Source organism: Myceligenerans crystallogenes (assembly GCF_039529775.1).
Taxonomy (GTDB): Bacteria; Actinomycetota; Actinomycetes; order Actinomycetales; family Cellulomonadaceae; genus Myceligenerans; species Myceligenerans crystallogenes.
The window spans coordinates 132,236-189,906 of sequence record NZ_BAAANL010000003.1 but is presented as its reverse complement, the minus strand read 5'-3'; the positions used below and the strand labels follow the sequence as shown (position 1 = coordinate 189,906).

Genomic DNA, 57,671 nt, shown 5'->3' with positions numbered 1-57,671 from the left:
GGTCCTGCGCAACCGTGATAAGCCCTGATATCCCCACGAGATCCGAGCCAAGGAATAGGTCCGCGGAATATGCCGTACAACGTACTCACCGTCTGCACCGGAAACATCTGCCGTTCGCCCGCCGCCGAAGCCTTGCTCAGGGCCCGTCTCGATGATTCCGTCCGGATCTCCAGCGCCGGTACCGGAGCCCTCGTGGGACATCCCGTCGCCGGCCAGATGGCACGGCTGCTCATCGCGGCGGGAGCCGACGTCACGGGATTCGCCGCGCGCCAGGCGACCGCCGGGCTGATCCGCGAGGCGGACCTCGTCCTGGCCCTCACCACGCGGCACCGGGCCTGGGTGGTCGAGGAGGTGCCCGCCGCCGTGCGGCGCACCCTCACCCTGCGCGAGTTCGGCCGGCTGGTCGGCACGATCCCGCCGGGCGCCGTCGACCCCGCCACGCTGCCCGACGACGCCGCCCGCCTCGCCGCGCTCCTCCCCCTGGCCCTGGCGCAGCGCCCCCGGCACGCGGGGCGCCGCCACGCCGACGACGTCGTCGACCCCTACGGGCGCTCCGACGAGACCTTTCGCACGTCCTTCGACGAGATCACCGGAGCCCTCGCGCCGGTGTTCCGGGCGATCTCCCTACACTGAACTCGTGCCCACCATCATCGAACTGCTGGCGCACCCCGAACGCCGCCGCCCCAGCCCGCCGGCACCGCGTGCCGACCTGGTGCGCGTCATGCTGTACGGCATGGCGTCCTGGGCGCTGGGACTGATCCTCGCCGTCGTCCTGAGCTGGACGGGCCTCTGGCCGTGGACCTCGGCGGCGATCTGCGCCGTGGGCCTGGCCCTGGGCCTCCCGGGCCTGCTCTGGGCCCGCCGCCGCTGAACCCGGCGACCGCCGGCGGCCGCGGTCAGGAATCCAGCTGGTCCACCGCGTCGTCGTCCAGCAGCGGGGACGCCTCCGGCCAGTCGCTCGGGCGAGCCTCGACGTCCGTCTCCGAGTGGGCGCCGCAGCCGTGGTCGAGGGAGACCACCTTGCCGTCGTCGGGCGACCACTCGTTGGCGCAGACGCCGAACAGCTGGCCCATCGGGCCCGCGAGCGGGATGAGGAAGCCGCAGCTCAGGCACTCCGAGGCCGAGGCCACCGCGCCCGCCGACGTCGGCCCCCGTGACCCGCGGTACCAGCGTTCCGCCGCCTCGTCGCGGCCCTGCGGGGACAGCACGCGCGCGCGGGCGAGCGCCAGCTCGTCGATCGCGACCTCGTCGACCTCGGGGTCGCCGGTGGGCACGTACCCCGGCTCCAGGCGCGGGTCGTCCGCGCGGAACGGGAGCGTGTCGCCCGGGCCGATGTCGCCGGGGCGCAGCCGCTCCTCCCAGGGAACCCAGGCCGGGGCGAGGATCGCCTCGTCGCCCGGCAGCAGCTCGACCTCGGAGACCGTCACGGTGCGGCCCCGCGGCACGCGCGCGACCGTCACCGTCCAGTGCCAGCCCCGGTAGCCCCGCATCGTCGCCGCGAAGCGGTGCGAGACGACGCGGTCCGCGTCCAGGCCCGCGCCGAGGTGCTCGCCCACGTCGCCCGGCTGGTCCGCGACGTCCTCCGCGGCAGCGCGCGCCAGGTCGACGGCGCCGTTCAGCACGGCGTCCCGGCTGGTCCGCGTGGTGAAGCGGCGCAGGCCGCGGACGGGTGCGGCCGCGGCCGGTGCGGTGGTCGTCGATGTCATCGCTGCAGTCACTGTGGGCCTCACGTGTGGTCGGTCACGCGGCGAAGTCGTCCGCGACCTTGCGCAGCATCTTCGCGATATTTTCCGAGTTGGCGGGGTACCGCCCCTTGCGCAGGCTGGCAGCCGCGGCGTCGAGCACGTTGAGCAGGTCGCCCACGATCACGGCCATGTCATCGGGGGACGTCCGCTTGTTCTTGGCGACCGACGGCACCGGCGCGTCCAGCACCTTGACGGCCAGCGCCTGCGGGCCCTTGCGGCCGTCGGCGACGCCGAACTCGACCTTCGCGCCCTGTTTGGGCACGACGCCGGCAGGCAGCGCCGAGGCGTGGAGGAACACCTCGCTGCCGTCGTCGTCCGCGATGAAACCGAAGCCGCGATCGGCGTCGAACCACTTGACCTTGCCGGTGGGCACCTGAACCTTCTCCTGCTGGGGTGGCGAGCGCAGGCTCGCCGTGACGGATGAGCGGCCGTGGCCCCGCGGTCCTGCGCTGCGGGTACGACGGGCCAGTGCACAAGGTTACCGGGCAGGTGCCGCAAGCGTCGCCTCCATTGCCCGGGCGCGTTCGCCGCATGCGTTTTGCGACGCCGTAGCATTGTCGCCGATGGCCTCATCGCTCCCCGAGGCTCCCGCGACGGCAACCTGGGAATTCGCCAGGCACCTCCGGCAGCGCCCGGACACCGCGCTGGTCGCGCTGCTGCGCACGCGCGGCGACCTGGCCGTGCCCTCTCCGGCCACGCTCCGCTCGCTGGCGGCCCGCGCGTCGAGCCACACCTCGCTGGAACGCGCGCTGACCCTGGTGAACGCGCTGGAGCTGCAGGTGGTCGAGGCGGTCACGGCACTACCGGGTAAGCCGATAGCGGACATCCCGGTCCTCCTGGGGGCCGCGACCCGAGGTTCGGTGGGCGACCACGAACTTCCCGTGCATCGGCCGAGTGCCCTCGACGGAAACCTCGTGGTCGTCGAGCAAAGCTCGTCCGGGGCGCCGGGGCCGGCCGCCGGGTCCGAGGCGATCGGCAGGGCCGTCGGGAACGTTCTGGCCATGGCCCTGATCTGGGACGACGACGGCGCGCTGCGGCCGTCTCCCGGTCTCGGCGAGATCCTGGGCCCGCACGTCGCGGGCCTCGGTCCCGCCCGCCGCGACCCGGCGGCCGACGCGGAGTCCCTGCCGGCGCGGATCGCCCACGCCAGGAAGGATCAGCGCGCCGTGCTCGACGCCCTCGCCTGGGGTCCCCCGATCGGCCGGCTCCCCGCGGCCGGTACCCGGCACCGCGAGGCCGTCGACGCCCTGATCACCAGCAGCCTGCTGAGCCGCGCCGACGCCCAGCACGTGCTGCTGCCCCGCGACGTCGCCCTCGCGCTGCGGGACGGCCGCACCCACCGCGCACCCGAGCTCCGCCCGCAACCGCCCGGGCATGCCGTGCCGGCGGCAACGGTCGCCGCCGAGTCCGCGGCCGCCGCCCTGGAACTGGTGCGCCGCCTGACGGTGCTGCGCACCCTGTGGTCCGACGACCCGCCGCGCGTGCTGCGCAACGGCGGCCTGGGCGTGCGCGACCTGAAGCGCCTCGCGGCGGCCATGGAGTGCGGGGACGACGGCGCCGCGTTCGTCGTCGAGCTCGCGGCCGGTGCGGGCCTGGTGCGGGACGACGGCGAACCGGAGCCGAGCTTCGTCCCGGTGGACTCGTCCTGGGACGAGCTGGCGGACGCCGACCGCTGGGCCGAACCCGCGCGCACCTGGCTGACCTCGCGCCGCACGCCGTGGCGCGTCGGTTCGCGGGACGACGGCGGCGCGCTGCGCTCGGCGCTGTCCGAGGACCTGGAACGCGGCTGGGTCCCGCGGCTGCGCGCCTCGGTGCTGCGGATCCTGGCCGCGTCGGAGCACGCCCTGACCGCGGACGAAGTCACCGCGATCCTCACCTGGGAGTCCCCGCGCAACGCCCCGCCGCGCGAGGCGATCGACGGCCTCCTGGCGGAGGCGGCCACGCTGGGCGTCACGGGTGCGGGCGCCCTGGCCCCGCCGGGCCGCGCCCTGGTGGAGCAGGAGGACCTCGCCGGTGCGCTGCGCCAGATCCTGCCGGCCGAGGTCGACGAGATCCTGCTGCAGGGCGACCTGACCGGCGTCGTCCCGGGACGGCCCTCCCGGACGCTGGCCCGGCTCGTCGAGCTGACCGCCGACACCGAGTCGCGCGGCGCCGCGACCACGGTCCGGTTCTCGCCCGCGTCGGTGACCCGCGCGCTGGACCGCGGGCGCACGGCCGACGACCTGCTCGCCGAGCTCGCCCGGTACTCGCCGCTCCCGGTGCCGCAGCCGCTCGACTACCTCGTCCGGGACACCGCGCGGCGGCACGGGGCGGTGCGGGTGGGGACGGCGTCGTCGTACCTGCGGGCCGCCGACGAGGTCACGCTCGCGGGCCTGGAACGGGATCCGGCCCTGGCCCATCTCGGGCTCGTGCGGCTGGCGCCGACGGTGCTCATCGCGGCGGTGCCGCCCGCGCTGCTGCACGAGACGCTGCGGGAACGCGGCGTCGTCTCGGCCCTGGAAGGGCCGGGCGGCCGGGTGCTCGACGTGCGGCGCGCGGGGGCGCGCGGCCGTCCCGCGCCGACGAGCCGTCCGGCGCGCGCGTATCCCGGGCACCCCGGTTCGGAGGCCTCCCGGCGTTCCGCCGAGGCCGCCCTGGCGGGCCGCTCGGAGGCGGACCTGTCCGCGCTGGTCGCCGCCCTGCGATCGGCCGACGACGACGCCCGCCGGGCCTCGGGTGCGGAACTCGAGGCGGCCTCCGACGCGTCCGGCCCGCACCCGCCGCCGGGTACGGGCCGGACCCGGCCACGGCCGTCGTCGGACAGCAACGGCGGCACGGGAACACAACCGCCCGCGGACGGGTTGGCTCTCCTGCGCGAGGCGGTGCGCGACGGGTCGCTGGTGCGGGTCGACGTCGTCGGGGCGGCCGGGAAGCTGGAACGACGGACGCTGCGGCCCTTGCGGCTCGACGGCGGGCGGCTGCGGGCGGTCGATCCGGCACGCGACGCCGAGCTCACGGTCGCGGTGCACCGCATAGCTCGGGTGGCTCCGGCGGATACTCCCTGAGAGGTCGGAGACACACGCCCGACCATGTCATCTCGGCCGATGGTTGCGCTTCCATCGATCGAATTGACATGGTCGTAGGCTGCTGGGAGACGCAAACCCGGGAGAACCACGAGAGGAATCACATGGCCGACGGCCCGCTCATCGTCCAGAGCGACAAGTCGCTCCTGCTGGAGGTGGACCACCCGCGGGCCGGTGAGGCCCGCCGGGCGATCGCGCCGTTCGCCGAGCTGGAGCGCGCGCCCGAGCACATCCACACCTACCGGCTGACGCCGCTGGGGCTGTGGAACGCGCGTGCGGCGGGGCACGACGCCGAGCAGGTCGTGGACACCCTCATCGAGTTCTCGCGGTATCCGGTGCCGCACGCGCTGCTGGTGGACGTCGCCGAGACAATGGCGCGGTACGGGCGCCTGCAGCTGCACAAGCATCCGACGCACGGGCTGGTGCTGACCGCGACGGACAAGGCGGTGCTGGTCGAGGTGCTGCGCAGCAAGAAGACGGCGGGGCTGGTGGGCGAGGCCCTCGACGAGCTGAGCGTCGTCGTGCATCCCTCGCAGCGCGGGCACCTGAAGCAGGTGCTGGTGAAGCTGGGGTGGCCCGCCGAGGATCTGGCGGGGTACGTGGACGGGGAGGCGCACCCGATCGCGCTGTCGCCGGTGACGACGCCGCGGTCGCCCGGTGAGGAGCCGGCCGAGTGGGAACCGCGGCCCTACCAGGCCCAGGCGGTGGAGGGGTTCTGGCACGGCGGGTCCGGTGTGGTGGTGCTGCCGTGCGGGGCCGGGAAGACGATCGTGGGCGCGGGGGCGATGGCGAAGTCGGGGACGACGACGCTGATCCTGGTGACCAACACCGTCAGCGCCCGGCAGTGGCGCGACGAGCTCGTGCGGCGGACGACGCTGACCGAGGACGAGATCGGCGAGTACTCGGGCGCGAAGAAGGAGATCAAGCCGGTCACCATCGCGACCTACCAGGTGCTCACCACCAAGCGGAAGGGCGTGTACACGCATCTTGAGCTGCTGGACGCGCGGGACTGGGGGCTCGTGTTGTACGACGAGGTGCACCTGCTGCCCGCGCCGATCTTCCGCATGACGGCGGAGCTGCAGGCGCGCCGGCGGCTGGGGCTGACCGCGACGCTCGTGCGCGAGGACGGCAAGGAGGACGAGGTGTTCTCGCTGATCGGGCCCAAGCGGTTCGACGCGCCGTGGAAGGACATCGAGGCGCAGGGGTACATCGCGCCGGCCGACTGCGTGGAGGTGCGGCTGACGCTGCCCGAGTCCGAGCGGATGGCGTACGCGACCGCGGAGCCGGAGGACAAGTACCGGATGGCGGCGTCGGTGCCCGGGAAGAACCGGGTCGTGGAGCGGCTGGTGGCGCGGCATCCCGACGACCAGGTGCTGGTGATCGGGCAGTACGTGGATCAGCTGGAGGAGCTGGCCGCGCATCTGGACGCGCCCCTTATCACGGGGTCGACGACAGTGCGGGAGCGGCAGAAGCTGTTCGGGGCGTTCCGGTCCGGTGAGATCTCACGGCTCGTGGTGTCGAAGGTCGCGAACTTCTCGGTGGACCTGCCGGAGGCGTCGGTGGCGATCCAGGTGTCGGGGGCGTTCGGGTCCCGGCAGGAGGAAGCCCAGCGCCTGGGCCGCATCATGCGGCCCAAGGCGGACGGACGCACCGCGCATTTCTACGCGGTGGTAGCCCGGGACACCGTGGACCAGGACTTCGCGGCCCACCGGCAACGCTTCCTGGCGGAACAGGGGTACGCGTACCGGATCGTTGACGCTGAGGACCTGGACGCCGCGGTGTGATCGCGCCGTCCAGATGCACGTCGGATGTTCTGGCTCGCCCCCACTTCAAGGGCCGAGCAGTACGGCGGGTAGGACCGCGATTCCGTCCGCTCACCTGCATGCGACCGGCCCGCGGAAACGACGACAGCATCGACGATGATGCTGGTGGCGTGGCTCTACGCTGCAGATTCCAGGAACAGACACCGCCCCGTCCTGCGGGTGTTGCCGCCCATCACCATACCGTCAGGCTTGACTGTCAGCGGCGTATCCGCACCTGCGTGGAACGAACGGGCGATGTCGATGTTTGATCCTTGCCGAAGCATCCAAATATTCAAACCAAGGTAAGTATTCGACCTGCATAATCAAACAACTTGCCCAGGCGCTCTACAACTTCAGCACGAGGCCGCTCTTCGGTGTCAGGGATTGATCGTATGAGTACTACCACCTCTTGCCATGGGTCGAACATTTGCTCAGCATCGATCCGAAACTCACCCCGGTCATCTCGATAGTCGATACCCGTGCGACTTCCGATGCGGATCGCGTAGCCATCGGATGAACGGATCCATCCCCGCCAATTTTTCTTGAAGGTCTCGTTCATATTCACCCCACCATATGGGGAACGATTCTATTCCCTTGTTCCACGAGGATCGGGCGCTCGACTCTGGCATAAACCGATCCAGGACGTGGGGGCGCGTTCCTGTTAAAGAATACATGAACATCCCCCTTCGCCCCCCGGGCGAAGCGTGCGGATGCGCGACCCCACAGCCAATTCGTCACGCGCCCGCTGGGAAGTTTTTCCAACACCCGACCCGTGGCGGTCATCTCCAGAGTCTTCGCTCCATTAGCCTCAGCATACGCCCGAGCAGCATCCTTTGATACATCACCGCCCGTCCACAAAACATGGCTCTTGGTCTTCTTGGTCGCTTTAGCTGCGGCAACAACACCTCGAGCCTTGTCGAGAGTCTTGTAGAAGGCTTGGACGCCCTCAACGATTTTCCAGGCGGCCTTGATGGCTTTGACGCCCTTGCCCCAGGGCGTGATGCCGGCGATGAGCCAGGCACAGCCAGCGATGTCGCCACCGAGGCAGCCCATGAAGTCGTTGTAGCCGATGAACTCCTTGAGGAGTTCGAAGCCAAGTTCCATGGCGACGTCGGCCACGGACTTGTCCATGACTTCCCTGGCGTGGGCGATCTCTTCCTCGGTCGGGCCGGTCGCAGCGGGGCCCGTGGTCCCTGCGCCGTCAGCCGCAGTGCCGCCGGTCGTGCCACCTCCGGTTGTGGTGGTGGTCGTTCCCCCCCCAACTCCAGGGCCGACAGGGGTGGAGCCCGGGAAGTCGTCGCAAGCCTGAGCGGTGTAGCACTCGCGTTCGTCGGAGCCCTCGGGGATGCAAGACGTGGCACCGGCACACGGGTCGGAAGTGCAGTCGTGCCCCGCACCGAGGTCACACAGCCCAGTGGCGTCGGAGACGGTGGTGGGGTTGTTACTGGCGTACGCGTACCCGTGCATCTGGGTGGGGTCGGTCAGGTCCATGACCGGGTCCAGCGAGATGAATCTGCCCAACCCGGGATCGTACTCACGTGCCCCGAGGGAGATCAGGCCAGTGGTTTCCCGGTCGTCCAACCCACCGACGAACCCGCGGGTGCCGGGCCATTGTTCGGGCGTTAGGCTGCCCGTGCCCCGTTCCGTGCCGAAGGGCGTGGTACGGCGTTGCGCGACCTGGGACAGGTCTGCGGCGTTGACTGTGAGCTGCCCGGTCCCGTGATGGTCGGCGAGCGTGAAGGTCGTCTTGCCGCCGTTCTCGACCACGGCCATGTGCCCGTCGCCGAGATCGATGTACTGCGTCCTGGTCGTCGTCCCAGGTGAGGTTGACGTAGCGGTGTACTCGACATTCCCCAGGTACAGGGTCGCGGTCGTCTTTCCGCTGGTATCGGTGCTGCGTCCGACGAGCCGGTTCCCCTCGGCGTCGTACACGTACTGTGTCGTCGAGCCGTCGGCGTTCTCGACCTTGCTGAGGCGTCCGTCGTCGCCCCAGGTCAGGTGCTGGGTGTCTCCGCTGATCTGCCGGGATGTGGTCCGGCCGACGGCGTCGTAGGTGTAGTTCTCGACCGAGTCCACCGCCGGGCTGCCGCCCGCGGCCTCTGCAGACTGGTTCACGCTGGTCGCGGTGTGCGGTTGGGCGGCGTCGTATCCGTAGGTGCGGTTCACATCAGCCGGAGTTGCGGTACCCGCGATCCCTTCCTGGATCTCGGTCAGGCGCGAGCCTGCCTCGTCATACGTCCATCGGTGCCAGTACGGCGCCGGCCCACCCAGGAGGCCCGCCGACTCCGCTGCCGCCCCCGAATTGGCGCAGCCCGCGGTGTCCTGCGCCCATGCCGCGGTGAGCTGGGCCAGGTGGTCGTAGCGGAAGCACTGCACGTCGGTACCGGTGCGGGAGACGTCGGTGAGGGAGAGGATGTTCCCGAGATCGTCGTACTCGTAGGTTTCGTGCCGGTCCACACCCGGTTGGTCGAGGCGGTCGATCCGGTACGTCGAGAGCCGGTTGGTGCCATCCTCATAGGTGTTCGTCGCCCACAGCGACTTACCCGTCGCGCCATACATCTCGGTCTGCATCAGCTTGCCCACGTAGTCGTACGTGTGCTCCGCCTCAACACCATTGATTGCGCTGGTACCGGTGACCCAGCCTGTGTAGGAATCGCGCGTGTACACGATTCCGAGACTGTCCTGCGACCCGGACAGGGACGCCATCGGCTGCCCCAGTAGATTCCCCGAAACCGTGTAAGCGGCCGCAGTGATGTAGTTACCCGCCAGGTCACCCTCAGACTCGGGAATCTGGGTGACTGTCCGTAGCGGCCGGTACAGCCGGTCGTAGTCACCGATCAAGGTCTTGTACGCGTTGCTGCCCGAGTAACTGGTCGATGACGCGAGCTGACCCTTCGCACCCGGAACCGTGTCGTACGTCCACGACTTCAGCAGCGTGCCGGTCGCGTTGTTGGTCCGCAACTCGGTGGGTCGGCCCAGCCCGTCGTACTTGTTCCAGGTGACCTTGTCGGCCCCGTCCTTGACCGTGACGACCTGACCACGGTCGTCGTAGGTTGTCGATGTGGTGCCTGCGTCCGGATCTGTGGTCGAGACCTCACGACCCCGCTGGTCGTACCTGTACGTCCACGTGTTCTGTTCCGGATCGGTGACCGAAGCCAGCTCCCCGCGCCGGGTATACGTGTACGACGTCGTATCGAAACCCGACGTATCATCCGGACCGGCCCCGGCACGATCCGTGTGACGACGGATCTGTGTGGTCCGCCCCAGCGCGTCAACCAGCGTTGTGGTCGCCGTGCCGCCCTGCGGCGGGATCGTCGTAGTGCGGTCACCACGGTACTTCCAGCGAGTGGTGTCCAGGATGTTCGCAGGGGAGTCTGAGTCGGTGTAACTGGTCCGGGTCTCGATCGAGCGGCCCAATCCGTCGAAGTCGGTCCGGATCATCGTGTCGACCGACGACGACTCGTACGGGTCGAAGATCGCCGCAGCCGGGGCCTGGTCGTTGTAGTAGTCCAGGTACGACTTGTAGTTCAGGCCGCGCGCGTCATAGAACCTGTCAGCGATGATCCGCCCACCCGAAGGGCCGGGAACCTGAGTCTGGCGTTCCCGCAACATCCCGTCATAGATCGTCCACGACGTGCGCTGCTCACCCTGGTCGTTCAGGACGGTGGCACCGACCGCAGCAGGCTCACCGTCAATAATCCGGTAGGTGTACTTCATGGACGGCAGCTGAGTCGTGGCTCTGTCGGCGAGCCATACCTTCCCTGTGCGCCCCAGAGCGTCGGAGAACACCACCGTGGTGTACCCGTTCGCATCCGTGACGACCGTCGGCGTGCCGCGGCGCGGGTCCACCTTCGTGGTCGTGGTCAGCGCGCTGGTCGCCACCGCGGGGTCGGCGGGCGGCGTCGTCTCCGTCATCGACGTCATGAACCCGGTCGCGGGGGTGTACGACGTCGTCGTGGCACGCCCATCCGTGCGTGCGGCGCGGACGAGCGTGCCGTCACCGTAGCTCGGTGCCGTCACGTCCGCGGAGAGATCGGTCACCTTGGTGACGCGCCCGTAGGCGTCGTAGGTGGAGGACGCCTCGACGTACTTCGCGGTCGTGCCGTCGTACCCGATCAGGTCCGCTGTCCGGGTCATGCGCCCCTCCCTCGGCCAGCCGGTGTAACCCGACCCGTCGTACGCGTACCGGGCGTCATTGATGACCTCGCCGGCTTCGCGGTCTGGCGTCTGGTCGCATCGCACCGCCCAGGTCTGGTTGCGCCGGTGCAAGGTCAGGATGTTTAGATCAGGGTTCGTCGCGTACTTGATCTTCGTGCATTTCTCGTCGCCCGACTCGTTGATGTCACCTCGCTCGGTGATCTCCACGACCCGGCCCGCGACGATATCGCCTTCTGCCGCCACGTCGGCGTCGTAGGTCGTCTCGGTCAGGGTCTCGCGCCATGGCGCGCCACCGGTTCCGAGAGAAGTGAACGTGCGTGTCTGGCTCGTGCCGGAGAACCCGGACCGGATCGTGCCCCAGGTCCGCTCCTTGATCCCTGTGCGATGCCACCACGGGCGGTTGACCGCCTTGGACACGATCGCCCCGCCGACACCGGAGTACTGGGCCGTCTTGTACGCATACCCGGCCAGCCAGTCGCTGTCCGTGATCGGGTCGCCCTCGCCGGTTTCCAATTCCACTGTGACGGACCGGGTGCCGCCGGAGCGGTTGGACCGGTCGCCGTGCATGCCGCGCAGGAACCACGAATCGCTCTGGCTGTACTGCTGCGTCGGCGACCCACTGGTCGTTCGCACGTGCCCGTAGCCGCGCCAGTCGGACCAGGTCTTCTCCTCGTCCGGCGTGATCCCGTTCGAGTCGTCCCAGTGCCACGCACCACCACCCAGGTACTGATATCTCGTCTCTGAATCGGGTGCACCGCCGGTCAGATCCGTGGTCACCGTCGATGTCACCACGTACTTGTTGAACCAGTCAGTTACGGGCGAGAGCTCCGCACCGGGCAGCCGGCGTTGCGGGAAGCAGCGGGTGTCGTTGTTGTTCTCCACCGGCAGGTTGCCTACCTGGCAGGCCGGCTGGGAGTAGCCGACATCGACCTGCCCCCCCGATTCGTCGACGATCGTGGCCAACCGCTCCTTGACGAACGGCGCCTGCCCGTCCCCGGTGTCGTCGAGCCGGTTCGCGAGTTGCTCGTACGAGAACGTCACCGGCGGCAGCGTGACATCACCGGCCAGGCTCGTGTCCGTGGCGTGACCGGTCTTGCCAGTGCGGGTGATCGACTTCAGCAGGAGCTGGTAGTCGACATCGGCGGTCCCCCACCTGTGCTTCAGCTCCCAGTTGTCGACCGGCGTGAACGCACCGTTCAGGTGCACGTTCGTGGTGATCGACGTCATACGCTTACGGCCCCAGAACGACGGCGACGTCCGCCCGTTGTCACAGGTGCCCGTTGAGCTGCAGTTCAGGTCCCACGGTGTGTCGAACCAGCCGTTGGGCTGCGTGCTGATCGAGTCGCACGGGAAGCCCGCAACCTCACCAGGGATGCAGCGCTCCTCGTACCCGAAGGACACCCGCGCAAGCGGCGTCGCGCCCGACACATCACCCGAGGCCAAGCCGTAGTCGATCCGGCTCAGCGTCCCGCCACGGATGTAGTCCGCGTTGTTCGCCGGGTCGCCCAGCTTGCCGTAGTAGTTCGTGCCCTTGGTGTAGTAGTACGAGATCGCGTTGCCCGACGGGTCCACCGCGTAGTCCAGGTTCCACCGCCACGCCTGGTCGCAGATGGACGCCGCGCGGGTGGACGCATGACAGGGGTCACCCGCATCGTCACCCAGCACCGGTACCGTCCAGGTCGAGTGCGTGACCGAGTCACCCGAGGCGTAACCCGGCAGGCGGTGGTAGCCGAAGTAGTACTGGACACCCTCCGGCGTCGTGACCCGCCAGTACTCGTTGTTGTTGTCACCGTTCGAGCGGGCGGAGTCGGTCAGCAACTCGACCTTCGTCCCGTCGTCCTTGGACAGCTTCCACGTGTTGGTCCCCGCCGGGATCAGCTCACCCGCGGCTCCGTTGAATGAGATGTGCGCGTTGTCATAGTCCCAGCACTGGTCACCGATCGCGCGGCCCGCGTCGTTCTTCACGTCGTCCATAGAACATGCCTTGTACTTACGCTCGATGAAACCCGGCCACAGGTCGAACCCGTCGCCCACCAGCGAACTCTGGTTGTTCGTGTTCGACGTGCGCCCGTCGATCCCGCCCGAGTTGTACGACAGACCCAGCTGCGGGGTGAAGGATCCGGGCACGTCCGGGACCGCGATCGGGTAGTTCCAGGAAAACGATCCGGAGCGCAGATCCGTGCTCCACGACGCGGACTTCGCCAGCGGCGTGGCCCCGAAGTCTCCTTCACCACCGGAGGTCGTGGCAGCGACGACGAGGGTCGTCGCACTGGCGGCCGACAGCTTCACCTTGTGTGCGGTCAGCGTCTGGTTCTCGGTGTCGTTGACGAATTGGACCAGCTTGCCGTTCTTACCGGTCAACGCCAGGCGGTCGCCGTAGCTCCCGCCGTATGCACCCGCGAACTTCGAGTAGTCGAGCTCAACGTCAACGGCAGCCGGGCTCGTCGTCCCGGTCGCAGTCTTCGTACCGGACGACGACGCCGCCTCGGGAAGACGCAGTTCGACCACGGGAGCGCCCAAAGAGCCCTGGCGAACGCGGACGGACACCTTCTCGGCCTTCGTACCGCCAGACTGCCGCACCGCGACGGGCAGACCGCCCACCACGGTCGGAGCCGCCGTCGACGTCGCAGCAGTACGAGTGCTCTCGGTGGCCGAAGCGGAAGCAACCGGAACGGTGGCGGATCCCCCCGCAGGCAGTTTCTGGCCCGCGGCAGACACCACCGGCACCTCGGGAAGTTCCGGCGCCCGCGTGCGCGCGTCCGCGCCGGCCACCACGGTCCCCAGATCCGGCGTCGGCGGCTCCTTGGTGACCGCAGACGCGGGCGCAGCAGCGGCCGGCACCAGCAGGGTGGCCAGCAGAGCCGTCGTCGCCGACATGCCGGCCCAGAGCGCCAGCGGACGCCATCGCCCGTCGCTGCTCTGCCAGCGCTGAAGCGCCCGCGGCCCCTCAGCGGTCGCTCGCGTTCTGCTGCTCATCGAGTTCATCTCCACGCCCTGGTTCCTCATGCCGCCCGATCCGACCTGCATTCCCCGTCTGCCCCCGCGATTCATGGCGCCGGAACCTCCGTCGCAAGGTTGTCGCCCAAAGCCAGTCGCTCGACCTGCGCGCTGGACAAGGCCCCGCGGTAGATCCACGCGTCGTCGATCAAGCCCGGCCACTTGACGCTCCATTCGCCCCCGGTAAGCCGCGCGCCAAACGCGGCCCGCCCTTCGGCGGCAAACAGCTCGGTCTCTTCGATCTGGCCCGCAGTTGTCGGGCTGGCGCCGTTGATCCACAAGCGGGCCGTCCGGGCGACCGGGTCGAACGTGACCGCCACATGCGTCCAGTCCGTCGTGTACGGCCCCGCCCAATCGCCGGTCAGCTGGGACACCGTTGCACTGCTTCCATCAGAACTGCGAACAACGAGCTCCCAGTCCACGACAGTCGCCTCAGTCTCTACGTCGACTTGCGGTGCCGCACGCACCTGCAGCGCGGACTCGTTGCTCCCGGTCAAGGACATCACTGTGGCCCGAGAATTCAGGTCAGCGGCCGACTGCGCCCAGGCCGCGATCGTGAAGCTCTCCGTCGTATCCACCGGAATCTGCCCGAATGGCGTGTAGGCATGTTGGGTGCCGTTCAACGCCATAGCGCTGTCGCCGACCTTGGGCCCACCGATGTCCGTCACCGGTCCGTTGATCCCGAGCAGAGCCGGCCCTCGTACCTCGGAACTGTTCACGTAGTCGTTCGGAAAGCTCCCGTCAGCGTTCTGCGTCTCGAACGTCCAGCGGGAGGCCACATACGGGCGCCGGCCGGCAAGAAGCTTGGCCTCCTCGGTCGGTACGAAGCGGTTGTACAGCCGCACCCCGTCGATCCTCCCGGGTACATGCGACGTCGCCCCCGCTGTCGAGGCGTAACGTCCCGCACCGATCGTGACAGGTCCGTCTCCCGGCGTCGGGTCAGTGAACTCCCGCGGTGTGCTCGGCACGCCGTCGACATAGATCCGCAGCTGGTTAGTCACCGAGTTGTGGACACCGACCAGGTGTGTCCATCGGTTCTTCCGTACCAGCACGTCCGACGACGCCGCTACGATCGTCTTTTCCGACGTGTACCGGCCGAACGCCCATTTCTCGCTACGTCCGTCCGCCGAGCCTGTGTAGTAGAGCTTGTAGTCCATATAGTCCGGACCCGTCTGCGACACCACGACCGCCTGATCCGCGGAGAACTCGTCCAGCCACACCCACGCCTCGACCGCGAACGAGTACAACGTCGCCACCCGCTCCGACGGACCCGCCATCCCCGAATCCCCGGCCCCGTCCAGCATCAGGGCCTTGCCCGAGACCGCAGTAGCCGGCTGCGCCACATGAGCATTTCCCGACAACGTCAACGGACTGTCGCCTGTCTCGCCGTCGAAGCCCCAGCTCGACACGGGCGGCCTGCCCGCTCCGATCCGGACCTGATAGGTCCCGGTACTGGACTTGTTCCCCGCCCCGTCGAACGCCACGGCATTGATCGTGTATACGCCCGGTTCGGACGGCATCATCCAGAAGCCGTGCCGGGACGCGGAAACCTCCGGGCTCGAATCTTTCACCGGCGTGCCGATCTCGTACCGGTACTTCACCACGTCCGAGGCCGGATGCGAGAAGCTGAACTCACCGGACTGACCGACGCCGTCGTGCCACGGGTCGTCCGGATCCGCGGGGTCCGACTTGGGCCACTGTGCCGATGTGATGGTCGGAGCACCCTTCACCAAGGTGTCGTACACGAAATGGCAGTGCCAGCCCGACTCCTCGTAGGACCACATCCCCGTGTCATCCCCGTCGAACACGCGCACAGCCCAACGCAGCATCTTGTTCTCCGGAATCTGCTCCGCGGGTACCCCCTGCGTGAACGGCGACGGGCTCGCCTTGTCACCCGTCGGCACCAGGCCGGAGGTCCAGACCGTGTTGTTGTTCAGGTCCGTGATGGTGAACCGCACCTGGATCCGGTCCCCCGGATCCGGGTCCGAGGCCTGGGACACGACCAGATTGCCGATCGTCCGGATCCGCGATGCGTCTTCCTGCTTCGCACACGACCCGCCCGGGTCCATCGACAGCTGCGTCGACTTCACCCGGTTCGGCGGAAGGTTGTACTCCACCCGCACGTATGCGTCCTTGGAGAACTTCTTCCAGTAGGAGGGGTCCGGCTCGTCGAACGCCTTCAGCCCCAACGTGAGGCGGCTCCATCCTTCGTCCGCGAAGTGCTGCACCGTGTCCTTGATACCGAACCGCGCATAGTCCGGGCTCTGGCAAGTCGACTGGCTGCCACCGTAATGGAAGGAGTTGTTGGCGATGGGCTCCTTCCAGAACCCGGTGTTCGTGGTCAGGTTCCACGACGTGTTCGACGAGTTGATCGCCGCGGTACGCCACAGATCCACCCGGTGGTTCGAGCACACGGCCGAGTGGACGTTCTTCACACCGAACTCGGCAGAAATGATCCTGGTTCCCTTGAACCGCGACACGTCGAACTGATAGAAGAGCCGGTACGTCGACCCGCTCCCGCAGTCGTACCAGCCGGCACAGTTGCCGAGTCCTTGGGTGGACTCTCCGTTGAACATCCACCCCATGTTGTCGGGGTACGACTTGTTGGGTGAGGCCCATGCCCCCGGCTTCGGGGTGTGAAGCTGAGGATCGATGACGATCGGGAAGGTCGTGTCCGGGTCGGTCAGCAGCTCCTGGTCCGGGACGAGCGTCAGCGCACCGCCGTCCGCCGAGAGCCTGGTTTCCACCCGGGCTAGGTCATCCGGCACCCCAGGCGCGCCACCCGAGTCGTCGTTCCCGGCATCGCCGCCAGGGGTGTCCGACGGCATCGCCATGACTGCGGAGTCACCGGAGTCTGTGGCCCCCTCGGCGCTCCCAGCCTTCGGGTCCGCTGTTGCAGCGGCATCCTCGACCGAGGCGCCGGCATCAACCGTCGACGCCGGCTCCCCCGCAACCGTGTCCCACATCGACGCCGGCGGAGCCTCGAACACCGCACCGGCCGCACCGCTGGCGTCGGTCGCCTCGAAGCCGCCCGCCGTCGTCGTACCCACCTCCAGGCCCTCGGTCTGCAGACCGAAGCGGATCGCCGCCAGTTCCGGCGAAGCCGCGGCCTCGGGTGTCTTGACGATCACGTACGACGTATAGCCCGCCTCGGTCGCGGTCATCCGTAGGTCGACGCCCTCCAGCACCTCGACGTACCGGGCGGTGTCTCCCTCCAGCACCGGAGCAGGCAAGGTGCCCGGCCACGAAAGTTCCAGCACCCGGCCGGCCCGCTCCAGCCGCACCAGCGGCCCGTCACCGCCGCCGGAGAACTCGGTCGCCACGGTCGACGCGACAGGCGCGACCATACCGTCGACCGTCGGCTCCAGCGTCGTGTCGACGCGGACCCAACCGCTCTCCTTGCGCGTCCACCGCGGGACCACGAACTCGCGGCCCTCGAGCTTGCCCGACGGCAGCGCCCAGACCTCGCCCAGCTCGTGACGCTGCTCGACGACCTCGACGGGCTCACCGCTCTCGGTCGCCTCGGCCAGGGCCGTCTGCTCCGCCTCGGAGGCGACCTCAAACTCCTCCGGCGGCACCGAGCCGTCACCCGTCGCCACCTCGACCGGCCGGCCGTCGTCGGCGAGACCGTCGCCGACCGGGCCCTGCTCGACCTCGGGGCCCTCGAACGGCGGCTCCACGACCGGGGCCTCCGCCGCGGACGCCAGAGGCATGACGGCGGGGACCAGGAGGCCGCCCAGCAACGCGGCAGCAGCCAAGATCCCGGCAGCGGCTGTTCGACGTCGAACACCTGGCACGGACCCACGGCCCAGCGAACGGACCTGCATGACATGGCCTCCCGGACCGATGGCGACATGACCGGCAGCCGCGCGGGCAGCATCCATCCGGGATGCGACGACACATTTGCCGGAGCGGATCATGCCACGGGGAGAAATACCTCAGGTATCCGACACTGACGGAAAGGTGCTTCATTCAGTCAAAAATGGATGAAAAATAGGTCTCACCCTGGCCGCTTGAACGGCGAAATTCCGCGGATCGATCTGCCAAGGTTGGGTAATGCACTCTGCACAAAATCTCCACGACCACCCCGTCCGTAGGGTTGGCCGCACCCGTCCACCCCGTTCCCAGGAAAGTGTCAGACAGCGGTCGCAGACTGGACACATGGCGACACCAGAGGCGCGGCTCGTCGTCGTCGACGACGAGCCCAACATCCGTGAGCTCCTTGCCACGTCCCTGCGATTCGCGGGATTCGAGGTGCACGCCGCTGCCGACGGCAACAGCGCGCTCCAGCTGGTCCGCGACCTGGACCCGGACCTGGTCGTGCTAGACGTGATGCTCCCCGACATGGACGGCTTCACCGTGACGCGCCGCATGCGCGCCACCGGGAAGCACGCCCCCGTGCTGTTCCTGACCGCGCGCGACGACACGCAGGACAAGATCCAGGGCCTGACCGTCGGCGGCGACGACTACGTCACCAAGCCGTTCAGCCTTGAGGAGGTCGTGGCACGGATCCGCGCCGTGCTGCGCCGCACCGGGACGCCGGTGCCGGAGGACGAGGCGGTCCTCAAGGTCGGCGACCTGGAGATGGACGAGGACTCCCACGAGGTGCGGCGCGCGGGCATCGAGATCGACCTGTCCCCCACCGAGTTCAAGCTGCTGCGCTACCTCATGCTCAACGCGGGCCGCGTGCTGTCCAAGGCCCAGATCCTCGACCACGTCTGGCAGTACGACTGGGGCGGCGACGCCAACATCGTCGAGTCGTACATCTCCTACCTGCGCCGCAAGATCGACCACCTGACCCTCGACAGCCCGCACGGTCCGGTCAAGCTGCCCGCGCTGATCCACACCAAGCGCGGCGTCGGCTATCTGCTGCGCGCGGCATCCTGAACATGAGCGGCGTCGTGACGGCGGACGTCACCCCGGTGGACACCGGGGCGCCGGCCGATGCCCGAACGCCCGCCGACTCCGGGACCCCGGTCAAGAGCAGGCTGCATGCCTGGATCGCCGCCATCCCGCTCCGGACGCGGCTGGTCGCGATCACCGCCTTCCTGCTCGCGGTGGGCCTGATCGTCGCCGGGCTCCTGACGCGGGCGGTGACGGAGCGCTACCTGATCGACCAGGTCGACGCCGAGCTGAGGGCCAACGCGCCAGGGCTCGCCAAGGTCGTCCTGTCGTGGGGTGCCGCCGGAGCCCTCCCGAGCGACTACTACATCGAGTACCGGTGGGAGGACAGCAGCACCGCGGGCGACGAGTCCGAGAACGGCCACACGACGGTGCGGCGCGGGCTCGAGACGGTGCAGGCGTTCGGCCTGCCCGACATCCCCGGCCTGACCTACGAGGAGGCCGCCGCACGCGCCCACGATCCGTTCACCGTCCGGGCGGTCACGGTCGGTGAGTCCGCCAGCGCGACACGGTGGCGCGTCTACCCCATGGTCAACGCGAGCCCGACGAGCGGAGCCCCCCAGATCGCGGTCGTGGCACTGCCGCTCGGCCGCGTCGACGCCACCCTCGACGTCCTCACGAAGACCCTCGTCCTGTCCGGTCTCGGCATCGTCCTGCTCGGCCTCGTCCTGGCCGGCCTGATGATCGAGCGCTCCCTGCGCCAGCTCCGCGAGATCGAGGGTTCGGCGGCGGACATCGCCGCCGGTGACCTCTCCCAGCGCGTCCCCGCACCGCCGCCGAGCACCGAGGTGGGCTCGCTCGCCGCCTCCCTGAACTCGATGCTCGCCCAGATCGAGACGGCTTTCTCGGCCCGCGAGGCGTCCGAGGCCCGCATGCGCCGCTTCGTCGCCGACGCCTCGCACGAGCTCCGCACGCCCCTCGCCACCATCCGCGGCTACGGCGAGCTCTACCGCATGGGCGCCCTGAACGACGCCGCCGGCAACCCCGACACCGAGCGGGTCACGGACACCATGACCCGCGTCGAGGACGCGGCACGCCGCATGGGCTCCCTCGTCAACGACCTCCTGGCCCTGGCCCGCCTCGACGAGGGCCGCCCGATCGCGCAGGCGCCGGTCGACGTCGTCGCGCTCGCGCGCGACAGCGCCCAGGACCTGCGGGCGCTGGACCCGTCGCGGCAGGTCCGCGTCGTCGGGCTCGGCACGATGCCCGACGACGACGCCGCGGCCGGCCTCGACCCCGTCACGGCCCACGGTGACGTCGAGCGGCTGCGGCAGGTGCTGACCAACCTCATCGGGAACGTCGCACGGCACACGCCGGCCGGGACGCCGGCCGAGATCGCCGTCGGGCACGGGGCCGGCGGCGAGGTGGTCGTCGAGGTGCGCGACCACGGCCCGGGCGTCGACGACGAGCTGGCCGTGCGGATGTTCGAGCGGTTCTACCGGGCGGACTCGTCGCGCAACCGGGAGTCCGGCGGGTCCGGCCTCGGGCTGGCGATCGTCTCGGCGATCGTGGACGCGCACCGCGGGGAGATCGAGGTCGTGCAGACCCCGGGCGGCGGGCTGACCGTACGGGTCACGCTGCCGCCGGGCGCCGCGGCCTAAACGTTCCAGGGCTGGATTCAGGGGTGTCCCCGGTTCGCCTGGCAGGCGTGCGGTAATAGGCTTGAAGGAAGAGGTCAGCCCCACACTGGCCGCTGCAAATCGTTACCCGAGCCGAAGGTCAATCTGATGGGCGTCATGGCGCCGGAGTGGTACATCACCTCGTTCGTCCGGAGCGCGGTCGGCGTCGGCGCCACCGCCTCGGCAGAGGAGATCGAACGTGTCGGGGAGGACCTCGTCGAGCGCTGGTCCGGCCAGGACCGGCACTTCCACAACCTGCGCCATCTCGGGGCGGTGCTGCACCGCGTGGACGAGCTGTCCGAGGAGACCCACTCGGCCGACGTCGTCCGCCTGGCCGCCTGGTACCACGGGGCCGTCTTCGACGCCGCGTCCAAGACGGCGTATGCGTCCAAGGGCGGTGAACAGACATCGGCGAGCGCCGAGCTGGCCCGCGCGGAGCTGACCCGCCTGGGCGTGCCCGCCGAGACGGCGCAGCGCGTGTCGCACCTGGTCAACGGCCTCCTGCGGCACGCCCCCGACGCGACGGACCTGGACGCGTGCGTGCTGAACGACGCCGACCTCGCGATGCTCGCCGCCGAGCCGCAGCGGTACAAGGAGTACTCGGCGGCGGTGCGCGCGGAGTACGAGCACATCCCGCTGAACGACTACCTGCGGGCACGCATCAAGGTGCTGTCCAAGCTGCTGGCGCGCGAGTCGCTGTTCCTGTCGCCGATGGGCGCGGGCTGGGAGGACTCCGCCCGCCAGAACCTCGACGCGGAACTGCACCGCCTGCGCAAGAAGCAGGCGGCGCTCGACGCGGAAGCCGGAACGGCCTGACTACAGGTACTTGACCGGGTCGAACTCTTCGATCGGGATGATCCGTACGCGCGGCAGCAGGGTGTTGAAGGCGTCCGCGTCGCCCTCCAGGTCGAAGAGGTCCAGGCCCTCTTCCTCCAGCTCGGCGAAGCGCGCGTTGACGAACTCGCGGAAGCCGAGCAGGCCGACCCGGCGGTCGCCGCCGAGCAGCGCCTCGATCTGGGGCAGGAAGTCGCCGTCGTGGCTGGCCAGGAGGACGTCACCGGGGCGGTCGTGCAGCGCTTCCAGCGTGCGCTGGATACCGACGTCGACCACCTTCTCGTTGCCCTGCGCCGCCAGCGGGACGGGCCGGTAGCCCATCGCGAGCAGCGCCTGCACGAACGGCATCGGCATCTGGCCGCTGGTCGCGTTGAGGAAGAAGAGCGGCACGACCTCCTGCGACCACACCTTGCTCGCGAAGTCGGCGATGCGGTCCCAGCGCGGGCGTTCCTCCGGCGCGGGACGCCGGTTCAGCACGTTCATCCCGAGGGTCGCGTCGATGTTCTCGCCGTCGACGAGGAGGTAGGTACGACGCGGTATGGCCTGCGATGACGGTCCTGACATGGTGTCAGCGTAGCCGCCGGATCACGCGAGGGAGCCAAAACCTCGGCGTGGGTTCGGACTCGAGTGCTATGCCGCCCAGCGGCATGCCGTCGGGAACGTCCTGCGCGGAGGCGTCCTGGACCGCGCGGTCCAGGGCCTGCTGGACCTCGAGGTCCGCCCGGCAGGCGAGGTCGAGCGCGGCAGGCAGGTCGGTGCGCGCCCCGGACCGTTCCCGGGCCTCGGCCGCGAGGCGCGTCGCCTCGTCGAGGTGGGTCCGTGCCTTAGGGCCGACGACGGCGCGGCGGGTGGCGATCAGGGTGGCCGCCTGGGGCAGCCGCACGTCCAGGCGGCTCAGGGTGTCGCGCAGCAGGGCTGTCGCACGGGCGTCGACCTCCGCGGGTTCGCGGACGCCCGCCAGCGAACGATCCAGCGCGGCCTCGCTCGCGGCGATGCGGCCGAGCAGGGTGAACGGGTCGGCGTCGTCGCGGGTGATCTCGACCTGCTTGAGCGCGGCCCCGGCGGCGGCCCGCGCCATGGTGACCTGCGGGTCGTCGCCGGCGAGACGTTCCGCGTCGGCCACGTCCTGCGTGAGGGAGGCGATCGCCTTGTCGAGCCGGGGCGCGACGTCGGCCAGGTCGGCAGACGTCCGCACGAGCGAATCCAGCAGCAGTTCCGCCTGTTCCAGAGCGGTCTGCGCGCCGCGCGCGGCGGCGGTGGCGAACCTCCGGTCCCGCGCGGAGGCGGCCTCCCTGCCCGCGTCGATGGTCCTGCGGGCATCGTCGACCAGGCGATCGGCTTGGTCACCATTGCTCGTGACCACGCGGAGGGCCTCGGCCGGGAACTCGTCGTGCAGCGCCCGGATGTCCTTGCGGGCCCGCTCGATCCGCCGGTCCAGCCCTCCGGCCCGCTGCCACAGCGCGTCGAACGCCTCGGTGGCACGGCTCTTGTTCAGCACCCGGACGTCGTCGAGCAGCAGGGTCCCGGAGCCGGACGGCGCGGACGCCTCGCCGGCCCGGGAGGGCACCGGTTCCGGGCGGACGGCGGGCGGAGCAGGCCGGGCGACCTCCGCCGCCCCGTCGTCCTTCTCCGCGACGAGGCCGGCATCGGCCGCGAGGACCGCGGCCGGCAGCGTCTCGCGGGCAGGCACGGAGGCGTCCCGCCCCTCGGCGTCCGACGACGTCGTCGTCCCCCGTGCCCTCGTGCTCCGCACGATCCACCAGGCCACGAGCCCGACCGCCACCGCGCCGAGCGCGGCCCACAGGATCCACCGGCTGGATCCGCTCGACTGCTGCGTGACGAGCGCCGCGCGGGCGGCGTCGGTCGCGGCCTCGGCCCACTCGCCGTCGGCGACTGCGGCGCTCGACGCGGCGAGGATCCGCGCCTGCTGGTCGGTCGTGACCGGGCCGTTCACGTCGACGGACAGGCCCTGCACGCGGTCCTCGGTCGCGACGGCCAGCAGCAGGTCCTCGGGCGCGAGGCCGGACTTCGTCGCAGTCGCGTCCGCCCAGTCCTCCGGGTCAAGGCCGTCGAACGTCTCCAGGTAGACCACGAAGAGCCGCAGCGAGGTCTCGTCCTCGAGCCGGGTCACGGCGGCGGACACCTCGGCGAGCTCGTCGTCGGACAGCACCTCGGCGTCGTCCACGACCGGGCCGTGCACGGAGATGGGCATGGCCGACGGCAGGATGTCCTGCATGGTGGCGGCCTGGACCTTGGCCGACAGCAGGGCCGTGCCCGTGGGCGACGGCGTGGGTCCGGAGGTGGCGGTCTCCTCCTCGGCGAGGACGACGCCGGACGCCGCCGCGGCGGGCCCCGGACCGTCGAGCGCGATCGCCGGGGCGGGCAGCCCGAGCGTCATGCCACCGGCGACGACGCCCGCGAGGACGAGCCGGCGCCACCGCGGCGCACTCTCGTGAACAGCTGCGAGGGTATCCGGAATATGCGGATGATCTGCAGGAGCGGAGGAGTCGGTCACGAACCGATGGTGACCCCGCAGGACGACGGCCGCAAATCGGAACGCCCGAAAGGTGCGCTCCGCGACGGTGGGTCTGGTCACCCCCCTGGCTCACACCGCACCCTGCGGGCATGGCAGAGGCCGCCCTCCCACGGGGAGAGCGGCCTCTGCAGCGGTAGATCAGGCCCTGCTGATCCTCCTCGGACTCCGCTCCGGGCGCAGGCCTCGTACCTCGGCCCGCACCCTTCGCTGCGCCCTTCGTCAGATCAGAAGCCCATGCCGCCCATGTCGCCCATGCCGCCGCCGTCGCCGCCCGCGGGGGCGGACTTCTCCGGCTTGTCGGCCACGACGGCCTCGGTGGTGAGGAACAGCGCGGCGATCGACGCGGCGTTCTGCAGCGCGGAGCGCGTCACCTTGACCGGGTCGTTGACACCGGCGGCGAGCAGGTCCTCGTACACGCCGGTGGCGGCGTTGAGGCCCTGGCCCGCGGGGAGGCTGCGCACCTTCTCCGCCACGACGCCGCCCTCGAGGCCGGCGTTCACGGCGATCTGCTTCAGCGGGGCGTCGATGGCGGCGCGGACGATGCCCGCACCGGTCGCCTCGTCACCCTCGAGGTCCAGCTTGTCGAACGCGGCGGCGCCGGCCTGGATGAGGGCCACGCCACCACCGGCGACGATGCCCTCCTCGACGGCGGCCTTCGCGTTGCGCACGGCGTCCTCGATGCGGTGCTTGCGCTCCTTGAGCTCCACCTCGGTGGCCGCACCGGCCTTGATGACGGCCACGCCGCCGGCCAGCTTGGCGAGGCGCTCCTGCAGCTTCTCGCGGTCGTAGTCGGAGTCCGACTTCTCGATCTCGCTGCGGATCTGGTTGACGCGGCCCGCGATGAGGTCGGCGTCGCCCGCACCCTCGACGATCGTGGTCTCGTCCTTCGTGACGACCACCTTGCGGGCGGTGCCCAGCAGGTCGAGCGTGGCGTTCTCCAGCTTGAGACCGACGGTCTCCGAGATGACCTGGCCACCCGTGAGGATGGCGATGTCCTGGAGCATGGCCTTGCGGCGGTCGCCGAAGCCCGGGGCCTTGACGGCGACGGACTTGAACGTGCCGCGGATCTTGTTCAGCACCAGGGTCGCCAGGGCCTCGCCCTCGACGTCCTCGGCGATGATCAGCAGGGCGCGGCCCTGCTTCATGACCTGGTCCAGGATCGGGAGCATGTCCTTGACGTTCGAGATCTTCGACTCGACGATCAGGACGTAGGCGTCCTCGAGCACGGCCTCCTGGCGCTCGGGGTCCGTCTCGAAGTAGCGGGCGAGGAAGCCCTTGTCGAAGCGCATGCCCTCGGTGAGCTCGAGCTCCAGGCCGAAGGTGTTCGACTCCTCGACGGTGATGACGCCTTCCTTGCCCACCTTGTCGAGGGCCTCGGCGATGAGCTCGCCGATCGCGGGGTCACCGGCGGAGATGGCGGCGGTGGCGGCGATCTCCTCCTTCGTCTCGATCTCCTTGGCGGAGTTGAGCAGCTGCTCGGTGACGGCCTCGGTGGCCTTCTCGATGCCGCGCTTGATCGCGATCGGGTTGGCGCCGGCGGCGACGACGCGCAGGCCCTCCTTGACGAGCGCCTGGGCGAGCACGGTGGCGGTGGTGGTGCCGTCACCCGCGACGTCGTCCGTCTTCTTGGCGACCTCCTTGACGAGCTCGGCGCCGATGCGCTCGAACGGGTCCTCGAGCTCGATCTCCTTCGCGATGGAGACGCCGTCGTTCGTGATCGTGGGGGCGCCCCACTTCTTGTCGAGCACGACGTTGCGGCCCTTGGGACCGAGCGTCACCTTGACGGTGTCGGCGAGCTGGTTGAGCCCGCGCTCCATGCTCCGACGAGCTTCCTCGTCGAACGCAATCATCTTGGCCATGGGGATGGATCCTCCGCTGGTGGCGTACGTGAGCCGGCTCGGCGCCCGCGACGGACGGCCCGCCCCGGAGCGATCACGTCTCGCCCCCGAACGAACCTCACCTGTCGGCCCTTCTGTCACTCTCAGCCCGAGAGTGCTAACCCATTATTGGCACTCTCCCCCCGAGAGTGCAAGCAGACGATTCCCCTGCGCGGCGCGTGACCGTGGTCGGCTCGTCGTCGCATGATCGGCGGACCGGGGAGCCGATCGTGCGACAACCAGCCGATCACGAACCCTCTGGGGCGAGACTCGGCGGGCGGCGGATCTCGAACTCGCGCAGGAGGACGCGGCGGGCCGCGTGCCAGCCCGGCATGCCGTGCACGCCGGGGCCCGGAGGAGTCGCCGCGGAGCAGAGGTAGACGCCCTCTACGCCTGTGGCGTACGGATCCCAGCGCCATCCCACCGCGCCGGGCGCGGCGAGCATCCGCGGCATCGTCGCCACGCCCGCGCCGATGTCCCCGCCCACGTAGTTGGCGTTGTGCGCGGCCATCCGCGCGGCGGGCACGCATCGGGCGGCGACGACGACGTCTCGGAACCCCGGCGCGAACCGTTCGATCTGCCCGACGACGGCGTCCGCGACGTCCTGCTCCGACCCGGCCGGCACGTGCGCGTACGCCCACAGCGGCCGCAGCCCAGCGACCTCCCGGGCCGGATCGGTCACGGCCGGGTCGCTCAGCAGGCACACGGGCCGCCCGGGCAGCCGCCCGGCGGCGACGTCGGCCTCGGCTGCGGCCAGCTGCTCGCGGGTCCCGCCGAGATGCACGGTCGCCGCGCGTCCGACGTCGTCCACGGCCCACGGCACCGGGCCGGACAGCACGAGATCGACCTTCGCGGCGCCGCCGCCGAAGCGGTGGCGCCGCAGCGCGGCACGCGGCCGCGCCGGCAGGCGATCACCGAAGACCTGTCCGACGACGCCGGGCGCCGTGTCGAACAGGTACGCGCGGGCGCGCGGGAGATCGGAGCGGCTGCGGACCGGACGGGAGGTCTCGATCTCGCCGCCGTGCGCGTGCAGGTCCGCGACGAGTGCGTCCACGATCGCCTGCGAACCACCGACCGGGAGCGCCCAGCCGCGCGGCGCATGCGCCAGCGCCCCGAGCAGCAGGGCGGTCCCGGCCCCCGCGAGGGACGGCAGGGGCGTCATGACGTGCGCGGCGACGCCGGTCAGCAGCGCGGGCGCGACGTCGCCGGCGAACCGGCGGCCCCAGGCGGAGGTGCCCTGCTCGATCAGGCCCGGGCCGAAGTCCAGGGCGGCGCGCGCGATCGTGGCGAGGCGCCCTGGGGTGAGGCCGACCGGACCCGCCAGGCCTCGCTTGTCGCTCATCGCGAGCGCGGTGACGGCCTGCCAGTTCTCGGCGAGCGGCGCCAGGAGCGCACGCCACGCGGCGCCGTCGGAGGCGCTACCCGCGGTCCCTTCGGCCGCGAGCCGGGCGACCGTGCGGTCGAGGTCGCGGTAGGCGATCCCGGCACGCGCCGCACGCGATCCGGGGCGGGGATCCAGCGGCTGCGCGTACGAGACCTCCGGCGTCCGCAGCTCGATCCGGTCGGCCAGCCCGAAGGCCCGGAAGAACGGCGATGCCCACGCCATGGGGTGCACCGCGGAACACAGGTCGAACCGGAGCTGCGCCCCGGTCGCCGCGTCGGCGCCGAGCACCGGCCACGACGACTCCCCCGGCCCGGCGGGCGCCGACCCGGCGAGCTCCGCCCCGCCGAATGTCCGGGCCCCTCCGCCGGCCGTGGCCTGCTCCTCCAGCACCCGCACCCCGAGCCCCGCCCGCGCCAGCGTGACCGCCGCCGCGAGCCCGTTGGGCCCGGATCCGACGACGACGACATCGAGCGTGCGCATGCCCTCATCGAACCACGAGGAAACAGAAAGGGGCCGCGGCCGCTTGGTGCGGCCGGGCCCGCAGCGTCGGTCCAGCCGGGTGCTGGGGACGTCGCACGTCGTCGTGCATCGGCAGACGACCAGGTGACGGGACGGGCGGCGTGCGGGTCTTGGGCCGCGCGCCGTCCCGTCGATCGGGGAAGACCAGCCAGGGGGAAACCGGTCCGGGCTAGGTCAGAGAGGACGGACCATCTCTGCCTGCGGGCCCTTCTGGCCCTGCCCCACTTCGTACTCAACCGCCTGTCCCTCGTCGAGGGTGCGGTAACCGTCGACCTGAATCGCGCTGTAGTGAACGAACAGGTCCTGCCCGCCGGCGGTCGGGGTGATGAAGCCGTACCCCTTCTCGGCGTTGAACCACTTGACGGTGCCCTGGGCCATGCACTTCTCCTTGCATCTCGCAAACGGGTCGGTTCGACCCGCGGTGATTCGAGGTTAGTGCGCCAAGTCACACTATGGAAGGGGTAAATCGCTATTTGACGGATTCCGCGCAGGGCGAACGCCCAGGTCAGGGGTTCGCCGCTGTCCGACGCCGCCCGGCGGAGCGCCGTCTGACGCCAGAAGGTTGCCTCAGGAGGGGTGAATTGGGCAAGGAGTTCGGCGAGATCTGGCGGCTTGCCTGGATTCGACGAGCAAAGACAAGATGGTTGACCCTGGCATCCGACTGACCTCAGGAATGCAAATGTGCCCGCACCGGAACCGGAGCGGGCACATCGTGAGAACAGTCGATCGATGTCAGCCGGCGACGCGTTCCAGACCGGCCGTAGAGAGGCTTAGCCGCCTTGGGACCTACTGGGGTGCCGTGAACATGAAGACCCAGGCGGCTTGATCCGAACTTGTCACGGCATCATTCATGACGACGTTCGAAGCCGGAATCCCGAGCACCGCCGCGAGGGCCTTGCCCTCCGCCTCTCGATCCTTGCCGTACCAGACGGTATTGGCCGAAAGCCCGGCGACGTCCACGCCCTCGGGCCCTGTTTCCAGGCTCACCTCGATGTTCGAGACGCCGCCCGCCTCAAGGTTCGTCGCCGTCGTCGCCGCCAGCTGGTCCACCGTTCTACCGGTGTTGAACACCATGTACGACGCCGCCGGGTCCATCTTCGCGACGAGTTCCTCGGTGCTCGGGGCCTTGGGCTTCGGGCTGGACGAGGGCTTGTCCTTCGGCTTCTCGCTCACGGGGGCCGAGGCGCCGGCACTCGGCTGCGCCGCCGAGTCGTCGTCGCCGCCCCCGGACAGGAGGGTGATGCCGCCCCACGCCACGCCCGCGCAGACCAGCGCGACGAGCAGGAACGGCCATGCCGAACTCCACCCGCTGCGCGGCGCACGGTGCACGCCCACGGGTGCGCCGCCGGGCACGGCGACGTCGAACTCATCGGCCGGGTAGCGGTAGGTGCTGTTCGTCACGGCGGAAAGGGTAGCCCAGAGTGCTGGGCTTTCAGGCCTTCTCGTCCGCGAGCCGTTGTGCCGATCTTGTGCCCTGGCGCGTCGCGCGCATCCGGCGGAGGCGCTTGACCAGCGCCGGGTCCTGCGCCATCGCGGCGGGCCGGTCGATGAGCGCGTTGAGAACCTGGTAGTACCGGGTCGAGGTCAGGTCGAAGGCCGCCCGCATGGCTTCCTCCTTGGCTCCCGCGAACCTCCACCATTTCCGCTCGAAGGCGAGGATCTCGCGCTCCAGGTCGGTCAGGCCGCCGTCCGCGTCGCCGGCGATCGCGTCCGGCGCCGGCGTCGTGGCGACGGCGCCCTCGGGCACGACGTCGACGAACTCCGGGGACACGATCACGGCTTCACTCATGCGGGTCACCCTACGACCAGTTGAACGTCCGTGTCATTCGTCCGGCATGCCGTAGCACCCTAGACACCTTTCACACCGCCCGTTCACCTGCGACGACGCCGTCGGCCCGAACCGGGCGACCGCATGGTCGATGTCAGTGACCACGAGTAATGTCCCCGCTCGTGGAGACCATGACGCCCGAGACCGACAACCCCGTTGACGGGGACACCGCGCGCAAGCCCCTCACCGAGATCATCGCGCCGGACTGGGCCGCAGCCCTGTCCGACGTCGAGCCCCGCATCCACGCGATGGGAGACTTCCTGCGCGCCGAGAACACGGCGGGTCGCGGTTACTTCCCGCCCGGTCCGAACGTGCTCGCAGCCTTCCAGCGCCCGCTGGCCGACGTCAAGGTGCTGATCGTCGGGCAGGACCCGTACCACGGCCCCGGCCAGGCCATGGGTCTGTCCTTCTCGGTGCAGCCCGATGTCCGCCCGCTGCCGCCGTCGCTGCTGAACATGTACAAGGAACTGCAGAGCGACCTCGACCTGCCGATGCCGTCCAACGGCGACCTGCGCCCCTGGGCCGACCAGGGCGTGATGCTCCTCAACAGGGTGCTCACGGTCACGCCACGCAAGGCGAACTCGCACAAGGGCAAGGGCTGGGAGGAGATCACCGAGGCCGCCGTGAAGGCACTGGCCGCGCGTGGCGGCCCGCTCGTCGCCGTCCTGTGGGGATCGAACGCGAGGTCGCTGAAGAAGTTCCTCGGCGACACCCCGGCGGTCGAGTCCGTGCACCCGTCGCCGCTGTCGGCCCGCAACGGGTTCTTCGGGTCGAAGCCGTACTCCCAGGTCAACGCTCTGCTGAAGGAGCAGGGCGCGACGCCGATCGACTGGCAGCTGCCGTAACGCGCGGGGTGTCGCGGCTCACGCCGGTCGTACCTGCTACCGGACTACACAGGACCCCGCGTCCCACGCAAGAATGAGTGGCGTGAGCGCGACATCCCAGAACCCAGAAGCTCTCCTTGACCCGGGCACCGCGCCCGCAGCGCCGCGCTGGACGCGGTACGTCGCGATCGGCGACTCCTTCAGCGAGGGCCTGTGGGACCCGTACCCGAACCTCGACGACGTCCAGCGCGGCTGGGCCGACCGCCTCGCGTCGACGCTGAGCGAGCGCCGCACCGCCGCGGGCGAGCCGGCGCTCGAGTACGCCAACCTCGCGATCCGGGGCCGCCTGCTGCCCCAGATCATCGCCGAGCAGCTCGACGTCGCGCTGGTCATGAAGCCGGACCTCGTCTCGATCGTGGGCGGCGGGAACGACATCCTCCGCCCGGGCGTCGACCTCGAGACGATCACCGGCGCGCTGGAGGACGCCGTCGCGAAGATCCGCGCCACCGGCGCCGACGTCCTCATGGGCACCGGCTTCAAGGCCGGCGGCACGCTCGCCTGGACCAACAGCCGGGTCGGCGTGTTCAACGCGAACGTCTGGTCGATCGCCCGCCGCCACGACGCCCACGTGCTCGACCTGTGGGGCATGCGCTCCCTCTTCGACCTGCGCGTCTGGTCCGCCGACCGCATCCACCTGCTCCCCGAGGGCCACGAGCGCGTCAAGAACGCGGCCCTGACGGGCCTCGGCCTGCCGCCCGACGACGCCGCCTGGGACGAGCCGCTCCCCGCCGGCCCGGCCCTGACCCGCATCGCCGTGCTGCGCGAGAACGCCGCCTGGGCCCGGGAACACGTGGGCCCCTGGGTCAAGCGCCGCGTGACGGGCCGCTCCTCGGGCGACGGCCGCACCCCCAAGTGGCCGTCGACCAGCCACTGGCCGCCCACCGCGTAGGCGAGGGCCACCGGCTCACCCGCACCGTCGTCGGGCACACACCACGACAAGGCCCGGAATCCCGCGACGGGATTCCGGGCCTTTCCGAGCCGCCTGTCGGGTTCGAACCGACGACCTTTCGCTTACAAGGCGAATGCTCTACCAGCTGAGCTAAGGCGGCGTCGCGGCCCTCCGGCTGCGAGCGGCTACAGCCTAGTCCAAGCCCGAGGGGCCACAAGCGCGGCGGCCGCCGTTTCACCCGCAGGTGAGACGGCGGCCGCCGGCCGGACGTTCAGCGAGGTCTACTTCTCGGCGGGCTCGTCGGCCGGCTCGTCCTCGGAGCCCTCGTCCGCCGGCTTGTCGCCGGACGCCCCGGCGGCGTCCTCGATCGCCGTCTTCAGCTCACCGGCGGTGCCCCAGTCGGCGAAGCGCTCGTCGTCGAGCATGACGGTCGGGGTGCCGAACTGACCGGTCTCCGGGTTGGCCAGGGCCTCGTCGGACGTGGCCTGGTCGGTGGCCGCCAGCACCCAGTCACCGAAGGTGTCGGTGGCCGATCCGTCCTTGATCCCGTCGGCGACGTCGGCGGGGACGCCGGCCTGCTCGGCGAAGCTCGCGAGCTGCTCGTCCGAGAGACCCGGCGAGTTCTCCGCCGGCTGGTTCGCGAACAGCAGGTCGTGGTAGGCGATGAACGCCTCGGGAGCCTGGTCGGCCACCCAGGCGACCGACGACGCCGCGCGGGTCGAGTACTCGGTGCCCTGCGAGGCACGGTCGAGGATCGCCACCGGGTGCACCACGAGAGCGACGTCGCCCTCCTCGCGCAGGGCGTTGATGTCCGCGCCGTTCAGGGCCTCGAACTGGCCGCAGACCGGGCACATGAAGTCGACGTACACGTCCAGCCGCGGGGCGTCCTCGACGAGGGCGCCCGCGGCGCCCTTGTCGTCGACCGGGATGCCGGTGTCGTCCACCACGCCCGCCGGGATGGCGTCGGCCTTCTCCATGCCCGTCTTCTGCGACTCCGCGATGATCAGCCAGATCGCCACGCCCAGGCCCACGATGAGCAGCCCGAGCAGTCCGAGGGTCACCATGCGGTACGTACGCTCGCGGCCCTGCTGCTTCTTCTGCAGTGCGAGAGCCTCGGCGCGTGCGGCCTCGCGCCGCTCTGCCTTGGTCGAGTTCGACATCGGGGTCCTTCTCCTCGGTGCTCGGCCGACGGCCGACGACGATCCTCCGGCGCCGGTGGTCAAGCCCGACACGCCGCCCGGCGCTCCTGCACCGGCGTGCCACAGCCTATCTACTGTGCCCTGGGAATGACCTGGGCATCGCATCACTATTCCATGACGACGCTCCAGGCACCGCCCCGGACGTAGCCCGGCCGGGGCCTCGCCGCGCACCGCGGGAGCCTCGGCCGGGCGTCACCGGATCTCCGGCCGCGCCTCGAGCGGCCACCAGTCGATCACCAGGGGTTCCGCCACGATCGCCGCCGCGCTCAGCCCGACCACGGCCATCGCCAGCACGACGACGACGCCCGCGCCCACCCGGCCGGGCGCCACCGTCGCCAGCAGCGCCCCGGCCCCGCGCCGGGTCGGCCCCGACACGGGCCCCCACCAGGCCAGCAGCATCGTCACCACCATGGCGAGCGCGAGCACCCACGTGTCCACGATCGGCGCGTTCACCCCGCCCACCGACCGGGAGGCGAGGTCGTCGAGCGGCAGCACCACGAGACGACCCGGGGCGAACAGCCACAGCCCGCCGAGCGCCACGATCGCCCCCGCGGCGGCCGCGATCAGCACCGCGGGCAGCACCCCGAACACCGACCGCACCAGGAACCACGGCAGCCTCGCCGCCGCCCGGCTCCGCCCGCCCATCGCCGTCCCGTGCCGCATCCGCCAGTTCTCCACCGAGTCCGCGAGCGCGCCCGACGTCCGGCAGATCACGCAGAGCACCACGAACGCCGCGAGCGCCCATCCCGGCCGGGTCGCCGCGGTCGCCGCGAGCGCTCCGGCGACGGCGGCGAGCGTCCCGGTCCGCAGGGGCCAGGAGGTACGCCCCGGGCCGGCTCCGGCGCCCGCCCGGGCGTCCGGCGTCGTGCCCTCGGGGCGGGCGGCGCCCTGCGCCGCTCCGGGCGAGGACACCGCGCCGACCGGATGGCTGCGCACCGAGCGCCCGTGCCCGCCCCCGCCGGCCGCCGCCGCACCCGCACCCGCACCGACCGCACCAGCCGCGCCCTCGTCGATCCGGTCCGGCCGCGGCGTCACCAGGGTCCTGTCGCCCGCCGCGGGCAGCGAGTCCGTGACGTCCGCGGGGCGCCCGCCGGCCGGCCGTACCACGTCGACCACCGCCGTCGGCCCGGCCGGCGCCGCGCCGAACCCGCCGTCGTCACCGGCCCCCGCCCCCGGCGCCCCGCGCCCTGCCGCCAGGAACGCCTCCGACGCCACCTTCAGGGACCGCCCCACCTCCGTGGGCCCCCACCGCTCGGCCGGCACCGGCCGCAGCGCGGCCTCCAGCGCCCGCGCGACGCGCGGCTCGAGGTCGCTCAGATCGGCCCGCCCTTCCCGGGACCGCTGCAGCACCAGCTCCAGCGGCCGCACCCCGAACGGGGACCGGCCGGTCGCCGCGAACGCGAGCACGGCGGACCAGCTCCACCAGTCGGTGTAGGGGGCGGGCTCGCCGCCGTCCAGCAGCTCGGGCGCGAGATATCCCGGCGTCCCCATCACGAAGCCGGTCCGCGTCGCCCGCGCGTCGCCGGGGCCCTGCGCCAGCCCGAAGTCGATGAGCACCGGCCCCTTCGGGGAGACCAGCACGTTCGACGGCGTCAGGTCCCGGTGCACCACGCCCGCCTCGTGCACGGCCTCCAGGGCGTCGCCGAGCTGGTCGGCGAGCTCGTACAGGTCGCGCGGGTCGAGCGGGCCGCGCGTGTCCACCTCCTCCTCGAGGGTCGGGCCCTCGACGAGCTCGGTGACGATGAAGGCCTCGAACGCGTCGAGCTCGACGTCGAGCACGCGCGCCACGCCCGGGTGCCGCAGCCGCTGCAGCGCGCTCGCCTCCCGGCGCAGCCGCTCGCGGGCGGCGTCGTCGTCGGTGCCGGCGAGCAGTTTGAGCGCCACGGCGCTCCCGCCGTCGTCCAGCGCGCGGTAGACCGTACCCATGGCGCCGCTACCGATCTTGCTGGTGAGCCTGTATCCGCCGATCACATCGGCCGATCCGGCGCCCCCCTCTGCTCCCATGGCGTTCACGCTAGCGGGCGAACCCGCCCAACGCGCGGCAACTCACCCGTGTTCACGTTCCTGACCTGCAACGAAGCACCATTTTCGCCCCACATGGGGTGATGGACATCACCGCCCGACCATAGGCCGCCTCGATACCCTGATCAAGGCAAGGAGACGTCAATTCAGTCCAAGGTCCATGCAGTCAACACAGAGTTGAGGTGTAGATCGTTGCCGGGCAAAGACGGAAACGACCTCGTCGTGGTGGCAAACCGCCTCCCCGTCGACTTCTCGGTGAGTCCCACCGGGGAACTGAGCTGGCAACGTTCGCCTGGAGGTCTCGTCACGGCGCTGGAGCCCGTGATGCAGCAGGCGGACGGCGCCTGGATCGGCTGGTCGGGAGCTCCCGACCTCGCGCACGAACCGTTCGACGCCGAGGGCATGCGACTGGTGCCCGTGACCCTCAGTGCCCAGGAGATCGAGCGGTACTACGAGGGCTTCTCCAACGACACGTTGTGGCCCCTCTACCACGACGTCATCGCCCCGCCCACCTACCACCGCCAGTGGTGGGACTCCTACCGGCGGGTCAACCAGCGGTTCGCGCAGGCCGCCGCGGATCACGCGGCCCATGGCGCGACCGTCTGGGTGCACGACTACCAGCTCCAGCTCGTCCCGCGCATGCTGCGGGACCTGCGCCCCGATCTGCGGATCGGGTTCTTCGACCACATCCCGTTCCCGCCGGTGGAGCTGTTCGGCCAGCTGCCGTGGCGCCGCCAGATCGTGGACGGGCTGCTGGGCGCCGACGTCATCGGCTTCCAGCGCAACGGCGACGCCGCGAACTTCGTCCGCGCCGTGCGCCGCCTCACCGACTACACGACGCGCGGCCCGGTCATCACGATGCCCGACGCCGAAGGGCGCCCCGGACGTCACGTGCGTGCGCAGGCGTTCCCCATCTCGATCGACTCGCACCGCTTCGACATGCTGGCCCGCACCCCCGAGGTGCAGGCCCGCGCCAAGGAGATCCGCCGCGACCTCGGCGACCCGGACATCGTGTACCTGGGCGTCGACCGGCTGGACTACACCAAGGGCATCCGGCACCGGATCAAGGCCTACGGGGAGCTCCTGGAGGACGGCCGCCTCGACGTCACGCGCGCCACGCTCGTGCAGGTGGCGAGCCCCAGCCGGGAGAACGTCGGCGCGTACCAGGAGCTGCGCGAGCACGTGGAGATCCTGGTGGGCCGCGTGAACGGCGAGTTCGGCGAGCTGGGCCACTCCGCCATCCACTACCTGCACCACTCGTACCCGGCCGAGGAGATGGCCGCGCTGTACCTCACCGCGGACGTCATGCTCGTCACCGCGCTGCGCGACGGCATGAACCTCGTGGCCAAGGAGTACGTCGCCGCCCGCAGCGACGAGAAGGGCGTCCTGGTCCTGTCGGAGTTCACGGGCGCGGCCGACGAGCTGTCACCCGGGCCGCTGCTGGTCAACCCGCACGACATCGACGGGATGAAGGACATCATCGTCGCCGCCTCGACCATGGACGAGAAGGAGCAACGACGCCGGATGCGGCGCCTGCGTCGCAAGATCATGACAGACGACGTCGCCAAGTGGTCCGAGTCCTTCCTCTCCGTGCTGGCGGCCGTCCAGCCGAGGCCGACGGACGAACCCCGCCACGAACCCACCGGGACCCTCGCGGAGTCCCTGCACACCTTCGCGTCGATACCCCCCGGGCGCCGTCGCCGGCGCAACGCCGAGCCCGCCGTGGCCTGGCTGATCGCCTCCGACTTCGACGGGACGCTGTCCCGGCTCGTCGACGACCCGAAGGCCAGCCGGATGACGGAGGGCTCACGCGTCGCGGCCGACCGGATCGCCGCGCTCGCCGACGAGGCGCCCGTGCGGTTCGCCCTCGTCTCCGGGCGCGACCTCAAGAGCCTGGCCGAGGTCGCCGAGGCCCCGGTCGGCTCGTTCCTGGTCGGGTCGCACGGCGCCGAGACGGGCCGGCAGACGGACCGCGGCATCCAGTCGGTCCCGCTGCAGCTCTCCCCGGCCCAGCACACCCAGCTGGACGCGCTGGTCGCGGGGTTCGAGGCGGCCGCCGCGGACCGCGAGGGCGTGTGGGTCGAGGTCAAGCCCGGCGCCGCCGTCCTGCACACCCGCCTGGCCGGGACCGACGACGCCGCCGCCGTGACCGTCGCGGCCGACGAGGTGGCCTCGAACCTGGGGCTGGCGCCCATGCACGGCAAGGACGTGGTGGAGGTGTCGGTGGTGTCGACGTCGAAGGGCGAGGCGCTGCGGCAGCTGCGCGACGTCGTCGCCGCCGAGACCGGGGCGCAGACCGTGCGCATCTTCTACTCCGGGGACGACACCACCGACGAGCACGCGTTCGCCGCCCTCGAGGCGGGTGACCTCGCGGTCAAGGTCGGCACGGGCGACTCGCTCGCGCCGCACCGGGTGCCGGACGCGGACACGCTCGCCGTCGTCCTCGAACGGCTGGCGGACGAGCTCTCGGGAGACGAGATCAACGATTGAAACGTCTCCCTGGACATGACCGAGCCACGCCGGAGTCTCACCCGGCGCCGACGCGGTCGGCCAACAGCGGGTAACGTCTTGATCAGCGGATAGTGGCCGTGCTCCCCGGAGGGGGTACGATCACGCTGCAATCTGTGTCACCGCCGACACCTCAGTGGACGCAACGACACCCGACACAACGGATCGTCCGGCACGTACCTGCCGGTGGAGGGAAGTCTCAACATGGCTACTGTCACCTTTGACAAGGCGACGCGCATCTACCCGGGCACCGAGCGCCCGGCCGTGGACGCGCTGGACCTGCACATCGAGGACGGCGAGTTCCTCGTCCTCGTGGGCCCGTCCGGCTGCGGTAAGTCCACGTCGCTGCGCATGCTCGCCGGCCTGGAGGACGTGAACGGCGGTGCCATCCTCATCGGCGACCGCGACGTCACCGACGTGCAGCCCAAGGACCGGGACATCGCGATGGTGTTCCAGAACTACGCGCTGTACCCGCACATGTCCGTCGCGGACAACATGGGCTTCGCGCTCAAGATCGCCGGCACGCCGAAGGCGGAGATCCGCCAGCGCGTCGAGGAGGCGGCGAAGATCCTCGACCTCACCGAGTACCTCGACCGCAAGCCGAAGGCGCTGTCCGGCGGTCAGCGTCAGCGTGTCGCCATGGGCCGCGCCATCGTGCGCCAGCCGCAGGTGTTCCTCATGGACGAGCCGCTGTCGAACCTCGACGCCAAGCTCCGTGTCCAGACGCGTACGCAGATCGCGTCGCTGCAGCGTCGTCTCGGCGTCACCACGGTGTACGTCACGCACGACCAGACCGAGGCGCTCACCATGGGTGACCGCATCGCCGTGCTGTCCGGCGGCATCCTGCAGCAGGTCGGCACCCCGCGCGAGATGTACGACAAGCCGGCCAACGTGTTCGTCGCGGGCTTCATCGGCTCGCCGGCCATGAACATCGGCCACTTCGACGTGAAGGACGGCCGGGCCCAGGTGGGCGGCGCGTCCATCGTGCTGGAGCGCGCGGTCGCCGACGGCATCACCGCCGCCGACGGCGGCAAGGTCACCCTCGGTTTCCGCCCGGAGGCGCTGGACGTGGTCTCCTCGGGCAGCGAGGGCGCGTTCGACGTCGACGTCACGCTGGTGGAGGAGCTCGGCTCCGACGCCTTCGTGTACGGCTCGCTGAAGAACGGCGGCGACCTGCACGCCGGTGACACGAACCAGGTCATCGTGCGCATCGACCCCAAGGCCGTCCCGGACAAGGGCGACACCATCTCGGTGACGATCAAGCCGGAGTCGACCCACGCGTTCTCCGCCTCCACGGGCGAGCGCCTGGGCTGATCCCCCTCGCACACCACGCCGAGGCAGCAGGTTCCGAGCGGGACCTGCTGCCTCGGCGCACCTGCGCCAGGAGTTCCCCATGAACCAGAACCTGCAGATCACCGCAGCGCGGCCCGACCCCGCGCTGCTCGACCTGCCCTGGCACCTCCCGCTGACCAACTGGCCGGACGACGTCCTGGCCGCGCTGCCCCGGGGCATCTCGCGGCACGTGGTGCGGTTCGTGCGGCTGTCCGGGCGGGTGCTCGCGGTCAAGGAGATCGGCGAGACGGTCGCGTACCGCGAGTACGAGCTGCTGCGGCGGCTGAACCGGCTCGACGTGCCGTCCGTCGTGCCCGTGGGAGTCATCACGGGACGCCGCGACGCGAACGGTGAGCGCCTCGAGGCCGTGCTCGTCACCGAGCACCTGCAGTTCTCGCTGCCCTACCGCGCGCTGTTCAGCCAGTCGCTGCGGCCCGACACCGCGACCCGCCTCATCGACGCCCTCGCCGTGCTGCTCGTGCGGCTGCACCTGGTGGGCTTCTACTGGGGCGACGTGTCGCTGTCGAACACGCTCTTCCGGCGCGACGCCGAGACGTTCTCCGCGTACCTGGTCGACGCCGAGACGGGCGACCTGCACCGCGAGCTGACGCCCGGCCAGCGCAACTACGACATCGACCTGGCCCGCACCAACATCATCGGCGAGCTCTTCGACCTCGCCGCGGGCGAGATGCTCGACCACGAGGTCGACGAGATCGGCATCGGCGACGCCCTCGTCGCGCGGTACAACGAGCTGTGGGGCGCCCTGACGGGCGCCGAGTCGTTCTCCGCGAACGACCGCTGGCGGGTCGACGCGCGCATCGGCGCGCTCAACCGCCTCGGGTTCGACGTCGGCGAGCTGGAGATCACCACCGACATCGACGGCACCACCGTCCGCATCCAGCCCAAGGTGGTCGACGCCGGTCACCACTCCAACCGGCTCTTCCGCCTCACCGGGCTCGACGTCCAGGAGAACCAGGCGCGCCGCCTGCTCAACGACCTCGACGCCTACGCCGCCGCGACCGGCCGGCAGAACGACGGCGAGCAGCTGGTGGCGCACGACTGGCTGCGGAAGGTCTTCGAGCCGACGATCGCCGCGGTGCCGCGTGAGCTGCGGCGCAAGCTCGAGCCCGCGCAGCTGTTCCACGAGGTGCTGGACCACCGCTGGTTCGCCTCGGAGAAGGCGGAACGGGACATCCCGATGACGGAGGCGGTGACCTCCTACGTCGAGGACGTCCTCCGCCACCGCCCGGACGAGAAGGCCCTCCTAGGCCTCAAACCGGGCGAGACCCCGCCGGAGGACGACCCGGAGTCGGACTACTTCCACCTGGGAACCTGATCCACCCGGCAGACGCCGACCATGTCATCTCGGTCGATGGAAGCGCCACCATCAACCGAGATGACATGCTCGCGAGCCGTCAGGCGCCGCGGCGCTGCTTCGAGACCTCGTAGAGGGCTATGCCGCCCGCTACCGCCGCGTTCAGGGACTCCGTGGTGGCCGCGATCGGGATCGAGGCGACGGCGTCGCACGCCTCGCGCACGAGCCTCGACAGGCCCTTGCCCTCGGACCCGATCACGAGGACCAGCGGGTCGGTCGCGAACGCGACCTCGCTGACCTCGGTGTCGCCGCCGGCGTCGAGCCCGACGATGAAGCAGCCCGCCTTCTTCAGCGCCTCCAGCTCGCGCGTGAGGTTCGTCGCGCGCGCCACCGGGACGCGCGCAGCCGCACCGGCGGAGACCTTCCAGGCCGACGCCGTCATGCCCGCCGCGCGGCGCTCGGGCACCAGCACGCCGTGGGCCCCGAAGGCACCCGCCGAGCGCAGCACGGCGCCGAGGTTGCGCGGGTCCGTCACGCCGTCCAGCGCCACGATCAGCGGCTGCTCGCCGGCGGCCGCGGCGGCGTCGAGCAGGTCGTCGGAGTCCGCGTACACGTACGGCGGCACCTGGATCGCGACGCCCTGGTGCACCGCGTTGTCGGTCAGCCGGTCGAGCTCCAGCTTGGAGCCCTCGACGAACTTGAGGGACCGGGCGGCCGCGAGCTGGAAGATCTCCTCCGTGCGGTCGTCGGCGTCCAGCTTGGAGGCGATGTAGACGCAGTTCACCGGCATCTGGGCGCGCAGCGCCTCGAGGACGGCGTTGCGCCCGGCCACGATCTCCGTCGCGTCTCCACGCCGGCGCGACTTGGACACCGGGCCGCGCCCGCCGGGCACCCGCTCGGTCGCGGCGCGCTTCTCCGCGGCGACCTTCCGCTTGTGGGCCACGTGGTAGACACGGTCCTCCGCCTTGGGCGTCGGCCCCTTGCCCCGCAGCGCCCGGCGGCTCTGCCCGCCGCTGCCGATCTGCGGGCCCTTCTTGGTGCCTGGCTTCCGCGTCGCGCCGCGACGCTCCGAGTTCCCTGCCATGGTGTCTTCCTTCCGGCCGCTGCCGCGGCATCATGCATCGACCGGTTCCCCGGATCTGTCGTTCAGGACGTGCCGTCCATGCTGTCAGGCGAGCGTCCAGCGTGCGCCGTCCGCGGAGTCCTGTACCTCGATCCCCGCGGCGGTGAGCCGGTTCCGGATCGCGTCGGCGGCCGCCCAGTCCTTCGCGGCCCGGGCCGCGACGCGCGCCTCCAGCTCGGCCCTGACCAGCGCGTCGAGTGCGGCGGCGTGCCGGTCACCGGCGGGCGCGGCCCACTGCGGATCTGCCGGGTCCAGCCCGAGCACGTCAAGCATCGCACGGACCGCGACCAGCCCGGCACGCGTGGCACTGTGATCTCCCGCGGCGAGCGCGCTGTTCCCGGCCCGCAGGTGCTCGTGCACGACGGCGAGCGCGGCCGGCGTGTTCAGGTCGTCGTTCATGGCGTCCGCGAACGCCTCCGGCACGTCGGCCTTGGCGATCTCGTCCGCCGGGACCTCCCCGACAGCCTCGCTCGCCCGCGTGACGAACCCGGTCAGCCGCTCCCACGTGGCCTGCGCCTCGTCGAGCGTGTCCGCCGCCCAGTCGATCATGGACCGGTACTGCGCCGAGGCGAGCGTGTAGCGGACCACGGGAGCCGGGGCCTGGGCCAGCAGCTCGCTCACGAGCAGCCCGTTGCCCAGCGACTTCGACATCTTCGTGCCCTGCTGGGTCACCCAGGCGGTGTGCATCCAGGTCCGGGCGAACCCGTCGCCCGCGGCCCGGGACTGCGCCTGCTCGTTCTCGTGGTGCGGGAACCGCAGGTCCAGGCCGCCGCCGTGGATGTCGAACTCCGCGCCGAGGTACCGGCGCGCCATCGCCGAGCACTCGAGGTGCCAGCCCGGCCGCCCGCGGCCCCACGGCGTCTCCCACGAGGCGGTCTCCGGCTCGCCCGGGCGCGGCGCCTTCCACAGCGCGAAGTCGTGCGGGTCACGCTTCTGGACGGCCACGGCGTCCGCGTCGGCCGGCGGCACGTCGTCGTCCTCGACCCCGAGATCGTCGGGCTTCTGCCGCGTCAGCTCGCCGTACGCGGGCCACGACCGCACGTCGAACCAGACGTTGCCCTCGGTGGTGGCATACGCGTGACCCTTGTCGATCAGCGTGCGCATCAGCACGATCATCTCGGGCACATGCCCGGTCGCCCGCGGCTCGTAGGTCGGCGGCAGCACCCCGAGCGCGTCGTACGCCGCGGTGAACACCCGCTCGTAGGTGGCGGCGTGCGCCCACCACTCGACCCCGGCCGCGGCGGCCTTGGCGAGGATCTTGTCGTCGATGTCGGTCACGTTGCGGATCAGCGAGACCCGCAGCCCCTGCCGCGTGAGCCAGCGCCGCAGCACGTCGAACGCCACGGCCGGCCGGAGATGCCCGACATGCGGGGCGCTCTGCACGGTCGCACCACACAGGTAGATCCCGACCTCACCCGGAGTGATGGGGCGGAAGTCTCGCACTTCCCGGGTCGCCGTGTCGTACAACCGAATGTTCACCTCACCAGCCTACCGGCGCCCCCCGCCGCAGGGCCCGGAGTTATCCACAGCCCGCCGGATCAGCCGAAGTTCCGCCCCTCACCCCGGTAGGTCGGGACGGTCCCGACGATCTCGTCGCCCCGGAGCAGCTGGACCTCGTCGAAGCGCTCCATGAGCTCGCCGGCCTTGGCGTGGCGGAACCAGGCGCGGTCCCCCGTGCGCAGCGGCCGCGCCGCCGGACGACGCCGGCCGGCCCGCAGCGGCGTCTGCACCTCTCCGGCGCCCTCCCGGCCCGAGAGCGCCCAGCCGGGCGTCACGACGCGCGGCTGCCGCGCGGCCGAGTGCGGTCCCGAGGCGATGTAGCCGCCGGAGTACGCGGTCACCCAGCCGGGCGCGGGTTCGCGGACGACGTCGAGGCCGAAGAACGCCGACGGGCGCGGCCGGAACGCGCGGTACCCGTCGAACAGGCCGGGCACGAAGAGCCCCGATCCCGCCGTCACCTCCGTGACCCCGGGCCCGGCCGACGACGTCTCCAGCGACCCCGTCCCGCCGGAGTTCACCAGCTCCAGGTCAGGCCCGACGACGTCACGGGCCGCCGCGATCATCTCGGGACGACGGCGGTCCAGGTCCCGCACCGACAGCCTCTTCACCACCCGCACCGCGGGGCTCGCGTCGGGCAGCCCGGCGACCTGCGCCTCGTAGAACATCAGCCCGCGCAGCCGGAGCCCGGGCGCCCGCGCCACGACGCCGGCCAGCCGCCCGACGTCGTCGGCCGTCCGCAGCGGCGACCGCCGTACCCCGAGATGCACCGGCCCGGCCCGCAGGCTCGCGTCCACGTCGAGGCACACCCGCACGGGGGCGGCGGGCGCTCCCGCCGCCGGTCCCCCGTCCCCACCCGGGACGGCCGCGTCCGCCGGCGTCCCGGCCGCGGCCATCGCCCCGGCGATCAGCACGACGTGAGCCGCCGAGTCGATCATCAGCGTGACCGCCCGCCGGGCCGCCGGATCCGCGGCGAGCTCCGCGATCGCCCCGCGGTCCACGCTCGGGTAGCCCACCAGCACGTCGTCGAACCCGCGGGACGCGAGCCACAGCGCCTCCCGCACCGAGTACGCCATCACCCCGGAGAAACCGGCCCCGAGCGCCCTCTCCGCGAGCGCACGCACCCGCACCGACTTGGTCGCCAGCCGCACGGGCACGCCCCCGGCCCGCGCCAGCAGGTCGCGCGCGTTCGCGTCGAACCGGTCGAGGTCGACGACGGCGACCGGCCCCGGTATCCCGGCGGTCGCCGCGGTGAGCCGAGTGGCCAGGCCCCCGCCCGCCGGCCCCATCAGCCGAGGACCTTGCGCGTGTAGCGGTTCATGAGGACGCCCTCCGGATCGTGTTCGAGCCGCACCCGGGCGGCGTCGTCGAACCGCGGGTAGAGCGGTGCGAGGTCGTCGGCGTCGCGCGTGTGCAGCTTCCCCCAGTGTGGCCTCCCGCCGGCCGTCACGAAGATCCGCTCGGCCGCCTCGAAGTACCGCGAGTACGGCAGGCGCCAGTACTGGTGCACCGCCACGTAGGCCGTCTCGCGCCGGTACGCCGTGGACAACCAGACGTCGTCGGGCGCCGTGAACCGCACCTCGACCGGGAACGGCACGTTCTCGCCGGACCGGCGCAGCCAGGCGTCCACCTCCGCCACGACCTCGCCCGCCAGCTCGCGCGGGATCGCGTACTCCATCTCCCGGAACCGCACCCGCCGCCGCGTGCAGAACACCTGGTGCGACGGCGCCTGATAGGTCCGCGGGGACAGGGCGCGCGCCGAGACGGCGTTGAGCCGGGGCGTCAGGGACCCGAACGCGGTCGCCACCTGGTTGAGCGCCTCGAACGCCCCGTTGGACAGCACCTCCTCGTCGAGGAAGGACCGCGCGGCGCGCCCCGCGCGCTCCAGCCGTCCGGGCGCGCCGGGCGCCACCCGCGTGTTGCGCAGCGTGAGCGCCCGGCCGGTGGCGGGGAAGAAGTAGAACTCGAAGTGATCGCTCGTGGCGACGACGCCGTCCGGCCCGTCGAGCGACTCCAGCACCTCGGCCAGCGGCGCGGGCCGCTCCTCGGCCAGCAGGTCGTAGGCGGGCACGGCCTCCAGGGTCACCGCGGCGATGATCCCTGTGGTCCCCAGCCCGAGCCGCGACGCCTCGAACAGCGGGTCGCCCGGGCCGACGTCGTGCACCGCGCCGTCCGTGCCGACGACGCGCAGGCCGCGCACCTGCGCGGCGAGCCCGCCGAACCCCGCGCCCGTGCCGTGCGTGCCCGTGGAGATGGCGCCGGCGATCGACTGCCGGTCGATGTCGCCGAGGTTCTCCAGGGCCAGCCCGCGCCCGGCGAGCAGCCGGTTGAGCTGGTGCAGCCGGATCCCGGCGCCGACCGTGACGAGCGCGTTCCCCGTGCCCGGCAGCGGCTCGACGCGTTCGAGCGCGTCGAGGCGGTCCAGGCTCAGCAGCACGCCCGACGTCGTCGCCGCCGGGGTGAACGAGTGCCCGCCGCCCGCGGCCCGCACGGACCGCCCCGCGGCGGCCGAGCGGGCGACGACATCGGCGAGCTCCGCCTCGGACCCCGGCGCGGCGCGCCCGGCAGGGCTGCAGGACGCGGTCCGGGCCCAGTTGCTCCAGATCAGCGGCTGGTAGGAGGGTGTTTCATGCACGACGTCGGACACCCGGGCACTATGCCATGCCCAGCCGGTGCACGACAGAGCCCGCGCGGGTCATTTCCGGTCGAACGCCGGGACCATGTAGCTCAGCACCAGGCGCGCGAGCTCGTCGAAGGCCCGCTGGGCGACGACGTCGTCGCGGTCCACCAGCCAGCCGATCTCGATCCCGTCGATCTGCTGGGCCACGAACCGCGACAGGAAGTCGATGTCCACCGAGAACCGGGAAGCGGCGCGGTCCGCCAGCCGGTTGAGGTACTCCTTGGTCATCCGGTAGCTCTGGTCCAGGTGCCCCTGCGCCACCTCGCGCAGCACCCGGTTGCGCACGCCCGCCAGTGCGAACTCGAAGGTCAGCAGGCGCATGTGCTGGTTCTGCTTGAGACCGTCGAGCAGCGAGGTCGCGGCCGCCTCCACCAGGGTCTCCGGATCGTGGCCCTGGTCCAGCGCGGCGAGCGCGGGCTCGGACGCGGTGAGCGCGATCGCACGCCCCATCGCGCGCAGCATCTCCGCCTTGTCCTCGAAGCAGTAGTGGACCGTGCCGAGCGAGATCTCGGCCTCCTGCGCCACCGCGCGCACGGAGACGGACTCCACGCCCTCACGAAGCGCGACGCGAAGGCCCGCCTCGACGATCTCCTGGCGACGCTCGTCGAGCGTTCTTCGTCGTGACCCACGCGAATCTGACATCAGTTCTCCTCGTCGAGAGCCGCTGGGGGCGAGGCGGATGAAGCCACGGCGGACCGGGGCCCGTCCGCTGCCGACGCCGGCGGGGAAGGCTGGGCAACGATCAGTGCCGTGGCGATCGCGGCGACTCCTTCGCCGCGTCCGGTGAGACCGAGCCCGTCCGTCGTCGTCGCCGACAGGCTCACGGGCGCTCCCGCGGCAGCCGAGAGCGCGGCGACGGCCTCGGCGCGCCGGGGGCCGATCTTCGGACGATTTCCTATCACCTGGACGGACACGTTCCCTATGGTGAACCCTGCCGCCCGAACTCGCCTAGCGGCTTCGCCCAGCAAGCGCGTTCCCGAGGCGCCGGACCACTCCGGCGCGCTGGTGCCGAAGTTCGACCCGAGGTCGCCGAGGCCCGCCGCGGCGAAGAGCGCGTCGGCCGCGGCGTGGGCCGCGACGTCGGCGTCGGAGTGCCCGGCGAGCCCGCGCTCCCCCGGCCAGTGCAGGCCGCCGAGCCACAGCTCGCGCCCGGAACCCTCCGGCGCGAAGGCGTGCACGTCCGTCCCGATGCCGGTACGCGGCAGCGGGTAGGGGACGGCGCCGGTCATGCGCGCCCCTCCAGCTCGAGCTCCGCGAGGCGCAGGTCCCGCTCCGTGGTGATCTTCGCGGCCGCGGCGTCGCCGGGGACGATGTGGACCGGCTCGCCCAGGGCCTCCACGAGCCCGGCGTCGTCGGTCGCGGCGAGGTCCTCCGAGACGGCGCGCTCCCGCCCCGCCTCGTGCGCGCGGACCAGGAGCTCGCGCGCGAAACCCTGCGGTGTCTGGACCGCGCGGAGCACGGACCGGTCGGGGGTGGCGACCACGGGCTCGACGTCGCCGCCGGGGGTCACCTGCTTGACGGTGTCCGTCACGGGAAGCCCGGGGACGACGGCGCCGTGCCCCGCCCGCACCGCCTTGACCACCCGCTGCACGAGGTCGGCGGGGATGAGGGGGCGGGCGGCGTCGTGCACGAGAACGACGTCATGGCGGGCGTGCGCCGCCTCGAGACCCGCGGCGACCGACGCCTGCCGGGTGGGGCCGCCGCCGACCACCGTGACAGGGACGGTGATGCGATCATCGGCGGCCAGGAGATCGGAGACGACGTCCCGCAGGCCGTCGGGTGCGGTGACGATCAGTGCGTCCACCACACCCGAGCCGACGAGGCGGCGCGCGGCGTGCAGGACGAGAGGGGAGCCGCCGAGGTCGACGAGCGCCTTGGGAAGATCACGGCCGAGGCGGGCGCCGGAGCCGGCGGCGGTGAGAATCGCGAGCGTGGTCATGTCTCATGGCCCCGCTGGCGGGGACGGCTGCGCCGGAGCGCTCAGCCGGCCAGGACCTCGTCGAGAATGGCCTCGGCCTTCTCCTCCTCGGTCTTCTCCGCGAGCGCGAGTTCCGAGATCAGGATCTGCCGGGCCTTGGCCAGCATGCGCTTCTCCCCTGCGGAGAGACCGCGATCGGCGTCGCGGCGGGACAGGTCCCGCACGACCTCGGCGACCTTGATCACGTCGCCCGACGCCAGCTTCTCCAGGTTCGCCTTGTACCGGCGCGACCAGTTGGTGGGTTCCTCGGTGTAAGGTGCGCGCAGCACCTCGAAGACGCGCTCGAGGCCCTCCTGACCGACGACATCGCGGACCCCGACCAGGTCGACATTCTCTGCCGGGACCTCGATCGTGAGATCGCCCTGGGCGACCTTGAGCTTGAGGTACATCTTTTCCTCGCCCCGGATCTTGCGGGTCTTGACCTCCTCGATCAGGGCCGCGCCGTGGTGCGGGTAGACAACCGTCTCGCCTACTGTGAACGTCATCTGCAGATGTCCCCTTTCCAGGACACAAGGTTACCACGCGGCGGTTCGTCAATTTCCTCTGCCGGAAGTGTTGGACCTCGCGATGAGGTATCATGTCGCCGCAGGTCACCAGGTATTTTCCGCGGCTCGCGGGCCGCGCGCCCGGCATGAAACCGGCACCCTCGCATCGATCTGATCACACACTCTTTGCTCAATTTTTGGCGTTCCCGGAATGACACGCGCCCCTTTTGCGGCACTGAGTTCATCCCGTCACGGTTGCCCGGAACCCGGTCCCCGGGAGTCCTCCCGGAGCGCGGTGACGCACGCCACGCGAAACCGGCACCGGACGGGCACGCCTGGGCGCACCCGGGGGCCGCGCGCCCATTAGGATGAAGGCGATCCACAGCCTTGACCACCAGGGAGTAGACCGTGTCCCGTCGCACCACCGCCCCCAGGCGCGCCCGCACCGTCGCCGTCGCGGCCGTCGCCGCGGCGGGTGCCGCCCTCCTGTCGGCATGCGCCCCCACGACGACCACCCTGAACTACTCGCCGTCCGACGGCGTGACGGTGTCCGTGGGCGCCGAGGAGGTCAGCGACTTCACCAAGCTGCGCGGCCTCAACCTCATGGTGGTCTCCGCCGAGGAGGGGGCGCCGGGCCATCTCCTGGGCGCCCTGACGAACGACACCCAGGACGACGTCACGTTCACGCTGTCGCCGGACGGCGCCGCCCCCGCCACGTTCGACGTCGCCGCGGGCGAGACCCTCTACCTCGGCGGCGAGTCGGGCGAGCCGGTCCTGCTCGACACGGTCACGGCGTCCCCGGGCGCGAGCGTGCCGAGCACGCTCGAGGCCGACGGCGTCGCCACCGAGTTCTCCCTGCCCGTGGTCGACGGCGCCCTGCCGGAGTACGCGGACTACGTGCCGGCGCCGTCCGGCTCGGCGTCCCCGGGCGAGTCCGCGTCCCCCGCCGAGGACGCCGAGGCCTCGGCCACGCCGGAGGATCCCGCGTCCCCCGAGGAGTGAGCGGCCCGCCCGCCACCGGGACTTCATCTCCGGGTCACGTCGCCATCCTGCATTCCCGGCATCCCGGCCGGTAGGGTCCGTACCGGAAGACGAGCCGCCCGGCTCGCCGTCGTCCGCCGCACGACGGGCGCGCGCATCGACTCTGAAGGGCTCGAAGGTGTTCCTGCGAACCACGTCCCCAGTCCGCCGGCGGCGTCCCGGACGGCGAAGCACCCGGCAGCGGCTGGCCGCCCTCGGTGCCACCGCGCTGCTCGCCGGCACCCTGACGGGCTGCTCGGCCGTGGAGGGCCTGCTCGGCGGTGGCGGCGGGGAACCCGAGGTCACGCGCGACAGCGAGGGCCAGGTCACGGCGGAGACCACCACCGCCCCGGGCGCCGCCCAGGTCGGCGACTGCCTCGGCACGATCCCCCAGGGCACCTTCACCGAGCTGCCCGTCGTCCCGTGCGACAAGGAGCACCGCGGCGAGATCTACGCCGAGAAGAAGCTCCCCGAGGGCAAGTTCCCGGGCGACAAGCAGGTCGCCGACGAGGGCAACACGTTCTGCAAGGCCGAGTTCGCGACCTTCGTCGGCATGCCGTTCGACGAGTCCGAGCTCTACTTCGTGGCCTTCTACCCCACCAAGGGCAGCTGGGCCGAGAACGACCGCCTCATCCAGTGCGTCCTGGAGGCCGAGAAGCCGACCACGGGCACCCTCGAGGGCGCCGAGCGCTGACGCGCGCGAACGAACGACGGACGGAACACTCGGTGTTCCGTCCGTCGTTCGTCGTCACCCGTGCCGATCAGCCGAAGCGGCCCGAGACGTAGTCCTCGGTGGCCTTCTCCGTCGGCGAGCTGAAGATCGTCGCGGTCTCGTCCATCTCGATGAGCTTGCCGGGCTTGCCGGTGCCCGCGATGTTGAAGAACGCCGTCTTGTCGCTCACGCGCGCCGCCTGCTGCATGTTGTGCGTGACGATGACGATCGTGTAGTCCTTCTTCAGCTCCTGGATGAGGTCCTCGATCGCCAGCGTCGAGATCGGGTCCAGGGCCGAGCACGGCTCGTCCATCAGCACGACCTGCGGCTTGACCGCGATGGTGCGCGCGATGCAGAGGCGCTGCTGCTGGCCGCCGGACAGGCCCGAGCCCGGCTTGTCGAGCCGGTCCTTGACCTCGTTCCAGAGGTTCGCGCCGCGCAGCGAGGCCTCGACCAGGTCGTCGGCGTCGGACTTGGTGATCCGGCGGTTGTTCAGCTTCACGCCGGCCAGGACGTTGTCCTTGATCGACATCGTGGGGAACGGGTTGGGCCGCTGGAACACCATGCCGACGTTCCGGCGCACCGCCACCGGGTCGATGTCGGGGCCGTAGAGGTCGACGCCCTCGAGCAGCACGCTGCCGTCCACGTACGCGCCGGGGATGACCTCGTGCATGCGGTTCAGCGTGCGCAGGAAGGTCGACTTACCGCAGCCGGACGGGCCGATGAAGGCCGTCACGGAGCGCGGCTCGATGCTCATCGAGACGCCCTCGACCGCGAGGAAGTCGCCGTAGTAGATGTTGACGTCCTTGACGTCGATGCGCTGGGCCATGGGAGAGATCCTTCGTGTGTGCGCCGGGTGCGAGGGGTTGTCTGCGCGCCTCAGCGCAGCTTCGGAGCGAACCATCGGTTGACGAGGCGGCCCGCGATGTTCAGGAGCATGACGATCACGATCAGCGTGAGGGCGGCGCCCCAGGCGTTCTGCATCGAGATGTCGACGACGCAGTCGAGCTGACCCTCGCGGCACGTGGCCGGACCCTGGCTGTACTGCCGGTAGGTGAAGACCGGCAGCGTCATCATCCGGCCGTCGAAGGCGTTCAGGTTGATCGAGTCGGTCACACCCGCCGTGATCAGCAGGGGGGCCGTCTCGCCGATCACGCGCGCGATCGCGAGCAGGATGCCGGTGGTGATACCGGCGACGGCGGTGCGGAGCACCACCTTGACGATCGTGAGCCACTTCGGCACGCCCAGGGCGTAGGACGCCTCGCGCAGCTCGTTCGGGACGAGCTTGAGCATCTCCTCGCAGGACCGCACGACCACGGGGATCATCAGGACCGAGAGCGCCAGGGCGCCCATGAAACCGGTCCGGGTGCCCGGGTCGAGGAAGATCGTCATGAGCGCGACGACGAACAGGCCCGCGACGATCGACGGGATACCGGTCATGACGTCCACGAAGAACGTGACCGACCGCGCGAGCTTCCCGCGCCCGTACTCCACGAGGTAGATCGCGGTCAGCAGCCCGATGGGGATGGAGATCAGAGCGGCCCAGCCGGTCACGATCAGGGTGCCCATCGTGGCGTGGTAGATGCCGCCCGACGGGTCCCCGCCGAAGATCCCGCGCATGGAGGTCATCAGGAACTCGGCGCTCATGCGGCCCGTGCCGTTCGTCAGCACGGTCCACAGCAGCGAGATCAGCGGGATCATCGCCAGCGCGAACGCGCTCCAGATGAGGACCGTCATGAACCGGTCCATGGCCTTACGGCCCGGCTCCGCTGCGGTCAGGAGGGCCCGCGTACGCGCGGTGGAGTCCGCGGTGGGGGTTGCGGTGCTCATCAGTTGGCTCCCGAGAATTCCTTGCGGCGCGCGACGATTGCGCGGGCGGTCATGTTCACGGCCATGGTGATCAGGAAGAGTGCGAGACCCGTCGCGATCAGCGCGTTGACCGCCAGGCCCGTGGCCTCACCGAAGTCCAGGGCGATGAAGCTGGCGATCGTGCTGTGCTGGGCCGTCGTCAGGATCTCGAACGAGTAGACGAGGAATCCGGGGCTGATGATCATGAGCACGGCCATGGTCTCGCCGAGCGCACGCCCCAGTCCCAGCATCGCGGCCGAGATCACACCGGACCGCCCGAACGGCAGGACTGCCATCCGGACCATCTCCCAGCGCGTCGCACCGAGGGCGAGCGCGGCCTCCTGGTGGAGCTTCGGCGTCTGGTTGAAGACCTCGCGCGACACGGCGGTGATGATCGGCAGGATCATCACCGCGAGCACCACGGCCACGGTGGCCAGCACCTTGCCGGTCGCCGCGACGTCGCCCGCGAACAGCGGGAACCAGCCGAAGACGTCGCCCAGCCAGAACCAGAAGGGCTTGAGCACGGGGGCCAGCACGATGAATCCCCACAAGCCGTAGACGACCGACGGGATCGCCGCCAGCAGGTCGACCAGGTAGCTCAGCAGCTGCGCCAGGCGCGGCGGGGCGTAGTGCGAGATGAACAATCCGATGCCCATCGCCACCGGCATCGCGACGGCCAGCGCGAGCAGTGCGGCGAGCAAGGTGCCGAAGATCAGCGGCCCGGTGAACTCCAGGAGCGAGGTGCCGTCCGGGATGCGGCCGACAGCTGCGGACACCTCCTCGTCCGACGCGATGATGGCCGGCCAGGCGCGAAGAAGCAGGAAGAGCGCGACCGCGGCAAGCGTGGCCAGGATCAGGGCGCCGGCGCCGGTGGCGATCCATCGGAAGATCCGGCTGAAACCGCGCTCGGTGTCACCGCTGCTGCGGCGCCGCGGGGCGCGGGGCGGGGGGGACACCGCTGCGGCTGTTGGACTGTCGGTGGTGGTCACGCAAACTCCTTGGGCTGCATCTCTACCAAGTCCTGGGAATTATCTCAGTGCGACACGCCGAAGCCGACGGCAGGTCCGAGGGCCGCGAGAAGCGGTTCCGGACCGGCCGCCGGCGTCGGCGTCAGCCTGATAGACCGGGATCAGCCGGCAGCCGAGATGGTCTCGACGGCGCCGAGGTACTCGTCGCGGAGGGCCTTCTCGACCGGGGCGGAGCCCGCGGTCTCGGTGCCCTGGGCCTGGCCCTCGTCGCTCAGGATGTACGAGTACAGCCCCTTCACGAGGTCGGCGGTCGCCGCGTCCTCGTACGTGGCGCAGGCCACGTGGTACGAGACCAGGACGATCGGGTAGGTACCCGCGATGTCGCGCTTGAGGTCGTACTCCCACACCGTCTCGGCGGTGCCCTCGACACGCGGCGACTTCGAGACGACGGCGGCCGCGGCCTCGGCGCTGTACGGGACGAACTCGTCGCCGACACCCACCGCGACCGTGCCCAGCTCACCGATCTGGGAAGCGTCGGCGTAGGTGATCGCGCCGTCGGTCGACGTGGCCGTGCTGACCACACCGGAGGTGCCCTGCGCCGAGTCCTGGCCCTTGACCGGCCAGACGTCCTCGACCTCGAAGTCCCAGACGTCGGGCGTCACGGTGCTCATGTACTCGACGAAGTTCTCGGTGGTGCCCGACGGGTCGGAGCGGTGCACGACCGTGATGTCGGTGTCGGGCAGCTCGACGCCCTCGTTCTCGGCCGCGATCGCCTCGTCGTTCCACTTGGTGATGTCGCCCTTGAAGATCTTGGCGATCGTCTCCGGGGACATGTTGACCGACTCGACGCCCTCGAGGTTGAAGGCGACGGCGACCGGGCTGATGTACCCCGGGTACTCGATGATGTCGCTGCCGCAGGTCTCCTCGGCGGCCTTCATCTCGTCCTCGTCGAGGGCGGAGTCGGTGCCGATGAACGGGAAGGCGCCGGCGATGAACTGCTCGCGGCCCGTACCGGAACCGGTCGGGTCGTAGTCCACCGTCACCTCGGGGTTGAGGCTCTGGAAGCCGGCGCGCCAGGCCTCCATCGCGGCCTCCTGGGACGACGCACCGCCGCCGCTGAGGGTGCCGGAGAGCGACGAGCCCTCGGTGGCCTCGCCGGTCTCGTCGCTACCGCCGCCGGTGTTGGGGTCGGTACCGCACGCGGCGAGGGTCAGCGCGAGCGCGCCGACCATGGCGGCGGAACCAGCACGGGTGAATCGGCTGAGCTTCACGTGTCTTCCATCCTGTCAAGATCTGGGTGCGACGTCGGTTGTCCCGACGTCTGCCACGACGCTAGGGAGACGGGATGACCTGCCTCCGATGACAAAGTGAACGCAAGATGAACAGTGTCAAGGTATGGATCACAGTTCAGCCACGCTCATTCCTGCTCATGGTCATCCGTCCGATTGCGGACGGCAACCTTTTCACCCTGTGGCGCGCGGCGGATGAAAATTGAGGTCAGCCCAGGTAGATCGCGTCCGCGGCCTCGGTCACGCGGCGCTCCAGGAATCCCGAGATCGGCGCGCTGCCGGCCGCCTTCGCGGCGACCCTCTGGCCTTCCGGCGAGGCGATGTACCCGAGGAATTCCTTGACGAACCGGCCCGTCGGCTTGTCCGTGTACCGGGAGCACACGATCACGTACGACACCAGCACCAGCGGGTACGCGAACGACTCGGTGGTCCTGCGGTCGATGTCGTAGGCGAGATCGTGCTGCGTGCGGCCCTCGATGACCTGGGAGACGTCGACCGTGGAGGCCGCGGCCTCCGGGGTGTAGGAGACGAACTCGTCGCCCACCCTGATGGCAGCGCTCCCCAGGCCCTTGGTGGCGGACGCGTCCGCGTACGTCACCGCGCCCACGTTCGCCTTCACGAAGTCCGTGACGCCGCTCGTGCCGTCCTCGGCCCTGCCGCCCTCCAGCGGCCACACACCGTCCGGCTCGTGCGGCCAGTCGGCGGACGCGACCTTGCTCAGGTAGTCGGTGAAGTTCTCGGTGGTGCCGGAGTCGTCCAGCCGGTGCACCGGCACGATCGGGAGGTCCGGCAGCTTCACGTCCGGGTTGTCCGCGGCGATCTCGGGCGCGTTCCAGGTGGTGATCGCGCCGCCGAAGATCCTGGCGATCACGTCGGCCCGGAGGTTCAGCGTCTCGATGCCCTCGAGGTTGAACGCGACCGAGATCGGGCTGATGTACACCGGCAGGTCGATGCCGTTGCCCCCGCCGCAGATGTCCACGGAGCTCGCGAGCTCGTCGGTGTCCAGCGCGGAGTCCGACGCGCCGAACGCGACGTCTCCCGCGAGGAACTTCTCGCGCCCGTCGCCCGAGCCGATCGCCTCGTAGCTGATCCTCACCCCCGGCGTCCGCTCGGTGTACCCGTCGATCCAGGCCGCCATCGCCTTCTCCTGGGCGGTCGAGCCCGCCCCGGCGAACGAACCCTCGACCACGAAGTCGGCCGGGGGCTGGTACGTGGCGCCCACGGCCTGACTGCACGCGGCGAGTGGGACGACGAGGGAACCTGTGACGATCACCGCGGCGACACGCCGGTACTGGGGGTTCATGACTCTCGAACCTAGGCACGCCCCTTGAAGTCCAAGGGTGCCCCCGGCAAACACCAAGTGAACAGCGCCAGTGATCTCCCGCACGTCACAATTCAGACACCTGCGCTTGACCTGCAGTTTTACTGCCGTGCGGATCTCGCGACCCGCACGGCCCGGTCACTCCTCGGAGTCAGCCAGCTTGTAACCCAGACCGCGCACCGTGAGCAGGTACCGGGGCGTTCCCGGATCGGGCTCGATCTTCGAGCGGATCCGCTTGACGTGCACGTCGAGGGTCTTGGTGTCGCCCACGTAGTCGGCGCCCCAGACCCGGTCGATAAGCTGGCCACGGGTCAGCACGCGGCCGGCGTTCCGCAGCAGCAGCTCCAGCAGGTCGAACTCCTTCAGCGGCAGCGAGATCGTCTCGCCGTTCACCGTCACGGTGTGCCGCTCGACGTCCATCGTCACCGGACCCGCCTCGAGCACGCCGGCGTTGTCGTCGCCCACCTGCTCCACGGGCTGGCGGCGCCGCAGCACCGCCCGCATGCGCGCGAGCAGCTCACGGAAGGAGTACGGCTTGGTGACGTAGTCGTCGGCGCCCAGCTCCAGCCCGACCACCTTGTCGATCTCCGAGTCCTTCGCCGTCAGCATGATGACCGGCACGTCGCCACGGGCCCGCAGCTCGCGGCACACCTCCGTGCCGGAGAGGCCGGGCAGCATGAGGTCCAGGAGCACCAGGTCCGCTCCCTCGGCGTCGTAGGCCGCCAGCGCGTCGTTGCCGTCCGCCGCCTCGATCACCTCGAATCCCTCACGGGCGAGCTGGTAGGTCAACGGGTCGCGGTACGACTCCTCGTCCTCGACCACCAGGATGCGCGTCACGCGCCTACCTCCTCGTTCGTCGCCGCCGGGTCCGTCCCGGCTCCCATCTCACCGGTCCGGGGCTTTGCCCCCGGGCCGGCAGTCCTCGTGGTCCGCCCATCGTCCCGCACGCGGTCGCCGATGTCCGGCGACGTGCCGCGGGCGGCGGGGATCACGCGTTCCGGCGGAACCGCCCCCTCCCCGGCCGACGGGAGGCGCAACGTGAACGTCGACCCGCGGCCCGGCTCGGACCACATGGTGACGTCCCCGCCGTGATCCGCGGCGACGTGCTTGACGATCGCGAGGCCCAGCCCGGTGCCCCCGGTGTCCCGGGAGCGGGCCGGATCGACGCGGTAGAACCGCTCGAAGACCCGGTCCTGCTTGCTCTCGTCGATGCCGATCCCCTGGTCGACGACGGCGATCTCGACGAGCCCGCGGTTCTCGGACACGCCCACGCCCACGCGGGTGGCGGGCGCGGAGTAGGCCACGGCGTTGTCGAGCAGGTTCCGTACGGCGGTCACCAGCAGGCTGTGGTCCCCGTAGACGACGCCGTCGAGGGTCCCGCCCGCCGTGACGGCGATGTTCTTGGCCTGCGCTGCGGTCCTCGCCCGGTCCACGGCCTCGTCGACGACGGCGCGCACCGAGACCGGCGTGTCCTTCTGCACCGCGCCCTGCGACTGGAGGCGCGACAGCTCGATGATCTCCTGGACCAGCTCGGACAACCGGTGGGCCTCACGGTGCATGCGCTCGGTGAACCGCCGCACCGCGACCGGGTCGTCGGCGGCGTCGCCCACGGTCTCCGCCAGCAGGGCCAGGGCCCCGACCGGCGTCTTCAGCTCGTGGGACACGTTCACGACGAAGTCCCGGCGGATGGCCTCCACGCGGGCGGCCTCGGTGCGGTCCTCCGCGAGCACGAGCACGCGCTTGCCCAGCGGCGCGACGCGCACCTGGAGCAGCACCGTGCCGCTCCCCACGGGGCCGCGCGGCAGCTCCAGCTCGCGCTCCTGGATCATCCCGTCCCGGCGCACCTGGGCGACCATGTCGCGGATCGCCGCGTGCGAGATGGCGTCGTTGCGCACGACGTTCAGCGCGTAGGCGGGCGGCGAGGCCCGGATGACCTCGTCGTCGTCGTCCACGACCACGGCCGCGGAACGCAGGACGGACAGCACGCGGACGAGACCGTCGTCGAGTTCCGCGGCGGGGGCCTCCGGCCCCCTGCGCTGACGACGTTCGGAGACACGGAACGCGAGCACGGCGACGACGCCGACGACGACGCCGACGATTCCCGCGCCGAGCACCGAGACCCCCTGGATGAATCCGTCCACCTGCCCAGGGTAGGCAGTCCCGTCCAGGAGTCCTGACCATCACGGCGATTGCCCGAGGGGTGTCACCAGGAGTTCATTCTTCGACGGGCGGTCGTTAACCTGAGGGTTTACGTTCGGGTGCGACGCTGTGCGTCACGTCGGCCGAGCGTGCCGATTGCGCGCCCGCGCGGCCGGCCCGCGCCCCGCCCCCGCCGGGCGCAGACTCTGGAAGGACAGCGATGCGACAGATCTTCGAGGCCGAGCTGCAACAGGTCGGTGACGACCTCGCCGAGATGAGCCGACTCGTCGAGTCGGCGATCACCAAGGCCGGCAAGGCGCTGCTGCAGGCGGACCTGCAGCTGGCGCAGGAGGTGATCGCCTCCGACAAAGCGATCGACCAGCTCGAGGCCAAGCTCGACGAGCGGTGCGTCCACCTGCTCGCCCAGCAGGCGCCGGTCGCCACCGACCTGCGCGTCATCGTCAGCGCGCTGCGGATGAGCTCCTCCCTGGAGCGCATGGGCGACCTCGCCCGGCACGTGGCCCAGGTGGCCCGGGGCCGCTTCCCCGCCCAGGCGATCGTCCCGGGCGCGGCGGACATCTTCGCCAAGATGGACGAGGCGGCGGTGAACGTGGCCCAGCGCACGACGCGCCTGCTGGAGACCCGCGACCTCGAGGTCGCGGAGGCCGTCGAGCGCGACGACGACCTGCTGGACGAGCTGCACCAGTCGACCTTCGGCGCCCTGCTGGGCGAGGACTGGTCGGGCACGGTCCAGGAGGCCGTGGACATCACGCTGGTGGGCCGCTACTACGAGCGCTTCGGGGACCACGGGGTCTCGATCGCGAAGCGCGTGACGTTCCTGGTGACGGGGGACTTCCCCGAAGACCACCAGTAGCCGGTGGACGAGTGGCCAGGATCTGCCGCGGTGCGGCGGATCCTGGCCACTCGTGTGTCAGCGGGATGCCCTTGGGCGCTTCCTCGGACTGCGCTTCGGGCGGGAGCCTCGTTCCTCGGCTCCCACCCTGCGCTGCGTCCTCGTCAGCGGGATGCCGTCAGGCCGCTTCCTCGGACTCCGCTGCGGGCGGGAGCCTCGTTCCTCGGCTCCCACCCTGCGCTGCGTCCTCGTCAGCGGGATGCCGTCAGGCCGCTTCCTCGGACTCCGCTGCGGGCGGGAGCCTCGTTCCTCGGCTCCCACCCTGCGCTGCGTCCTCGTCAGCGGG

The 57,671-nt window shown here is 70.8% G+C and carries 44 protein-coding genes and 1 tRNA gene; 15 read left to right on the top strand and 30 right to left on the bottom strand.

Annotated elements, in window-relative coordinates:
- Nucleotides 1-69: 69 nt before the first annotated feature.
- Entirely contained in the window at nucleotides 70-633 is a 564-nt protein-coding gene (locus ABD208_RS08470; protein ID WP_344101533.1) for an arsenate-mycothiol transferase ArsC, read from the top strand.
- 4 nt (nucleotides 634-637) lie between these two features.
- Nucleotides 638-871, top strand: a complete 234-nt coding sequence (locus tag ABD208_RS08465) for a DUF2530 domain-containing protein (RefSeq protein WP_344101531.1) — start codon at nucleotides 638-640, stop codon at nucleotides 869-871.
- A 25-nt stretch (nucleotides 872-896) separates the two neighbouring features.
- On the opposite strand, the gene ABD208_RS08460 is transcribed toward ABD208_RS08465, so the two are convergent.
- Together ABD208_RS08460 and ABD208_RS08455 are read right to left on the bottom strand one after the other, a co-directional pair.
- Nucleotides 897-1,706 carry a DUF3027 domain-containing protein gene (locus ABD208_RS08460; RefSeq protein ID WP_344101529.1) on the bottom strand — a complete coding sequence of 270 codons (810 nt, stop codon included), beginning with the start codon at nucleotides 1,704-1,706 and terminating at the stop codon, nucleotides 897-899.
- 34 nt (nucleotides 1,707-1,740) lie between these two features.
- A complete protein-coding gene (locus ABD208_RS08455; protein WP_344101527.1) occupies nucleotides 1,741-2,118 on the bottom strand; it encodes a cold-shock protein in 378 nt (125 codons plus the stop codon).
- Nucleotides 2,119-2,308: 190 nt separating this feature from the next.
- Between ABD208_RS08455 and ABD208_RS08450 the strand changes: the two genes are divergently transcribed.
- Together ABD208_RS08450 and ABD208_RS08445 are read left to right on the top strand one after the other, a co-directional pair.
- Nucleotides 2,309-4,789: a helicase-associated domain-containing protein gene (locus ABD208_RS08450; protein WP_344101525.1), complete on the top strand. Its 2,481-nt coding sequence runs from the start codon at nucleotides 2,309-2,311 to the stop codon at nucleotides 4,787-4,789.
- A gap of 122 nt (nucleotides 4,790-4,911) precedes the next feature.
- Nucleotides 4,912-6,591: a DNA repair helicase XPB gene (locus tag ABD208_RS08445; protein ID WP_344101523.1), complete on the top strand. Its 1,680-nt coding sequence runs from the start codon at nucleotides 4,912-4,914 to the stop codon at nucleotides 6,589-6,591.
- A gap of 310 nt (nucleotides 6,592-6,901) precedes the next feature.
- On the opposite strand, the gene ABD208_RS08440 is transcribed toward ABD208_RS08445, so the two are convergent.
- The 3 genes from ABD208_RS08440 to ABD208_RS08430 all read right to left on the bottom strand — a co-directional run bounded on the left by ABD208_RS08440 (nucleotide 6,902) and on the right by ABD208_RS08430 (nucleotide 17,444).
- Nucleotides 6,902-7,168 carry a hypothetical protein gene (locus ABD208_RS08440; protein ID WP_344101521.1) on the bottom strand — a complete coding sequence of 89 codons (267 nt, stop codon included), beginning with the start codon at nucleotides 7,166-7,168 and terminating at the stop codon, nucleotides 6,902-6,904.
- Between the two features lie 2 nt (nucleotides 7,169-7,170).
- On the bottom strand, nucleotides 7,171-13,752 hold the full coding sequence (locus ABD208_RS08435) for an RHS repeat-associated core domain-containing protein (protein WP_344102275.1): 6,582 nt from the start codon (nucleotides 13,750-13,752) through the stop codon (nucleotides 7,171-7,173).
- Nucleotides 13,753-13,814: 62 nt separating this feature from the next.
- Nucleotides 13,815-17,444, bottom strand: a complete 3,630-nt coding sequence (locus ABD208_RS08430; RefSeq protein WP_344101519.1) for a LamG domain-containing protein — start codon at nucleotides 17,442-17,444, stop codon at nucleotides 13,815-13,817.
- A gap of 481 nt (nucleotides 17,445-17,925) precedes the next feature.
- Here ABD208_RS08430 and ABD208_RS08425 point away from each other — a divergent pair, with 481 nt between their 5' ends.
- The 3 genes from ABD208_RS08425 to ABD208_RS08415 all read left to right on the top strand — a co-directional run bounded on the left by ABD208_RS08425 (nucleotide 17,926) and on the right by ABD208_RS08415 (nucleotide 21,101).
- The gene (locus ABD208_RS08425) at nucleotides 17,926-18,651 is read left to right on the top strand and encodes a response regulator transcription factor (RefSeq protein WP_344101517.1); all 726 of its coding nucleotides are present in this window, start codon (nucleotides 17,926-17,928) and stop codon (nucleotides 18,649-18,651) included.
- A gap of 2 nt (nucleotides 18,652-18,653) precedes the next feature.
- The gene (locus ABD208_RS08420; RefSeq protein WP_344101515.1) at nucleotides 18,654-20,267 is read left to right on the top strand and encodes a sensor histidine kinase; all 1,614 of its coding nucleotides are present in this window, start codon (nucleotides 18,654-18,656) and stop codon (nucleotides 20,265-20,267) included.
- Nucleotides 20,268-20,393: 126 nt separating this feature from the next.
- A complete protein-coding gene (locus tag ABD208_RS08415; protein WP_344101513.1) occupies nucleotides 20,394-21,101 on the top strand; it encodes an HD domain-containing protein in 708 nt (235 codons plus the stop codon).
- On the opposite strand, the gene ABD208_RS08410 is transcribed toward ABD208_RS08415, so the two are convergent.
- From ABD208_RS08410 to ABD208_RS08380, 7 genes are all read right to left on the bottom strand, one after another.
- On the bottom strand, nucleotides 21,102-21,683 hold the full coding sequence (locus ABD208_RS08410) for an NYN domain-containing protein (protein WP_344101511.1): 582 nt from the start codon (nucleotides 21,681-21,683) through the stop codon (nucleotides 21,102-21,104).
- A gap of 4 nt (nucleotides 21,684-21,687) precedes the next feature.
- Entirely contained in the window at nucleotides 21,688-23,634 is a 1,947-nt protein-coding gene (locus ABD208_RS08405; RefSeq protein ID WP_344101509.1) for a TPM domain-containing protein, read from the bottom strand.
- Nucleotides 23,635-23,879: 245 nt separating this feature from the next.
- A complete protein-coding gene (gene groL / locus ABD208_RS08400) occupies nucleotides 23,880-25,514 on the bottom strand; it encodes a chaperonin GroEL (RefSeq protein ID WP_344101507.1) in 1,635 nt (544 codons plus the stop codon).
- Nucleotides 25,515-25,779: 265 nt separating this feature from the next.
- Entirely contained in the window at nucleotides 25,780-27,396 is a 1,617-nt protein-coding gene (locus tag ABD208_RS08395) for a phytoene desaturase family protein (protein ID WP_344101505.1), read from the bottom strand.
- A gap of 213 nt (nucleotides 27,397-27,609) precedes the next feature.
- Entirely contained in the window at nucleotides 27,610-27,813 is a 204-nt protein-coding gene (locus tag ABD208_RS08390; RefSeq protein ID WP_344101503.1) for a cold-shock protein, read from the bottom strand.
- Between the two features lie 408 nt (nucleotides 27,814-28,221).
- Complete coding sequence (locus ABD208_RS08385; RefSeq protein ID WP_344101501.1) at nucleotides 28,222-28,836, bottom strand: hypothetical protein; 615 nt, start codon at nucleotides 28,834-28,836, stop codon at nucleotides 28,222-28,224.
- Between the two features lie 31 nt (nucleotides 28,837-28,867).
- Nucleotides 28,868-29,224 (bottom strand): DUF3263 domain-containing protein, encoded by a 357-nt coding sequence (locus ABD208_RS08380; protein ID WP_344101499.1) that lies wholly within the window; start codon nucleotides 29,222-29,224, stop codon nucleotides 28,868-28,870.
- Nucleotides 29,225-29,394: 170 nt separating this feature from the next.
- On the opposite strand from ABD208_RS08380, the gene ABD208_RS08375 reads away from it, so the two are divergent.
- The gene (locus ABD208_RS08375; protein WP_344102274.1) at nucleotides 29,395-30,108 is read left to right on the top strand and encodes a uracil-DNA glycosylase; all 714 of its coding nucleotides are present in this window, start codon (nucleotides 29,395-29,397) and stop codon (nucleotides 30,106-30,108) included.
- Nucleotides 30,109-30,190: 82 nt separating this feature from the next.
- Entirely contained in the window at nucleotides 30,191-31,036 is an 846-nt protein-coding gene (locus ABD208_RS08370) for an SGNH/GDSL hydrolase family protein (protein ID WP_344101497.1), read from the top strand.
- Between the two features lie 87 nt (nucleotides 31,037-31,123).
- Here ABD208_RS08370 and ABD208_RS08365 read toward each other — a convergent pair.
- The 3 genes from ABD208_RS08365 to ABD208_RS08355 form a co-directional block, all read right to left on the bottom strand.
- Nucleotides 31,124-31,196: transfer RNA gene (locus ABD208_RS08365), tRNA-Thr, on the bottom strand.
- Between the two features lie 121 nt (nucleotides 31,197-31,317).
- On the bottom strand, nucleotides 31,318-32,196 hold the full coding sequence (locus ABD208_RS08360; protein ID WP_344101495.1) for a DsbA family protein: 879 nt from the start codon (nucleotides 32,194-32,196) through the stop codon (nucleotides 31,318-31,320).
- A 231-nt stretch (nucleotides 32,197-32,427) separates the two neighbouring features.
- Nucleotides 32,428-34,239, bottom strand: a complete 1,812-nt coding sequence (locus tag ABD208_RS08355; RefSeq protein WP_344101493.1) for a serine/threonine-protein kinase — start codon at nucleotides 34,237-34,239, stop codon at nucleotides 32,428-32,430.
- Nucleotides 34,240-34,479: 240 nt separating this feature from the next.
- Here ABD208_RS08355 and ABD208_RS08350 point away from each other — a divergent pair, with 240 nt between their 5' ends.
- The 3 genes from ABD208_RS08350 (at nucleotide 34,480) to ABD208_RS08340 (ending at nucleotide 39,433) form a co-directional block, all read left to right on the top strand.
- On the top strand, nucleotides 34,480-36,747 hold the full coding sequence (locus tag ABD208_RS08350; protein WP_344101491.1) for a bifunctional alpha,alpha-trehalose-phosphate synthase (UDP-forming)/trehalose-phosphatase: 2,268 nt from the start codon (nucleotides 34,480-34,482) through the stop codon (nucleotides 36,745-36,747).
- Nucleotides 36,748-36,969: 222 nt separating this feature from the next.
- Nucleotides 36,970-38,079, top strand: coding sequence for an ABC transporter ATP-binding protein (locus ABD208_RS08345; RefSeq protein ID WP_344101489.1), 1,110 nt, complete (start codon nucleotides 36,970-36,972; stop codon nucleotides 38,077-38,079).
- Nucleotides 38,080-38,158: 79 nt separating this feature from the next.
- The gene (locus ABD208_RS08340; RefSeq protein WP_344101487.1) at nucleotides 38,159-39,433 is read left to right on the top strand and encodes a DUF4032 domain-containing protein; all 1,275 of its coding nucleotides are present in this window, start codon (nucleotides 38,159-38,161) and stop codon (nucleotides 39,431-39,433) included.
- A 79-nt stretch (nucleotides 39,434-39,512) separates the two neighbouring features.
- On the opposite strand, the gene rlmB is transcribed toward ABD208_RS08340, so the two are convergent.
- From rlmB to ABD208_RS08300, 8 genes are all read right to left on the bottom strand, one after another.
- Entirely contained in the window at nucleotides 39,513-40,496 is a 984-nt protein-coding gene (gene rlmB / locus ABD208_RS08335; protein WP_344101485.1) for a 23S rRNA (guanosine(2251)-2'-O)-methyltransferase RlmB, read from the bottom strand.
- An 84-nt stretch (nucleotides 40,497-40,580) separates the two neighbouring features.
- A complete protein-coding gene (gene cysS, locus ABD208_RS08330) occupies nucleotides 40,581-42,014 on the bottom strand; it encodes a cysteine--tRNA ligase (RefSeq protein ID WP_344101483.1) in 1,434 nt (477 codons plus the stop codon).
- 59 nt (nucleotides 42,015-42,073) lie between these two features.
- On the bottom strand, nucleotides 42,074-43,321 hold the full coding sequence (locus tag ABD208_RS08325; protein ID WP_344101481.1) for a type III PLP-dependent enzyme domain-containing protein: 1,248 nt from the start codon (nucleotides 43,319-43,321) through the stop codon (nucleotides 42,074-42,076).
- Nucleotides 43,321-44,640, bottom strand: a complete 1,320-nt coding sequence (locus ABD208_RS08320; protein WP_425561091.1) for a D-arabinono-1,4-lactone oxidase — start codon at nucleotides 44,638-44,640, stop codon at nucleotides 43,321-43,323. The genes ABD208_RS08325 and ABD208_RS08320 overlap by 1 nt, the downstream gene beginning before the upstream one ends.
- Before the next feature lie 87 nt (nucleotides 44,641-44,727).
- On the bottom strand, nucleotides 44,728-45,354 hold the full coding sequence (locus ABD208_RS08315) for a TetR/AcrR family transcriptional regulator (RefSeq protein WP_344101477.1): 627 nt from the start codon (nucleotides 45,352-45,354) through the stop codon (nucleotides 44,728-44,730).
- Nucleotides 45,354-45,941, bottom strand: a complete 588-nt coding sequence (ispF, locus tag ABD208_RS08310; RefSeq protein WP_344101475.1) for a 2-C-methyl-D-erythritol 2,4-cyclodiphosphate synthase — start codon at nucleotides 45,939-45,941, stop codon at nucleotides 45,354-45,356. Before ispF ends, ABD208_RS08315 begins: the two co-directional genes overlap by 1 nt.
- On the bottom strand, nucleotides 45,938-46,651 hold the full coding sequence (ispD, locus tag ABD208_RS08305; RefSeq protein WP_344101473.1) for a 2-C-methyl-D-erythritol 4-phosphate cytidylyltransferase: 714 nt from the start codon (nucleotides 46,649-46,651) through the stop codon (nucleotides 45,938-45,940). Before ispD ends, ispF begins: the two co-directional genes overlap by 4 nt.
- A 41-nt stretch (nucleotides 46,652-46,692) precedes the next feature.
- Nucleotides 46,693-47,175 carry a CarD family transcriptional regulator gene (locus ABD208_RS08300; protein WP_192861750.1) on the bottom strand — a complete coding sequence of 161 codons (483 nt, stop codon included), beginning with the start codon at nucleotides 47,173-47,175 and terminating at the stop codon, nucleotides 46,693-46,695.
- Between the two features lie 408 nt (nucleotides 47,176-47,583).
- Between ABD208_RS08300 and ABD208_RS08295 the strand changes: the two genes are divergently transcribed.
- On the top strand, nucleotides 47,584-48,177 hold the full coding sequence (locus tag ABD208_RS08295; RefSeq protein ID WP_344101470.1) for a hypothetical protein: 594 nt from the start codon (nucleotides 47,584-47,586) through the stop codon (nucleotides 48,175-48,177).
- 157 nt (nucleotides 48,178-48,334) lie between these two features.
- The gene (locus ABD208_RS08290) at nucleotides 48,335-48,889 is read left to right on the top strand and encodes a septum formation family protein (RefSeq protein WP_344101468.1); all 555 of its coding nucleotides are present in this window, start codon (nucleotides 48,335-48,337) and stop codon (nucleotides 48,887-48,889) included.
- Nucleotides 48,890-48,956: 67 nt separating this feature from the next.
- Here the strand turns inward: ABD208_RS08290 and pstB are convergent, their stop codons facing one another.
- The 7 genes from pstB to ABD208_RS08255 form a co-directional block, all read right to left on the bottom strand.
- Nucleotides 48,957-49,736, bottom strand: coding sequence for a phosphate ABC transporter ATP-binding protein PstB (pstB, locus tag ABD208_RS08285; protein WP_344101466.1), 780 nt, complete (start codon nucleotides 49,734-49,736; stop codon nucleotides 48,957-48,959).
- A 50-nt stretch (nucleotides 49,737-49,786) separates the two neighbouring features.
- Nucleotides 49,787-50,737: a phosphate ABC transporter permease PstA gene (pstA, locus tag ABD208_RS08280; protein ID WP_344101464.1), complete on the bottom strand. Its 951-nt coding sequence runs from the start codon at nucleotides 50,735-50,737 to the stop codon at nucleotides 49,787-49,789.
- Nucleotides 50,737-51,744, bottom strand: a complete 1,008-nt coding sequence (gene pstC / locus ABD208_RS08275; RefSeq protein WP_344101462.1) for a phosphate ABC transporter permease subunit PstC — start codon at nucleotides 51,742-51,744, stop codon at nucleotides 50,737-50,739. Before pstC ends, pstA begins: the two co-directional genes overlap by 1 nt.
- Nucleotides 51,745-51,884: 140 nt before the next feature.
- Nucleotides 51,885-52,994 carry a phosphate ABC transporter substrate-binding protein PstS gene (locus tag ABD208_RS08270; RefSeq protein ID WP_344101460.1) on the bottom strand — a complete coding sequence of 370 codons (1,110 nt, stop codon included), beginning with the start codon at nucleotides 52,992-52,994 and terminating at the stop codon, nucleotides 51,885-51,887.
- A gap of 226 nt (nucleotides 52,995-53,220) precedes the next feature.
- The gene (locus tag ABD208_RS08265) at nucleotides 53,221-54,315 is read right to left on the bottom strand and encodes a phosphate ABC transporter substrate-binding protein PstS (RefSeq protein WP_344101458.1); all 1,095 of its coding nucleotides are present in this window, start codon (nucleotides 54,313-54,315) and stop codon (nucleotides 53,221-53,223) included.
- Between the two features lie 156 nt (nucleotides 54,316-54,471).
- The gene (locus ABD208_RS08260; RefSeq protein WP_344101456.1) at nucleotides 54,472-55,170 is read right to left on the bottom strand and encodes a response regulator; all 699 of its coding nucleotides are present in this window, start codon (nucleotides 55,168-55,170) and stop codon (nucleotides 54,472-54,474) included.
- Nucleotides 55,167-56,474: a sensor histidine kinase gene (locus tag ABD208_RS08255; RefSeq protein ID WP_344101454.1), complete on the bottom strand. Its 1,308-nt coding sequence runs from the start codon at nucleotides 56,472-56,474 to the stop codon at nucleotides 55,167-55,169. Before ABD208_RS08255 ends, ABD208_RS08260 begins: the two co-directional genes overlap by 4 nt.
- A 218-nt stretch (nucleotides 56,475-56,692) precedes the next feature.
- Here ABD208_RS08255 and phoU point away from each other — a divergent pair, with 218 nt between their 5' ends.
- Nucleotides 56,693-57,346 (top strand): phosphate signaling complex protein PhoU, encoded by a 654-nt coding sequence (gene phoU, locus ABD208_RS08250; RefSeq protein WP_344101452.1) that lies wholly within the window; start codon nucleotides 56,693-56,695, stop codon nucleotides 57,344-57,346.
- The last annotated feature ends 325 nt before the right edge of the window (nucleotides 57,347-57,671 follow it).

Coding starts and splice junctions, on each gene's coding strand:
- ABD208_RS08470 (WP_344101533.1), top strand. CDS start 70: ATGCCGTACAACGTACTCACCGTCTGCACCGGAAACATCTGCCGTTCG.
- ABD208_RS08460 (WP_344101529.1), bottom strand. CDS start 1,706: ATGACATCGACGACCACCGCACCGGCCGCGGCCGCACCCGTCCGCGGC.
- ABD208_RS08450 (WP_344101525.1), top strand. CDS start 2,309: ATGGCCTCATCGCTCCCCGAGGCTCCCGCGACGGCAACCTGGGAATTC.
- ABD208_RS08445 (WP_344101523.1), top strand. CDS start 4,912: ATGGCCGACGGCCCGCTCATCGTCCAGAGCGACAAGTCGCTCCTGCTG.
- ABD208_RS08440 (WP_344101521.1), bottom strand. CDS start 7,168: ATGAACGAGACCTTCAAGAAAAATTGGCGGGGATGGATCCGTTCATCC.
- ABD208_RS08435 (WP_344102275.1), bottom strand. CDS start 13,752: ATGAACTCGATGAGCAGCAGAACGCGAGCGACCGCTGAGGGGCCGCGG.
- ABD208_RS08425 (WP_344101517.1), top strand. CDS start 17,926: ATGGCGACACCAGAGGCGCGGCTCGTCGTCGTCGACGACGAGCCCAAC.
- ABD208_RS08420 (WP_344101515.1), top strand. CDS start 18,654: ATGAGCGGCGTCGTGACGGCGGACGTCACCCCGGTGGACACCGGGGCG.
- ABD208_RS08415 (WP_344101513.1), top strand. CDS start 20,394: ATGGGCGTCATGGCGCCGGAGTGGTACATCACCTCGTTCGTCCGGAGC.
- ABD208_RS08410 (WP_344101511.1), bottom strand. CDS start 21,683: ATGTCAGGACCGTCATCGCAGGCCATACCGCGTCGTACCTACCTCCTC.
- groL (WP_344101507.1), bottom strand. CDS start 25,514: ATGGCCAAGATGATTGCGTTCGACGAGGAAGCTCGTCGGAGCATGGAG.
- ABD208_RS08395 (WP_344101505.1), bottom strand. CDS start 27,396: ATGCGCACGCTCGATGTCGTCGTCGTCGGATCCGGGCCCAACGGGCTC.
- ABD208_RS08390 (WP_344101503.1), bottom strand. CDS start 27,813: ATGGCCCAGGGCACCGTCAAGTGGTTCAACGCCGAGAAGGGGTACGGC.
- ABD208_RS08380 (WP_344101499.1), bottom strand. CDS start 29,224: ATGAGTGAAGCCGTGATCGTGTCCCCGGAGTTCGTCGACGTCGTGCCC.
- ABD208_RS08375 (WP_344102274.1), top strand. CDS start 29,395: ATGACGCCCGAGACCGACAACCCCGTTGACGGGGACACCGCGCGCAAG.
- ABD208_RS08360 (WP_344101495.1), bottom strand. CDS start 32,196: ATGTCGAACTCGACCAAGGCAGAGCGGCGCGAGGCCGCACGCGCCGAG.
- ABD208_RS08355 (WP_344101493.1), bottom strand. CDS start 34,239: ATGGGAGCAGAGGGGGGCGCCGGATCGGCCGATGTGATCGGCGGATAC.
- ABD208_RS08345 (WP_344101489.1), top strand. CDS start 36,970: ATGGCTACTGTCACCTTTGACAAGGCGACGCGCATCTACCCGGGCACC.
- ABD208_RS08340 (WP_344101487.1), top strand. CDS start 38,159: ATGAACCAGAACCTGCAGATCACCGCAGCGCGGCCCGACCCCGCGCTG.
- rlmB (WP_344101485.1), bottom strand. CDS start 40,496: ATGGCAGGGAACTCGGAGCGTCGCGGCGCGACGCGGAAGCCAGGCACC.
- ABD208_RS08325 (WP_344101481.1), bottom strand. CDS start 43,321: ATGGGGCCGGCGGGCGGGGGCCTGGCCACTCGGCTCACCGCGGCGACC.
- ABD208_RS08315 (WP_344101477.1), bottom strand. CDS start 45,354: ATGTCAGATTCGCGTGGGTCACGACGAAGAACGCTCGACGAGCGTCGC.
- ispF (WP_344101475.1), bottom strand. CDS start 45,941: ATGACCGGCGCCGTCCCCTACCCGCTGCCGCGTACCGGCATCGGGACG.
- ispD (WP_344101473.1), bottom strand. CDS start 46,651: ATGACCACGCTCGCGATTCTCACCGCCGCCGGCTCCGGCGCCCGCCTC.
- ABD208_RS08300 (WP_192861750.1), bottom strand. CDS start 47,175: ATGACGTTCACAGTAGGCGAGACGGTTGTCTACCCGCACCACGGCGCG.
- pstB (WP_344101466.1), bottom strand. CDS start 49,736: ATGGCCCAGCGCATCGACGTCAAGGACGTCAACATCTACTACGGCGAC.
- pstA (WP_344101464.1), bottom strand. CDS start 50,737: ATGAGCACCGCAACCCCCACCGCGGACTCCACCGCGCGTACGCGGGCC.
- ABD208_RS08265 (WP_344101458.1), bottom strand. CDS start 54,315: ATGAACCCCCAGTACCGGCGTGTCGCCGCGGTGATCGTCACAGGTTCC.
- phoU (WP_344101452.1), top strand. CDS start 56,693: ATGCGACAGATCTTCGAGGCCGAGCTGCAACAGGTCGGTGACGACCTC.